The 57671-nt window shown below is 68.6% G+C and carries 46 protein-coding genes (1 of these 46 running past the window's edge); 17 read left to right on the forward strand and 29 right to left on the reverse strand.

From position 1 onward, the window contains the following. Positions 1-69: 69 nt before the first annotated feature. The 6 genes from nagZ to MNY60_RS08235 form a co-directional block, all read right to left on the reverse strand. Entirely contained in the window at positions 70-1164 is a 1095-nt protein-coding gene (gene nagZ, locus MNY60_RS08210) for a beta-N-acetylhexosaminidase (protein WP_242354715.1), read from the reverse strand. Positions 1165-1253: 89 nt separating this feature from the next. Beyond that, a complete protein-coding gene (locus MNY60_RS08215) occupies positions 1254-3407 on the reverse strand; it encodes a BatA domain-containing protein (protein WP_242354717.1) in 2154 nt (717 codons plus the stop codon). Continuing rightward, complete coding sequence (locus MNY60_RS08220) at positions 3404-4309, reverse strand: DUF58 domain-containing protein (protein ID WP_242360364.1); 906 nt, start codon at positions 4307-4309, stop codon at positions 3404-3406. Before MNY60_RS08220 ends, MNY60_RS08215 begins: the two co-directional genes overlap by 4 nt. 7 nt (positions 4310-4316) lie before the next feature. Next, positions 4317-5342 carry a MoxR family ATPase gene (locus tag MNY60_RS08225; RefSeq protein WP_242354721.1) on the reverse strand — a complete coding sequence of 342 codons (1026 nt, stop codon included), beginning with the start codon at positions 5340-5342 and terminating at the stop codon, positions 4317-4319. 22 nt (positions 5343-5364) lie between these two features. Beyond that, the gene (locus tag MNY60_RS24210; protein WP_242360365.1) at positions 5365-6975 is read right to left on the reverse strand and encodes a peptidase MA family metallohydrolase; all 1611 of its coding nucleotides are present in this window, start codon (positions 6973-6975) and stop codon (positions 5365-5367) included. Next, a complete protein-coding gene (locus MNY60_RS08235) occupies positions 6972-10343 on the reverse strand; it encodes a DUF4175 family protein (protein ID WP_242360366.1) in 3372 nt (1123 codons plus the stop codon). The genes MNY60_RS24210 and MNY60_RS08235 overlap by 4 nt, the downstream gene beginning before the upstream one ends. 193 nt (positions 10344-10536) lie before the next feature. Between MNY60_RS08235 and MNY60_RS08240 the strand changes: the two genes are divergently transcribed. The 3 genes from MNY60_RS08240 (at position 10537) to MNY60_RS08250 (ending at position 12129) form a co-directional block, all read left to right on the forward strand. Further along, positions 10537-11148 carry an RNA polymerase sigma factor gene (locus MNY60_RS08240; RefSeq protein ID WP_242360367.1) on the forward strand — a complete coding sequence of 204 codons (612 nt, stop codon included), beginning with the start codon at positions 10537-10539 and terminating at the stop codon, positions 11146-11148. Continuing rightward, complete coding sequence (locus tag MNY60_RS08245) at positions 11145-11621, forward strand: zf-HC2 domain-containing protein (RefSeq protein WP_242360368.1); 477 nt, start codon at positions 11145-11147, stop codon at positions 11619-11621. Before MNY60_RS08240 ends, MNY60_RS08245 begins: the two co-directional genes overlap by 4 nt. A gap of 67 nt (positions 11622-11688) precedes the next feature. Next, positions 11689-12129 carry a hypothetical protein gene (locus MNY60_RS08250; protein ID WP_242360369.1) on the forward strand — a complete coding sequence of 147 codons (441 nt, stop codon included), beginning with the start codon at positions 11689-11691 and terminating at the stop codon, positions 12127-12129. 67 nt (positions 12130-12196) lie between these two features. Here MNY60_RS08250 and MNY60_RS08255 read toward each other — a convergent pair whose 3' ends face one another. Continuing rightward, positions 12197-13708: a glycosyltransferase family 4 protein gene (locus MNY60_RS08255; RefSeq protein WP_242360370.1), complete on the reverse strand. Its 1512-nt coding sequence runs from the start codon at positions 13706-13708 to the stop codon at positions 12197-12199. 1108 nt (positions 13709-14816) lie between these two features. On the opposite strand from MNY60_RS08255, the gene MNY60_RS08260 reads away from it, so the two are divergent. The 5 genes from MNY60_RS08260 to MNY60_RS08280 all read left to right on the forward strand — a co-directional run bounded on the left by MNY60_RS08260 (position 14817) and on the right by MNY60_RS08280 (position 20967). Beyond that, positions 14817-16184 carry an SLBB domain-containing protein gene (locus MNY60_RS08260; RefSeq protein ID WP_242360371.1) on the forward strand — a complete coding sequence of 456 codons (1368 nt, stop codon included), beginning with the start codon at positions 14817-14819 and terminating at the stop codon, positions 16182-16184. Positions 16185-16450: 266 nt separating this feature from the next. After that, positions 16451-17458, forward strand: coding sequence for a hypothetical protein (locus MNY60_RS08265; protein ID WP_242360372.1), 1008 nt, complete (start codon positions 16451-16453; stop codon positions 17456-17458). Between the two features lie 106 nt (positions 17459-17564). Next, the gene (locus tag MNY60_RS08270) at positions 17565-18728 is read left to right on the forward strand and encodes a glycosyltransferase family 4 protein (protein ID WP_242360373.1); all 1164 of its coding nucleotides are present in this window, start codon (positions 17565-17567) and stop codon (positions 18726-18728) included. Beyond that, the gene (locus MNY60_RS08275; protein ID WP_242360374.1) at positions 18725-20107 is read left to right on the forward strand and encodes a hypothetical protein; all 1383 of its coding nucleotides are present in this window, start codon (positions 18725-18727) and stop codon (positions 20105-20107) included. The genes MNY60_RS08270 and MNY60_RS08275 overlap by 4 nt, the downstream gene beginning before the upstream one ends. Further along, positions 20104-20967: a glycosyltransferase family 2 protein gene (locus tag MNY60_RS08280; protein ID WP_242360375.1), complete on the forward strand. Its 864-nt coding sequence runs from the start codon at positions 20104-20106 to the stop codon at positions 20965-20967. The genes MNY60_RS08275 and MNY60_RS08280 overlap by 4 nt, the downstream gene beginning before the upstream one ends. A 54-nt stretch (positions 20968-21021) precedes the next feature. Here the strand turns inward: MNY60_RS08280 and MNY60_RS08285 are convergent, their stop codons facing one another. Continuing rightward, the gene (locus MNY60_RS08285) at positions 21022-22284 is read right to left on the reverse strand and encodes a hypothetical protein (protein WP_242360376.1); all 1263 of its coding nucleotides are present in this window, start codon (positions 22282-22284) and stop codon (positions 21022-21024) included. A gap of 317 nt (positions 22285-22601) precedes the next feature. Between MNY60_RS08285 and MNY60_RS08290 the strand changes: the two genes are divergently transcribed. After that, a complete protein-coding gene (locus tag MNY60_RS08290; protein WP_242360415.1) occupies positions 22602-23945 on the forward strand; it encodes a DUF1972 domain-containing protein in 1344 nt (447 codons plus the stop codon). 76 nt (positions 23946-24021) lie between these two features. On the opposite strand, the gene MNY60_RS08295 is transcribed toward MNY60_RS08290, so the two are convergent. The 6 genes from MNY60_RS08295 to MNY60_RS08320 form a co-directional block, all read right to left on the reverse strand. Continuing rightward, a complete protein-coding gene (locus tag MNY60_RS08295) occupies positions 24022-26277 on the reverse strand; it encodes a polysaccharide biosynthesis tyrosine autokinase (RefSeq protein WP_242360377.1) in 2256 nt (751 codons plus the stop codon). 4 nt (positions 26278-26281) lie between these two features. Continuing rightward, entirely contained in the window at positions 26282-27409 is a 1128-nt protein-coding gene (locus tag MNY60_RS08300; RefSeq protein WP_242360378.1) for a polysaccharide export protein, read from the reverse strand. Next, a complete protein-coding gene (locus tag MNY60_RS08305; RefSeq protein ID WP_242360379.1) occupies positions 27406-27852 on the reverse strand; it encodes a low molecular weight protein-tyrosine-phosphatase in 447 nt (148 codons plus the stop codon). Before MNY60_RS08305 ends, MNY60_RS08300 begins: the two co-directional genes overlap by 4 nt. Before the next feature lie 164 nt (positions 27853-28016). After that, positions 28017-29762, reverse strand: coding sequence for an ABC transporter ATP-binding protein (locus tag MNY60_RS08310; protein ID WP_242360380.1), 1746 nt, complete (start codon positions 29760-29762; stop codon positions 28017-28019). A 151-nt stretch (positions 29763-29913) separates the two neighbouring features. Next, positions 29914-31407 carry a glycosyltransferase family 4 protein gene (locus tag MNY60_RS08315; RefSeq protein ID WP_242360381.1) on the reverse strand — a complete coding sequence of 498 codons (1494 nt, stop codon included), beginning with the start codon at positions 31405-31407 and terminating at the stop codon, positions 29914-29916. 225 nt (positions 31408-31632) lie between these two features. Further along, a complete protein-coding gene (locus MNY60_RS08320) occupies positions 31633-32865 on the reverse strand; it encodes a glycosyltransferase family 4 protein (RefSeq protein ID WP_242360382.1) in 1233 nt (410 codons plus the stop codon). Positions 32866-33279: 414 nt separating this feature from the next. On the opposite strand from MNY60_RS08320, the gene MNY60_RS08325 reads away from it, so the two are divergent. Then, the gene (locus MNY60_RS08325) at positions 33280-34686 is read left to right on the forward strand and encodes a glycerophosphodiester phosphodiesterase family protein (protein WP_242360383.1); all 1407 of its coding nucleotides are present in this window, start codon (positions 33280-33282) and stop codon (positions 34684-34686) included. A gap of 110 nt (positions 34687-34796) precedes the next feature. Here MNY60_RS08325 and MNY60_RS08330 read toward each other — a convergent pair whose 3' ends face one another. The 9 genes from MNY60_RS08330 to MNY60_RS08370 form a co-directional block, all read right to left on the reverse strand. Further along, positions 34797-35363: a WcaF family extracellular polysaccharide biosynthesis acetyltransferase gene (locus MNY60_RS08330; RefSeq protein WP_242360384.1), complete on the reverse strand. Its 567-nt coding sequence runs from the start codon at positions 35361-35363 to the stop codon at positions 34797-34799. Then, complete coding sequence (locus MNY60_RS08335) at positions 35360-36535, reverse strand: glycosyltransferase (protein ID WP_242360385.1); 1176 nt, start codon at positions 36533-36535, stop codon at positions 35360-35362. Before MNY60_RS08335 ends, MNY60_RS08330 begins: the two co-directional genes overlap by 4 nt. A gap of 68 nt (positions 36536-36603) precedes the next feature. Beyond that, the gene (locus MNY60_RS08340) at positions 36604-37713 is read right to left on the reverse strand and encodes a CDP-glycerol glycerophosphotransferase family protein (protein ID WP_242360386.1); all 1110 of its coding nucleotides are present in this window, start codon (positions 37711-37713) and stop codon (positions 36604-36606) included. Positions 37714-37763: 50 nt separating this feature from the next. Then, positions 37764-38225 carry an adenylyltransferase/cytidyltransferase family protein gene (locus MNY60_RS08345; protein ID WP_374109398.1) on the reverse strand — a complete coding sequence of 154 codons (462 nt, stop codon included), beginning with the start codon at positions 38223-38225 and terminating at the stop codon, positions 37764-37766. A gap of 68 nt (positions 38226-38293) precedes the next feature. Further along, positions 38294-39268 carry a glycosyltransferase gene (locus tag MNY60_RS08350; protein WP_242360387.1) on the reverse strand — a complete coding sequence of 325 codons (975 nt, stop codon included), beginning with the start codon at positions 39266-39268 and terminating at the stop codon, positions 38294-38296. A 234-nt stretch (positions 39269-39502) separates the two neighbouring features. After that, positions 39503-40420, reverse strand: coding sequence for a glycosyltransferase (locus tag MNY60_RS08355; RefSeq protein WP_242360388.1), 918 nt, complete (start codon positions 40418-40420; stop codon positions 39503-39505). Positions 40421-40581: 161 nt separating this feature from the next. Then, complete coding sequence (locus MNY60_RS24215; RefSeq protein ID WP_242360389.1) at positions 40582-41940, reverse strand: O-antigen ligase; 1359 nt, start codon at positions 41938-41940, stop codon at positions 40582-40584. Further along, entirely contained in the window at positions 41906-43093 is a 1188-nt protein-coding gene (locus MNY60_RS24220; protein WP_308197118.1) for a glycosyltransferase family 4 protein, read from the reverse strand. Before MNY60_RS24220 ends, MNY60_RS24215 begins: the two co-directional genes overlap by 35 nt. Further along, positions 43090-44628, reverse strand: coding sequence for a lipopolysaccharide biosynthesis protein (locus tag MNY60_RS08370; protein ID WP_308197119.1), 1539 nt, complete (start codon positions 44626-44628; stop codon positions 43090-43092). Before MNY60_RS08370 ends, MNY60_RS24220 begins: the two co-directional genes overlap by 4 nt. A 125-nt stretch (positions 44629-44753) precedes the next feature. On the opposite strand from MNY60_RS08370, the gene MNY60_RS08375 reads away from it, so the two are divergent. The 4 genes from MNY60_RS08375 to MNY60_RS08390 all read left to right on the forward strand — a co-directional run bounded on the left by MNY60_RS08375 (position 44754) and on the right by MNY60_RS08390 (position 49997). Beyond that, entirely contained in the window at positions 44754-45695 is a 942-nt protein-coding gene (locus MNY60_RS08375; protein WP_242360390.1) for a GDP-L-fucose synthase, read from the forward strand. A 57-nt stretch (positions 45696-45752) separates the two neighbouring features. Beyond that, complete coding sequence (gmd, locus tag MNY60_RS08380) at positions 45753-46775, forward strand: GDP-mannose 4,6-dehydratase (protein WP_308197120.1); 1023 nt, start codon at positions 45753-45755, stop codon at positions 46773-46775. 488 nt (positions 46776-47263) lie between these two features. Then, entirely contained in the window at positions 47264-48589 is a 1326-nt protein-coding gene (locus MNY60_RS08385) for a glycerophosphodiester phosphodiesterase (protein ID WP_242360392.1), read from the forward strand. 313 nt (positions 48590-48902) lie between these two features. Continuing rightward, positions 48903-49997: an acyltransferase gene (locus MNY60_RS08390; RefSeq protein ID WP_242360393.1), complete on the forward strand. Its 1095-nt coding sequence runs from the start codon at positions 48903-48905 to the stop codon at positions 49995-49997. A gap of 262 nt (positions 49998-50259) precedes the next feature. On the opposite strand, the gene MNY60_RS08395 is transcribed toward MNY60_RS08390, so the two are convergent. The 6 genes from MNY60_RS08395 to MNY60_RS08420 all read right to left on the reverse strand — a co-directional run bounded on the left by MNY60_RS08395 (position 50260) and on the right by MNY60_RS08420 (position 55613). Further along, positions 50260-51156 carry an SDR family oxidoreductase gene (locus MNY60_RS08395; RefSeq protein WP_242360394.1) on the reverse strand — a complete coding sequence of 299 codons (897 nt, stop codon included), beginning with the start codon at positions 51154-51156 and terminating at the stop codon, positions 50260-50262. After that, the gene (gene rfbB / locus MNY60_RS08400) at positions 51156-52166 is read right to left on the reverse strand and encodes a dTDP-glucose 4,6-dehydratase (protein WP_242360395.1); all 1011 of its coding nucleotides are present in this window, start codon (positions 52164-52166) and stop codon (positions 51156-51158) included. Before rfbB ends, MNY60_RS08395 begins: the two co-directional genes overlap by 1 nt. A 15-nt stretch (positions 52167-52181) precedes the next feature. Next, the gene (gene rfbC / locus MNY60_RS08405) at positions 52182-52730 is read right to left on the reverse strand and encodes a dTDP-4-dehydrorhamnose 3,5-epimerase (RefSeq protein WP_242360396.1); all 549 of its coding nucleotides are present in this window, start codon (positions 52728-52730) and stop codon (positions 52182-52184) included. Further along, a complete protein-coding gene (gene rfbA, locus MNY60_RS08410) occupies positions 52730-53617 on the reverse strand; it encodes a glucose-1-phosphate thymidylyltransferase RfbA (protein WP_242360397.1) in 888 nt (295 codons plus the stop codon). Before rfbA ends, rfbC begins: the two co-directional genes overlap by 1 nt. 255 nt (positions 53618-53872) lie before the next feature. Continuing rightward, complete coding sequence (locus MNY60_RS08415; protein WP_242360398.1) at positions 53873-54811, reverse strand: glycoside hydrolase family 16 protein; 939 nt, start codon at positions 54809-54811, stop codon at positions 53873-53875. A 25-nt stretch (positions 54812-54836) separates the two neighbouring features. After that, a complete protein-coding gene (locus MNY60_RS08420) occupies positions 54837-55613 on the reverse strand; it encodes a hypothetical protein (protein ID WP_242360399.1) in 777 nt (258 codons plus the stop codon). Between the two features lie 225 nt (positions 55614-55838). Here MNY60_RS08420 and MNY60_RS08425 point away from each other — a divergent pair, with 225 nt between their 5' ends. The 3 genes in view from MNY60_RS08425 to MNY60_RS08435 are tightly spaced (at most 52 nt apart) and all read left to right on the forward strand, a layout consistent with a single transcriptional unit that may run on beyond the window. Then, a complete protein-coding gene (locus MNY60_RS08425; RefSeq protein WP_242335628.1) occupies positions 55839-56492 on the forward strand; it encodes a hypothetical protein in 654 nt (217 codons plus the stop codon). Positions 56493-56507: 15 nt separating this feature from the next. Next, a complete protein-coding gene (locus tag MNY60_RS08430; RefSeq protein WP_242360400.1) occupies positions 56508-57290 on the forward strand; it encodes a glycosyltransferase family 25 protein in 783 nt (260 codons plus the stop codon). A 52-nt stretch (positions 57291-57342) separates the two neighbouring features. Further along, on the forward strand, positions 57343-57671 hold the 5' portion of the coding sequence (locus MNY60_RS08435; protein ID WP_242360401.1) for a capsule assembly Wzi family protein. It continues 1297 nt past the right edge of the window; only the first 329 of its 1626 coding nucleotides appear in the window; the start codon lies at positions 57343-57345; its stop codon lies beyond the right edge, outside the window.

The following is a 57671-nucleotide window of genomic DNA, read 5'->3' on the forward strand; positions in this document are numbered from 1 at the left end:
CTTCGCTCGCCTGTTCGCGAATCATGATCGGCCGTTCATCGCCGGCAGACCGCCGCGAGGGGATCCCGTTCAGACGTGGGTCGGGTCGTGCCCCGTCGCGAGCCGCGGGATGCGCGTGGCGACGGCGAGGTGCTCCCGGGTGCGGAGCCGGGCGAGGACACCGCGCGGGTCGGGCGCGGGGCCGGCGAAGGCGAGGAGCCGCTCGACGCGCGCGCGCGCCTCGGCGAGCCGGGCGCGCGGGATGCGCCCGCCCTCGACGGCGGCGCGGACGAGATCGATGGCGCGGTGCTGCACGCCCGCGGTGTGGCAGACGAGGAGGGCGTCCACCCCCGCCGCGACCGCGCCCGGCGCGGCCTCCTCGAGCGGGAAGTGCTCGGCGACCGCCTTCATCTCGAGGTCGTCCGAGATCGCGCAGCCCTGGAAGCCGACCCGCTCGCGCAGGAGCCGCATCACCTCCGGCGAGAGCGTGGCTGGCCGGCGCGGGTCGAGCGCCTCGAAGACGACGTGCGCGGTCATCACGGAGGCGACGCCCGCGCGCGCGAGCGCCCGGAACGGCGCCAGCTCCACCTCCTCGAGCCGCGCGAGCGGGTGCGGGAGGCGGGGCAGGTCCTTGTGCGAGTCCTGGCTCGTGTCGCCGTGGCCGGGGAAGTGCTTCGCGCAGGCGGCGACGCCGGCCGACTGGAGCCCCTCCGCGAGCGCCACGCCGAGCCGCGCGACGGCGGCGGGATCGCGCGAGAACGCGCGATCTCCGATGACGGGGTTCGCGGGGTTCGTGTCCACGTCCACGACCGGCGCGTAGTCCTGGTCGATGCCCACGGCGCGCAGCTCCCGGCCGAGGAGCGCGCCCACCTCGCGCGCGAGCGCCGCGTCGCCCGCGTCGCCCAGCGCGCGCATCGGCGGGACCTCCGTGAAGCCCTGCGGCTCGCGCAGGCGGGCGACCCGGCCTCCCTCCTGGTCGATCGAGACGAGGAGCGGCCGGCCCGCGGCGGCCTTGAGCGCGTGGACGAGCTCCGCCACCTGCTCGGCCCCGTCCACGTTCCGGCCGAAGAGGACGACCCCGTACACCCCGCGCCGGACGAGCTCCAGCACCTCGGGCGACGGGGTCTTGCCGTGGAAGCCGACGCAGAAGAGGCCGGCGACGTCGCGGTCGAGCGTGGAGATCACCGCGCCATCCTAGCCACGGCCGGGCGGCGGGCAAGGAGCCCGCTCCGCGGCGCTGCCGTGCCGATCGGGCCGCGGGCCCGACGCTCGCTTCAGCTGATGAGCACTCCCTCGAGGAAGAAGGCCGCGAGCGCGAGGACGAGGAGGACGGACCAGAGGGGGATCGTGCGGCCCGCCCCCGCCGCCTGCGCGTCGCCCTCGACCTTCGCGTGCGTCTCGCCGCCGAAGTAGGCGGTGAGCTCCTTCGGCTCGAGCCGCCGCGTGTCGGACTCGCGCGGATCGGGCGAGACGGCGAACGCGAGGCGCGGCTCGAGCCGCTCGCCCTTGCCCTGCGCCGCCACCTTCACCTGCCAGAGGCCCGGCTCGCGCGGCGTGACGACGAGCCCGCCGCGCTCTCCCTCGCGCAGCCCCATCCGCTCGAGCTCCGCCGGCCCCCGTTCCCGCCCGCCCGGATCGACGAGCCCGGCGAGCCGCTCGCCCGGCTCGAGCCGGATCGTCCGCTGCGCGCCCACCACGAGCGCCGGCTCGCGCCGCTCCTCGAGCCCGCCCGCCAGGAAGCCGGCGAAGCGCTGCATCGCCGGGAGGAAGCTCGTGCGGATCGGCCAGTCGGTCCAGTCGCGGTCGGCGCTCGAGGTGAAGAGCAGCACCCGGCCGCGGCCGCGCCGCGCCTCGACGAGCGCCGGCGCGCCGTCGTCGAAGCTCGCGAGCACCGTCGCCGGGGCGCCCTTAGGGCCGGGCTTCGCGAGGACGTAGCGGTAGGTGCGCGTGCCGAGGAGCCCCTCGCGCGCTTCGCCCACGAAGATCGACAGCGCGGGGTGATCCCAGGCCACGTCCGCGAAGCGCGCCGCCCGCGCCGCGCCGTCGGCGGGCGAGGCAGCGGTCTTCACGACGTGGAGCGGCATCGGCAGGAGCTTGCCGAGCTCGCGGTCGTACGCCTCGGGATCGACCTCGTCGCCGAGCGAGAGGAAGAGCCCGCCGCCGTTCTCCACGAACCGCTCGAGCTCCGCGGCCTTCGCGCCGACGCTGCGCACGTTGAGGAGGAGCACGACGTCGTACCTGGAGAGGTCCTCGCCCGGGAAGGCGTCCGCGTCCACGAGCTTCGGCCGCACCGGCGACGCGGGCGAGGCGAGCGCGGACTCCACGAAGTAGGCCTCGTCCCGGTAGCGCACCGGCGAGGGCGCGCCGTCCACGACGAGCGCCCTCACCTCGCGCGGCACGACGAGGGCGACCGCGCGGGCGTCGTCCATCGGGAGCGCGTCCTCCGGGAGCGCCACCTGCAGCACGGCCGGGCCGCCCTGCGGGAAGGCATAGGAGAGCGTCTTGCGCACGGTGCCGCCGGCGGGGAGATCCACGAACGCGCGGATCGCGGTCTTCGCGCCGGGGCCGGCCCCGGCGGAGAGCCCGAGCGGAACGTCCTTCCGCGCCTCACCGCCCGCGCTCGACACGGCCGCGGTGACGCGGTAGCCGCGGGGGCCCGCCGCGGGATCAGGCTCGGCGTCTAGACCGACCACCGCCAGGTTCGGGAGCGGCGCGCCGCGCGCGGCGTCCTGGACGGTCACCTCGGGGAGGATCTTCCCCTCCGGCCCCTCGATCACCGGCGGAGGCACATCGAGCCGCCAGGCGCTCGCGGCGAGGTCGGTCGCGACGACGACGCGCTTGCCGAGACGCGCCTGCGCGGCGGGGCTCGCGAGCGCGCGCACCGCCGCGCCGACGCAGGCGGTGAGGTCCGCGTGGCCCGCCCACGCCTCGGCCTGCTCGAGCAGCCGGCGCACCGCGGCGCGGTCGAAGCCCGGCGGTTCGGCGGCGGGCGTCTCGGCGCCGCACACGACCGCGGTGGCGGGCTCGTCGGGACCGAGCGCGGCGAGGGCGCCGAGCGCGTCGGCGCGGGCGCGCTCGAACAGGGCCCGCCCGCCGAGCCGGTAGCGCATGGAGCCGGAGGCGTCCAGTACGATGGCCGTGGCCTTCGGCCCCTCGACGACCGCGGCGGCCGCCTCCCCCGGCCGCTCCGCGCGCGGCCGCGCGATCGCGAGCGCCGCGGCGGCGAGCAGGAGGGTGCGCGCGGTGAAGAGCAGCACCTTGCGGATGCGCAGGCGCCGCTGCGTCTCGCGCCGGGCGCGGAGGATGAAGTCGATCGCCGGGAAGGGCGTCGGCCGCGGGCGGCGGCGGAAGAAGAGGTGGATCGCGAGCGGGATGGCCGCGGCGAGGAGGCCCCAGAGGAGCGCGGGGTTCAGGAAGCCGATGCTCATGCGGCGCTGCGCTCGCGGCGGGCGAGGAACGGGACGAGCACCTCGTCGAGCGGGCGGTCGGTTCGGCAGAGCGCGTAGTCCACGTCCGCCTCCGCGGCGGTCCGCTTCGTCTCCTCGAGCCAGCGCCCGAGCACCTCGAGGTAACCCTTCCGCACGTCGCGCCCGTGCGCCTCCACCTGCCGCTCGTCCTCCATGGAGAGGAACAGGGTCGGATCGTCGAACGGGAACTCGAGCTCGGCGGGATCGAGCACGTGGAAGATCGTGACCTCGTGCTTGCGCCGGCCGAGCTGGGCGAGCTTCTTCACGATGCGCTCGTCCGGGTCGAAGAGGTCCGAGAAGACCACGACCGAGGAGCGGCGCGGCGCGTTCTCGATGATCCAGTCCACGGCCGTGTCGAGCCGCGTCACGCCCTGCGGCCTCGCCGCCTCGAGCGCCTCGACGACCGGCGTCAGGTGGCTCGCCGACGCGCGGGGCGGGATGGCGCCCGCGACGTGGCCCTGCACGAGCACGAGCCCGGCCGCGTCCTGCTGGCGTACGAGCAGGTAGCCGAGGGACGCGGCGAGCGCGCTCGCGTACTCGAGCTTCGAGAGCCGGTCGGGATCGCCGCGGTAGCCCATCGAGCCGGAGGCGTCCACGACGAGGTAGGCGCGGAGGTTCGTCTCCTGCTCGAAGCGCTTCACGTAGTACTTGTCGAACTTCCCGTAGGCCTTCCAGTCGATGTGGCGGATCTCGTCGCCGGGCGCGTACTCCTTGTGCTCGGCGAACTCGACCGACTGGCCGTGGTGCGGCGACTTGTGGAGCCCGGAGAGCACGCCCTCCGTCACCGCGCGCACCCGGAGCTTCAGGGTGCCGAGCTTCGCGAGGACGGCGGGATCGAGGAGGGGGCGCTTCGCGTCGGCCATCGCGCCGCTAGCCCTTCACCTTCTCGAGCAGCCGGCCCACGATCTCGGCGCTCGTCACGCCCTCGCTCTCGGCGCGGAAGTTCGCGATCACGCGGTGCACGAGGACGTTCCTCGCGAGCGCGCGCACGTCCTCCACGCTCGCCGCCATGCGGCCGTCGAGGATGGCGCGGCTCTTCGCGCCGAGCACGAGGTACTGGCTCGCGCGCGGGCCGGCGCCCCAGGAGACGTTCTCCTTCACGAAGTCGGGCGCGTCCGGCTCCTTGGGGCGCGTCGCGCGCACGAGATCCACAGCGTACTTGATGACGTGGTCGGCGGCGGGGACGCGCAGGACGAGGTCCTGCAGCTCGCGGATCTTGTGGGGCGAGAGGATGCGCTTGAGCGGTGGGCGCGACGCGATGGTGGTGGAGCGGACGATCTCCTGCTCCTCCTGCGCTGTGGGGTAGCTCACCGTCACGTAGAACATGAACCGGTCGAGCTGCGCCTCGGGGAGCGGGTAGGTGCCCTCCTGCTCGATGGGGTTCTGCGTGGCGAACACCAGGAACGGCAGGTCGAGCGGGTAGGTCTCGCCGCCCGCCGTCACGCGGTACTCCTGCATCGCCTGGAGCAGCGCGGCCTGGGTCTTCGGCGGCGTGCGGTTGATCTCGTCGGCGAGCAGGAGGTTCGCGAAGATCGGACCGGCGACGAAGCGGAAGGCGCGGCGCCCGGTGGTGTGGTCCTCCTCGAGCACGTCGGTGCCCGTGATGTCGGAGGGCATGAGGTCCGGCGTGAACTGGATGCGGTTGAAGGAGAGGTCGAGGACGTCGGCGACGGTGGAGATGAGGAGCGTCTTGGCGAGCCCCGGCACGCCGACGAACAGGCAGTGCCCGCGCGCGAAGAGCGCGACGAGGAGCGAGTCCACGACCTCCTTCTGGCCGACGATGCGCTTCTCGATCTCGGTGAGGAGGAGCCGCCGCGCCTCGTGCAGCTCGCGGACGGCCTGGAGATCGGCCTCGGGGTTGGGCGATGCGCTCGTGTCGAGGGTCGTGGTGGACATGGCCTGTTCCGCTCCGTGCCGGCTAGTGGTCCGCGAGTATCCGCGCAAAGCCCGCTTCCCGCGAGGCGCCGCCCGGGTCCCCGCTCGCCTCGAGCGCCTTGGCGAGGCCGGCGTGGATGTCCGGGTCGAACGGGTCCTGTCGGTTCGCGACGAGGAGGTGCTCCTTCGCGCCCGCGAAGTCCTTGCGGGCGAGCAGGATGCGGGCGAGCCGCACGTGGAGCGCGGCGTAGTCGGGGCTCCAGCCGAGCGCCTCGCGGAGCACCCGCTCAGCCTCCCCGTCCGCGCCGGACATCATCGCGGCGAGCGCGTACTGGTTCGAGAGGATGGGCACCCGGGCGCCCACCCGCTGCACGGCCTTGCCGTACTCGATGCGCGCGGCGGTCCACTTGCCGCGCGTGCGCATGATCTCGCCCAGCCGCGCGAAGCCGCGCGCGCGCTCGTCCGGGATCTCCGCCCACTCGGCCCACTGGCCCGCCTGCTTCGGGTCGTCCTTGAAGCGGAGCTTGGCGAGCGCGTGCTCGCCGCCGCGCGGCAGCGCCCGGCTCCCCATGTGGCGGCGCCACTCGCCGAGGAAGCGCGGGAACGGCACGCCGAGGGCCTCCGACACCGCCGCCTCGGTCGGCTCGCCGCGCGAGAGCGCGTCGAGGATGCGCGGCAGCACCGGCGGGCCCCGCTGCTGCACGAGGTACTCGATGGCCAGGGCGACCTGGGCGTAGGCGAGCGCGGCGCGCTCCTGCGAGGGCAGCTTCGCGAGCGAGGGGTGCATCTCCTCGAAGGAGACGAGTTCGTTCTTCTGCACCGCCTCGCGCACGAGCGCGGCCGACACGGGCGAGATCGGCTCGCCGCCCCCGCGCCAGTCGTCCTCGAACCACTTCGCGAGCCCCTCCTGCAGCCAGATGGGCGCGCGGTTGCGCGACTTCAGCGTGAGCACGTGGTGCGTGTACTCGTGCGCGGCGGTGTCGAGCCAGTCGTAGCCCTTGAGCAGCGCCTTGGGCGAGAGGAGCATCAGCTTGTTGAACTTGCACACCGCCACCGTGCCGGAGGTGCGGATCTCCTGCTCGGTGAGCGTCGAGACCTTGGCGAGCTCCTTCACGTCGTTCACGATCTCGACCGTCAGCCGCGCGTCAGGCGTGAAGGCGAGGCTTCTCGCGAGCGCTGCGCGCTGCCGCTCGAGCGCGTCCACGAGGTACGGCACGAGCACCTCGTCCTTGCCCTTCGGGTACGCGACGACGAAGTGCTCGCTCTCGAAGCGGGCGTCGTCCTTCGTGACCTCGAGCGCGGCCTTCGCGAGGGCGAGGTAGCCGGCGGGATCGCCGAGCCCCGACGACTCGACGAGTGGCACCGCCTCCGCGTAGCGCTGCTCGTAGAAGCGCAGGAGCCCGGCGGCGAGGCGGACCGCCGGCTCGTCGGGGCTCGCCGCGAAGAGCGGCTCGATCACGGCGCGGGCGCTCGCGACGTCCTCGTCGGCGAGCGTGCGCAGCGCGCCGGAGATCCGCTCCGGGAGCGCGAGCTTCGGGCGCGGGGGGCGCGCGGGCGAGGCGTGGGGGGTTACGTTCTTCGCGGGCGGCGCCGCGGAGGCGGGTGCCGAACCGGCGACGAGCGCCGCGACGAGGGCGAGCGCGAGGGCCCTCACTTGACGAGCTCCTCGTAGTAGCGCTGCACCTCGCCCTTGTAGCGTTCCGGGGCGCCCTGCCTCATCGCGTCGAGCAGGTCCTTGCGGAACTCCTCGGGCACCTTGTAGGCCTCCGCGCCCGGGATCTTCACCTTCTCCCGCGACGCCTCGCGGCCGTCGCCCGACTCCTCGCCGCCGCCCTGCTCGCCGCCGAACGGGAACGGGAAGCCCATCCCGCCCCCGCCGCCCTGGCCCTGGCGCTTCGCGGCCTCCTCGAGCCCCTTCTGGAAGCGCGCGAGCGCGTCGAGCGCGAGCGCCTGCTCGCCGTGGCCGCGCTGCGGGTTGCGGTTGCCGAGCTCCGCGGCGGCCTCGCCCATGTGGCCGCGCGACTCGCCGAGCTGCGCCTGCGCCTCCTGCGGGAAGATCGGCGCCTGCTGCATGAGCTCCCCGAGCTTCTGCTGGAGCCCCTGCGCCTTCTGCTCGAGCGCGCCCTGCTTCTTCGCGAGCTCGCCGAGCCGCTTCTGCGCCTCGGGCGGCAGGACCGAGCGCGGGTCGGGGAACATCTTCGAGAGGGCGTCACGGATCTCGCGCGCCTTCGGCACCGCCGCGTCCACCGCGCGGTGCGCGTCGGCGATGGACTCGCGGGGCGTACCGAGCGCCGGCTGCCGCGACAGCTCGGCGTCCTCCTCGAGGTAGCGCGAGAGCCGCTCCACCGACGGGGCCGCGCGCTGCGCGGTCTCCCAGGCGGCCCCCATCTCCTTCATGCCGAGCGCGCGCTCGAGATCGGAGAGCGCCTCGCGCGACTGCTCGTACTCCATCTCCGAGCGGTAGGAGATCCCCGGCGCCGCGCGCTCCACGTCCTTGCGCGCCTCGCCGGCGAGCTCCGCGAGGCGCTTCACCTCCTGCTCGGAGGCCTTCACCCGCTCCTGCAGCTTCTTGCGGTACTCCGCGCGGACCTGGTCCGTCTCGCCGGCGGTGGCCTCCTGCTCGGCCTTCACCTTCTCGAGCTGCTCCTTGAAGGCGAGCATCTCCTTCATGAGCGCCTGGGCCTTCTCGTCCGGCCGCCCCGCGGTGCGCTGGAGCCCGGCGAGCATCTGGTCCATGGAGGAGGCCATCGCGTCGAGCGCCTTCATCGCCGCCTCGACGTCGCCCTTCGCGAGCAGCTTCTCCACCTCGTCGAGCCCGCCCACGAGGTCCTTCGAGCGCGCGAGCTCGGCGAGCGCCTCGGCGTTCATGTGCTCGTCGTTGAAGCCCTTCGAGAGCTCGGCCATCTGCGCGAGCAGGTCCTTCACGCGCTCCTTCATCCGGCCGATCTCGGCGAGCAGCTCCTTCTTCGCCGCGTCGCTCGGCGAGGCGCGGTACTTCTCCATGAGCGAGGCGAGCTCGCGGCGGCGGCTCGCGAGGTCCTTCGCGAGCCGGACGAGGTCCTCGGCGCGGCGCTTGTCGAGGAGCTGCTCGAGGTAGAGGGCGCCCTTCTCCAGCTCCTGATCGAGCAGCCCGTCGAGCGCGGCCATGCCGCGGAGGAGCGAGGCGTCGGGGCGGATGCGCACGCGGATCGCCTGCGCGACCGAGCCGCGCGGGCCGGCGACGCGCCCCGCGGCGGAGCGGATCGCCCCCGCGACGTTCGTGAGCGCGTCGGCGACCTCCCGCGGGCCGGCGCGGTCGCGGCGGATCTTGCGCGCCGCATCGCTCATGCGCTCGTGCAGGTGGCGCGTGCGGACGTCGAGCGCCTGCACCGGCGCGAGCCGCTCCGCGGTCGTCACCGGCCCGGCCGCGAGCGTCTCCAGCCGGTCGCCCAGGACCCCCACGAGCTCCTCGAACACGGCGCGCGCGTTCTCGAGCACCTGCCGGCGGTGCTCGGCCTCGGAGTAGATCTTGAGCGTGTGCGTCTCGGTGCGGGTCTTCTTCGGGCCGGAGACCGTGTCCGTGTCGAGCGCCTCGAGCCAGTAGTCGAGCCGCTCCCCCTCGCCGAGCTTCTCCGCGACGAGGTCGAGCTCGTACACGCCGCCGTCGCGGCGCAGCCCCTGCTGCCGGCGCAGCACCCGCCGCTCCTCCGCGCCGCCCGCGCGCTTCAGGACGAGCGCCGCCTCGGAGAGCCCCACGTCGTCCTCGGCCTGCCACTCGATCGCCACGCGCGCGTTCGCGTCCACCTCCAGCTCGCGCTCCGGCGCGTTGATGCGCACCTCCGGGAACGCGTCCGGCTCCACGACGATCGGGATGGGCGGTCCCTCGGCGACGACCGCCTTCCCGTCGAGGTAGCGGAAGCGGTAGCTGCCGCCGTCGGTCACGAGCAGCCGGCCGCGCAGGTCGCGCTTGCCGCCGACGGACAGGGCGAAGCGCTTCACCGGTGCTGCCCCCGGCTCCGCTCGTGGCTCGACAGGCTCACCGCGAGCGGACTCCTTCGCGCCCGCGTGCGGTCCGGCAGGACCACCTTTAGCGGACTCTTTCGCGGCGGCGGGCCGTCCAGCGGGCTCACCGGGAGCGGACTCGTTCACGTCCGCGGACCGTCCGGCGGGCTCACCCGAAGCGGACTCTTTCGCGCCACCTCGGAATTGCCCCTCCTCACCGGTGCTTACACCGGGCGGCTGCGCACCCTCGGCGCGGCCGCGAGCGGCGGGGTCGAGGTCGAACGCGATGACGAGCTCGGCCTGCTTCACGTCGCGGTCGGCGCGCGTCTCGAGCGTGACCTCGGTACCCTTCGGCGCGCGGATCTCGCCCCCGGTGCCGGAGAGCGTGCGCGGCTCGCGCTTCATGTACGCGGGGTACTTGAAGGTGAGCTGGATATCGCCCGTGATCGGGTCCGCGGCGGGTGCGGGCGTGCCGGGCGGATCACCGAGCAGCACGCGGCCGTAGGCGTGCGCGAGGGAGCTGCCGCCGAGGAGGAAGGCGGCCGCGTGGGCGGCGAGCGCCAGGACGAGCGCGAGCCCTCCCCGCCGCGCCCAGAGATCCGGCACGGCGCGCGCGAGGTCCACCTCCTGCGCCGCCTCCGCGGTCCGCGCGAGGTGGGCGTCCACGAGCGCGACCGAGTAACGCCCGCTCGCCTGGATGGCCTCGCGCTCGCGCGCGAGCTCGACCGAGGACAGGAGGTCGGAGCGGAGCGCCGGCGCGTCGCGCGCGACGGTGCGGGCGGCGGCCTCGGCGCTCCAGGCGGTGCGGAGGAGCGCGCGGATCGCGAGCGCGGCGGCGGCGACGATCAGCGTGGCGGCCGTGGCGAGCGTCAGGGATCGCACGCCGATGCGGGCGCCGAGGTAGAGCGCGACCGCCCCCGCGAGCAGCACGGCGAGCCCGGCCGCGAGCCCGAAGCCGAGCGCGGCGAGCAGGACGACGCGGAGCTGTCGGCGCCGCGCCCCGTCGAGGACGCGCGCGATGTCACCGTACGCGACGGTCATCGGCCCTTTCGTAGAGAAGCCCCCGCCCTCGGCCCGGCGGGTTCAGGGAGGATAACGCGGGCAGGTCCGGGGTGCCCCCGCGGTGTTACGCACGGGGCAGGTGTGCGGCGCACCTCTCTGGGAGCGCGCCGTCCAGGGTGTGCTAGTTTTCGCCCTCCGCTTGAATTTACACCCCGGAGCAGCCGTCCGACCGATGGAAGCTGACGACCTCGCGCTGGTCACGAAGGCCCAGGCAGGCGATCCCGCCGCCTTTCGCGCGCTCGTCGTCCGCTACCAGAGGAAGGTCTACGCCGTGGCGCTCGGCATCGTGAAAGACTCGGACCTCGCCTGGGACGTCGCCCAGGAGGCGTTCGTGCGGGTCCACGGGCACCTGGGCGCGTTCGAGGGCAAGTCGTCGTTCTCGACCTGGCTCTTCCGCATCGCGACGCACCTGTCCATCGACGCCGTCCGGCGCGAGCGCGTCTCGCAGAAGGAGGACGTTGACGAGGTGCGCGAGAGCGACCTGACCGGCGGCGGCGAGGGCATCCTCGCGACGACGCTCGGGGACGATCCCGCCGAGAACGTGCTCCGCCGCGAGATGGCGGAGAAGATCCAGGACGCCCTCGCGACCCTGCCCGAGAAGCACCGGACCATCCTCGTGCTGCGCGAGGTGGAGGGGCTCTCCTACGAGGAGCTCGCCGAGCGGCTCGGGATCCACAAGGGCACGGTGATGAGCCGGCTCTTCCATGCGCGGAAGAAGATGCAGACCGCGCTGCGCGGCTACGCGGGGCGCAGCGCAGGGGACGACGAGGAGTCGGCGCCATGAAGGACTGCGTCCGCTACGCCCCGATGCTCGGCGCGCGCCCGGGAGAGCTCACGGAGGAGGAGCGGCGCGCGCTCGACCTCCACCTCCAGGGCTGCGCCGGCTGCCGCGCCACCGCGGCGGAGCTGGCCGCGCTCGACGGCCTCGTGGGCGAGTCGCTCCTCGCGCGCGCGAACGCCCGGGACTTCGCGCCGTTCGTGGACCAGGTGATGGCGCGGGTCGGCGCCGCGCCGGGGCTCGCGCCCGCGCGCGGCCGGCGTGGCTTCCTCGGGTGGTTCCGGGCGCACCCGCGGGCCGCGCTCGCCTCGCTCGTGCCGGTTCTGGCGGCGGTCGCGCTCGTCGTGTACGTTCGCCTCGAAGGCGGCCAGCTCGGCCAGGTGGCCTCCCTCGAGCTCTCGACCGAGGGCGAGGTGACGATGGTGCTGCAGACGTCGGACGGCCCGGTGGTGCTGCTCGACGACGGGGAGCACTCGTGACTCGATGCCGCCGCTCGTGCTTCGACAGGCTCAGCGCGAGCGGGCCTGCGAAGCTTCAGGAGACCCGGTGACCCGCACGCTCTTCGCCGCGACCCTCGGCGCCCTCCTCGCGATCGGCGCCGCCCTGCCCACGGCCGCCCACGCCGAGGTGCCGGTCAGGGTTCGCGTCATCAAGGGCTCGCGGCAGGGACCGGCCAAGGTCGATCCCCGCCTCGAGGACCTGCGCCGCCAGCTCTCGCCGCTCGCCTACGTCCGCTGGGATCAGGTGAGCGAGCACCGGATGGAGCTCGAGCGCGGCCGGACGCAGTTCGTCGAGCTGCCGGGTGGCGAGAGCGCCGCGCTCACGCTGCAGGAGCGGCATGGCGACACGGTGACGTTCGAGGTGGCGCTCACCTCGCGGAACACCCAGTCGCGCCTCACCGTGCAGAAGGGCCAGCGCATCGTGCACCAGGTCACCGGCGAGAAGAAGGGCGAGGCCCTCTTCCTCACCGTGAATGCCTGGCCGTAGACGGCCGTTCTCGGCCTGAGCCGAACGAGCGACGCGCAAGGCCATCTTCGCGAGCTCGACCCGCGCGTCACCGCACCGGCGCGAACACCCGCCGACCGGGCGCGTCGGCCTCGCGGACCCCCGGCGCCTCGAGCGGCGGGCTCGCGGCCGGCGTCCCGAGCAGCCGGCTCAGCGCGCGAGCGAGCTGCGCCGCGAGCTGCTCGAGGAGGAGCGTCTCCTCGGGACCGAGCGAGCTGCGCCCGTCGTCCCAGCCGAGCTCGAGGGTGGCGCGCCCGTTTCGCCCGCACGTGGCGCCGAAGCGCGCCCGGAACAGGCCGGGCGCGGCCAGATCGCCGAACGCGAGCGGCCGGAACGCCGCTCCGCCGCAGAGCCGTAGCTCCACGGTCGCCGCGCCGAGCGCGCGCGCGGCGGCGCACACCGCCGACCACAGGTCGCGAACGCTGCGCGCGCGGTGCAGGCCGCTGGCGACGCCTCGGAGCAGGGCGCGCCGCCCGACGTTGCGGCGCCGCTCGTCGAGGAGGCGGGGCAGGTCACCGAGCCTCACGTCGAGATAGCCGAGCCACCGAAGCGCGACGAAGGCCGCGATCACGAGCGCACCGAGCATCAGGGCGGAGCGGGCGGGCGTCGCACGCGCCAGGACCAGCGCGGCCGCGCCCAGCAGCCCGCTCGCGCCGTAGATCGCCAGGACCGCGCGCCCCTGCGTGAGCCCGCGGTCGAGCAGCCGGTGGTGGATGTGGCCGCGATCGGCCGAGAAGAGCGGCGCCCCGCGCACGGCCCGGCGCACGATCGCGAGGAGCGTGTCGGCGATGGGCACGCCGAGGAGGACGAGCGGGACGAGCAGCGCCACCGCCGAGGACGACGCACGGTTCACGCGGAGCGCGGCCGTCGCGAGCACGAAGCCCAGGAACAGCGAGCCCGTGTCGCCCATGAAAATAGAGGCCGGGTGGAAGTTGAAGACGAGGAAGCCCAGCACCGCGCCCGCGACCGCGGCGGTGAGCAGCATCGTGGGCGCGTCGCCATGGTCCGCCGCTATCGCGAACGTCACCGCGAGGGCGATGAAGGCGACGCCCCCGGCGAGCCCGTCGAGCCCGTCCACGAGGTTGAGCGCGTTGATCACGCCGGAGATCCACAGGACGGTGAGCGGGAGCCCGAGGAGCCCGAGCTGGATGGGCGCTCCGAAAGGCGTCGCGACCGCGTCGATGCCGAGACCCACCCCGTACACGCCGGCCCCGACGACGAACTGGACCGCGAACTTGCTCCTCGCGGTCGCGCCCCTGAGGTCGTCGAAGATCCCCAGGGCAGCGATGGCGAAACCGCCCGCGGGAAGCGCGAGCGCCTGCCACCCCGGCTCGAGCCCCCGTCGTGCCTCTTCTCGAAGGGCGGCGATGATGGCGAGCGCCAACACGCAGGCGAGCACGATGGCGATCCCGCCGAGGCGCGGGACCGGCTTGCCGTGGATCTTGCGCGCACTGAGGCCGTCGTCGAGAGCGCCGCGCCGCAGCGCGACGGCCCGCACGATGGGCGTCAGGACCGCGCCCGTCAGCACGGCGCAGACGAACGCGAGACCAGCCGACCTCATCCGCCTCCCGGGAGCGAGCGCTCGACGCGCGCGTGCGCCACGGGCGCCGCGCAGGCGGCTACTCGCGTACCCACACGCCGCGTGCAGTGACCGTCTACGGGTATCACCAGCGGCCGGCGCGGAACAGTCGCCCCGAGCGTCTGCCTAGAACGTGCGCGCCCGTTGCTGGTGGCGGCCTTGCGAGCCGTCTCGCTACACGCGCTCGCCGGAGCGCCGAGTTGCCCGTGGCTCCGCAACCACACGCATGATCGACATCGGGTCTCGCAGCCACCGGCACGGTTCACGCGCTCGAGATCGAGGCAGCGAGTCGCCGACGGCGCTCCCGTCGCGGATAGTGCAACTTCTCCCCATGTGCGCCTGCGCGTTCGCCACGCAGCAATTCGACCGCGACTCGCCTCGGCGAGCAGCCCGGCTTCTGCCTACCCGACCCACGCGGCGGCGAGCGCGTGCACACCATCGACGCGTCCAGCCGTCCGCCTGTCTTGCTCGCGGGAGGACCGCGCCGTGTCCACCGCCCGGGGCAACACAATTGCTCCCGCGCGCTTTTGTCACGGGCTGGTTTGCCCTCTCGCTGTGTCTCCGGTTTGACACGCCGCGAACCTTCGCCCCCGATGGTTTCTCCGGCACCCTGATCAGGTAGCCGCGGTGGGTCCGGCTCTGGATCGCCGAATGAAAGCGGCGCTATCGTCCGCAGGGTTTCAAATGCGCCTGAAGTCAGCACCCGGAGTGCCTGACATGCTCCGGACCTTTGCGGCCGCCGCTGAGGAGCCTGCTCCGCAACGGGCCAGCGGCACGCCGCTCGCTCGGGACGCCTGACATGCACAGCACACCACTTCGCCGCGCCCTCGCGATGCTGCTCTGCTGTCAGCCGGTGTTCTGGATGAGCAACGCTGCGCTTGCGCAGACGATCCAGCGAGGCGCGCGGCCCGAGACGACGAGGCAACCCGGAGCGATCGAGGCGGCGCCCGAAGACGAATTCGGGCCTGCGCCTGCGCCGGGGCCACTCGTAACGCCGCCGACGGCGGACGTTGCCACGCCGCGCGGCGACCTGGACGGCGCTCAGGCGGAGCGCTCGGCGCTCATCCCCCGGACCCGAGCCCAGGCCCCCGTGGACGAGCCCGTCGATCCGGCGAGGTACGTTTGCGGCGCGGGGGATGTCCTCGAGCTGAACTTCTGGGGCCTGCAGAACTCCCGGCTCAGGGTGACCATCGATCTGGAAGGCCGGGCGTTCGTGCCGAAGATCGGCTACCTGACGCTGCAGGGCAAGACGCTCGCCGAGGCGCGCAACGCGATCCGCGGGTCGGTCGCCCGCTTTTACCCACGCCTCAGCTTCGACGTCGCGCTCGCCGAGCCACGCACGTTTCTCGTCCAGGTGGTCGCGGGCGTGCGCGAGCCAGGCACGTACGCGGCGCGCGCCGTGGACCGCGTCGCGACGGTCGTCGCCCGCGCGGGCGGCCCCGCGCCGAGGTCCTCCCGGCGCGTGGTCGAGATCCGGCGACGCGACGGCAGCACGTCCGCGGCCGACCTGGCCCTCTTCGCGCTCACCGGCGACGTGAAGCACAACCCTTATCTCCTCGACGGCGACGTCGTGCGCGTGCCTTTCGAGGAGCTGGCGGTGACGATCGACGGCGCCGTCAACCGGCCGGGGCGGTACGAGCTCATCGGCGCGCGGGATCTCGCCGAGGTGGTGCAGGTCGCCGGCGGCCTCGCCGCGACCGCGACCCGGCAGCTCCCGGTGAGCATCGTCCGCCGGCTCCCGGACGATCGCCAGGACCAGCAGCTCCTGCCGTTCACCGCGGACGGCCAGCTCCCGTCCGCAAAGCTCCAGCACGACGACGCCGTCCACGTCCCCGACTACCTCGAGCTGCAGCGCTCGGTGATGGTCGTCGGGGCGATCAAGGGCGTGACGCCTCCGGCTGCCGCGGGTGGAACCGTCCCCGACGAGGCCGCCTCGACTCGTCGCCTGGCGTTCGTGGAGGGCGACTCGGTCCGTACGTTGCTCGAGCGAGTGGGCGGCGTCGGTCCGCTCGCGGATCTCACCGGCTCGTACGTGCTGCGCAGCGGCAAGGCGCTGCCCGTGGACCTCTACTCGCTCGTGATGCTCCGCGATCTGAAGGTGGATCGGCCGGTCGAGCTCGGCGATACGCTCGTCATCCCCTTCAAGCGCCGGAACATCCTGGTGCAGGGAGCGGTGTTCACCCCCGGCTCGTACCCGTACAACCCGACCTTCGGAGTCGAGCAATACCTCGCGCTCGCGGGGGGCCGGAACCGGTTCGCCAAGTCGCTTTCCGACGTGCGGATCATCACACCGAACGGCGAAACCCGAAAATACAGCCGCGACCTCGCGATAGAGCCGGGCTCGTCGCTGGTCGTCTCGGAACGCAACTTCTCGCGGGCCGAGATCGTGCAGATCGTTCTCGGGACCGCCAGCGTCCTCGTCAGCGGCGTCGCGGTAATGCTCGCCGCGAAGAAGTGACCCACATGCCTCACACCCTGGACCTCTCCTTTCTGCGCAGCCGAACGGCCTTGAGGCGGATCGCACTCGTTACGGTCGCGAGCGCCGCGCTTGGGGGGCTGTACGCGCTCCTGGCACCGAACTGGTATCGCTCCGTCCTCACGGTAGTCCCGGCGAAGCCACAGAGGTCGGGCATCTCGAGCGTGCTAGGGACGGACCTCGGGGGGCTAGCGGCCGGGCTTGAGTCCTCGATGGGCGGAGCCGACGGCCCGAGAATCGCCGCGGTCTTGCAGAGCATCGAGGTTAGCGACGCCGTCATCGACAAGTTCGATCTGCGCAGCCGATACAGACAGAAGTTCCAAGAGAAGACGCGCGCCGCGCTCTGGCGCCACTGCGACGTCGAGACCCTGCCGAAGCCCAATCTCGTCCAGCTCTCCTGCGAGGACAAGGACCCTCGCTTCGTGCAGGCGATGCTGGCCTACTTCGCAGAATATGCGAACCGCGTGTTCCGTCGGGTCAGCGTCAGCTCGGCCTCGGAGGAGGTGCGGTTCCTCGAGAAGCGCGTCGCTGAGCTGCGTCAGCAGTCGGACGATGCTGCGTCACGCATGAGGGAGTTTCAGGAACAGTACAAGATCGTGGATCTCGACACGCAGGCGCGAGCGGTGGTCTCTGCCCTCGCAGCGCTCAATAGCCAACGAATCACGAAGCAGCTCGAGCTCGACTACGCGCGCACCTTCTCCGCGGGTGACGAGACCACGACCCGCCAGCTCGAGTCGCAGCTCTGGGTCATGCGGGAGAATCTTCGCGAGCTCGAGGAACCTTCGCCAGCAGCCCCCGCGCAGACTGACAAGCGCAGCAACCGTCGTGGGACCGGCTCTCGCAACGGACTATTCCCGGCCGCGCTCGAGGTCCCAAAACTACGCGCTGAATTCGAGAAACTGTATCGCGACCGGAAGGTGGCGGAAGTAACCCTCGTGTACGCGCTCGAGCGCCTCGAGGGGGCAAAGGCGAACGAGGCTCGCGACGTGTCGACGTTCCTCGTGCTGGATCCGCCCGCCCTGCCGACGCTGCACGCACGTCCCAAGCGTCTTCAGACGCTGATCGGTGTAGCGCTTCTCGGGTTCCTCGCCGCAATGAGTTTCGAGTGGCTGAAGAGTGGTGGCGCCACCGCGGTGACCTCCTCCCTTCGCTCGGTCGGGATTCTCGATAAGCTGGCGCAGACGAACCACCGAGAAGGCGAGGCGGGTTCCACGCCTGTCCTCGGACGAGCCAACCCCGTCGAGGGAAGGCCGTAAGGACGCGGCCCGCCATGCAGGGCGCCGAGACCTCGTTACGGGAGCGGGATCACGAGTCTCCCTCGGGTTGGCCCTCTCTGCCGACGGCGACGCACACGAGCTCCACATGCGCATCCTCCTGATGTCCCGGCGCGATCTCTTCACTGAGCCCGGGGGAGACACCGTGCAGGTCGCCGAGACGGCGCGCGCGCTGCGGGCGCTTGGTCTCGTCGCCGAGGTGTCACTCGATCTGTGCCCACCGCTGGGCGGCGTAGACGTCGTCCACATCTTCAACGTCACTCGCCCTGATGAGTCTCTCGTTCAGCTCCGTCACGCGAAACGCGCCGGCCGAACGGTAGCGCTCTCCCCGATCTTCTGCCCAATGACGGAATTCGAGCGGGCATCGAGACCGCCGCTTCTGAGAGCCATTTTGCGTCGCTCCGAACCTCCCACCATCGAATACGTGAAGCTTCTCGCAAAGGCGGTGAAAAATCGGAGGTGGACGCGCGGACTCACCCGCGTGTTGCTGAAAGGATACCGACGGGCTCTCGCGGAGCTACTTTCCTCAGCGGACGTCCTTCTCCCCAACTCGGAGAGCGAGCTGCGGCGGATCCACGTGTGGCTCCCAGACGCACGAGTCGACAGACCGTATTGCGTGATCCCCAACGCGGTCTCCGACGCATTCCTCGTCGACCCAGAGACCGTCACTCCTGATCCGCGATTCCGCGATTGCATCCTATGCGTCGCGCGCATCGACGCGGCCAAGGCGCAGCTTACGCTCGTACGTGCGTTGCGCCACACGGGCCTCTCCCTCGTGCTGGCGGGCAAGCCTGGCCCGAACTCCGCGAGCTACTTTCGGAGAGTCGTCGCCGAAGCAGGGTCCGACGTTCACTTTTTGGGATACGTGCCGCAGGCGCAACTTCCATCGCTGTATCGTTCCGCCCGCGTACACGTGCTCGCGAGTTGGATGGAGACGACGGGGCTGTCAAGCCTCGAGGCGGCGGCGATGGGCTGCAACCTGGTCATCACGCCGAACGGCGACACCGTCGAATACTTCGCCTCCGACGCGACGTACTGCACTGCCGGTGACGAGGGTTCGCTGCGGAGCGCCATACTTCATGCTTTTGAGTCTCCCCGATCGTACGCCCTTCGCTCCCGGATTCTCGCGCAATGCACCTGGACGAACGCAGCCGCCCGAACGGCCGCGGCGTACGCCGCCGCACTCGAGGCGTCCGGCCCGGATCTGCGCGGCGACCATCGTCTCGAGAGGGTTCCACCCATCGCCTCATGACGGTCCAGGCCCCAACCCCCTTCGCCGACCGCGTGCGCATGCTGGGCCTGATGCGATCACGCTTTCGCGTCAACTTCGTCGCAGCCACGGCTGCGACGGCAGCCACGGTTGCGCTTACCGCGCTGTCTTATCCGGTTTACCTGTCCTACGCTGGATACGAGCGCTTCGGCGTATGGCTTCTGGTGTCGACCGTCCTGAGCTTGGCGCAGCTCACCAGCTTCGGCATCGGGCCAGCCGTCACCTACATGGTCGCGCAGGAGCACCGGCGCGGCGCACTGCTCGGCGTCGCATCGATCATCCGCGGCGCCCTGGCCCTCGTTACAGCGACTGGTCTGGTCGCCGGAGCTGGACTCGTTCTCTTCGGCGAACTACTGGTGTCCGGAGCGGGGATCGCGGGCGCGAGCGCGGTCCAGGCCCGCCAAGCGATGCCGTTCGTCGCGGTCCTCACGATCGGGAGCCTCTGGCTTCAGGTTCTCGCCTCAGCAGTGTCGGGGCTCCGTCGGTTGGATCTCTCCGTCGGCGTAGACACCGCGGGGCGCGTGGTGGCGTTCGCTTTCACGGCGACGCTGCTCTGGCGTGGAGGAGGTCTCGTTAGCTTCCTCGTCGGCACGGCCGTCGGACAGGTGTGCATGGCCGCAGCGTATGTGCAGTGCATCCGACGTCACGTTCCGTTTCGGTCATTTTCAGCTGCACGGCTCGAATGGGACCGGATCTTCGGAATGCTCAGGATCTCATCCGGCGTGTTCGGCGGCTCCGTGCTGGTGCTTTTGCTTCATCCGTTCAATCGTGTGCTCGTATCTCGGTTCGTGGGAGTCGCGGCGGTTCCAGTTCTCGAGATCGGCTTCAACTCCGCGATGCAGTTCAGGTCGCTGTTCGAGGCCGGTTTTCGCGCGATCACGCCGGAGATCAGTCGCAGCGCCGCGCTTCCGGGACCCGAGTCCCTGGAACGCGCCAAGGACGTGTGCCTCAATGGCCGGCGGCTCGTGCTGCTCCTCGGGGCCCCAGCGTGGATCGCGGCCGCGCTGGCAGCGGGGCCGATCTTCGACCTCTGGCTTGGCGACAGGTTCGAGCCCGGCATACCTGCGGCGTTCCGCATCGTCGCTGTGGGGGCATTCGCTAGCCTGCTGGTCGTCCCGTCCTACTACGCCCTCCTCGGGCTCGCGCGTACGCGCCAGATCTTCGTTCATCACTTCGTACAGTCCGCGCTCAACGTGCTTGGGGGGACGGGCCTCGTGCTCATTCGCCCGCAGATCACGGTGTTGGGCGTCGCGTCGGTCGTGACCGTCAGCATGCTCGGCGGGTCTCTCTATCTTTGGGCGCAGGAGCGTCGACTTCTTCCGGCGGGTGACCAGGCCCGTCGATGGAGCGCACCTAGATGACCCCCTCGCCCCTGCTGTTCACGATCGTCACGCCGTCCTACAACCAGGCTGCGTTTCTTCCCTCCGCGATACGCTCGGTGCTCGGCCAGTGTGGCGTGGGGAGGTTGGAATACATCATCAAGGACGGGGGCAGCACGGACGGATCGATCGACGTCATCCGCTCGTTCGGGGATCGCCTCGCTTCGTGGCATTCGGGAAGAGACGGCGGCCAGACCGCCGCCCTGAACGAAGGCTTTCGTGAAGCGACCGGGCAGTTCGTCGCCTGGATCAATTCCGATGATTATTACATTCCTGGGGCATTCGAGGCAGTCCTGCGCCGCTTCTCTGCGCTTGATCGACCGGACGTGGTGTTCGGCTACGGAATCACGGTTGACGCGACCGGCGCCCTGATTCGCGAGCACCGCTTCGACGACTTTTCCGTGGAGGCGTTCGTGCGACTCGGGTTCGATCTTCATCAACCTTCCATGTTCATCCGTCGCGAGCGTCTCGTTCGCGTTCTCCCTTTGGATGTGTCGCTCAGGTTCGCGATGGATGTGGACCTCGTCGCGCGGCTCGCGATGGACGGCGCTACGTTCGCGCGCCTGCCCCGGTTCCTCAGCGCGTTTCGCGTGCATGGCTCGTCAAAGACGTCCAACATCCTCGACGTTGGACGCGAAGAGGCGCGGCGAATCCGCGAGCGAGTTCATGGCGCAATTTCAGGCGAGGCGAAGCTTCGATCGGCTCTCGCGCTGCGGCTGCGCAGGCGCGCTCACATCTTTGGCCGCGGCGAATGGCGCTACGCGCTGCTCGGCGGCTCGTTGTGGCCTTCAAGTGAGGCGAAGGCTGCCGCTCGCGCTGGCCTTTGCTGGGACGCCGGGTAGGAATGCTCCAGCTACATGCAGCCGTGCGGGTCGGACGACCTTTCGCTGTGACGGCTATGCGCCGATGACTGGAGCAGGAGACGTGCTCGGGGATTGGCCACCCGCTGCGGTCATCGAGGCGTACACGCCACAGAGGATGAGCAGTGGCAACAACTCCGACTTGTTGTACGGGCCGGAAATGACCATCGATGTGAGCGCTAAGGCGGCGACGAGCCAGAAAGCGGTCGTCGCCGAGACGCGCGGGCCCGTGACCTCTCCTCTCCGTGGTGATAGGGCGCGCAACAAGCTGGCGAGCGCCGCCACGAAGAGGAGCTCCCCGGCCAGACCTGTCTTCACCAGAACGTACAGGAACCCATTGTGCAGGACCGGGATTGCATCGAACTGCTCGCCAGCGAGCTCCCGCATTTTGTCGAGTTCTACCTTCTGACCGAAACCGCCTCCCACCACTTTCTGAGTGGCTCCGAACGATCCGTACTGGAGCAACGCCATCAGCGACTCGAATCCACGCCAGTGAGTGTTGACGTCCGTGTCGGTGAGATACTCATCGCTCACGACGACCTCCTCAGGCGGCGTGAGCACGGACTCGGGACTGCCGATTTCGGCGACACCGGACCAGCTCAGCGTCAACGTCAGGACGCCCGCCGTCAATAGACCCAGGCTCGAGGCGAAACGGGCCGAACCGCTGCGGGAGACCACCCGAACCGCGCGAAGAAGGACGAACAACGTCAGGAGAACGCCGAGCGTCCTGGAGCGGCTTAGCCCGAGCGCGACCAGGCTGACGATGACGGTGACACGCAGCGCCCAGACCTGGAGCGGCGCTTCGAACGCGAGTCGGCGTCGAAGGTCCGGGTCCAGGGCGATGACGCAGGCGAGCAACGACAGGAAGCTGCCTGTTCCGAAGAGCGTGCGGTTGGCGCCGACGCTGTTGGCCAGATACTCGGGAAGCAACAAGAGCACTCTGACGACATAGTCCAGCGAGACGATGGCCGCAGCTCCGATCATCACCCACAGGCAGCGGCGCACCCCAAGTTTGGCAGCCATGAGAAGACCGAACGCGATCTCGACGACGGGCTTGCTGAAGTACCAGACGTCCTTCGCAGCGTCGCCGAGTGGATGGCTCGCGAATCCCGCGAATCCGAACCCAATGGGCGCTGCGAACAAGAGGATGGACGAGCGCGCCGGCCGGACGAAAGCGACACCATGCGTGACTGCATAGGCGCTCAGCGCGAGGGACATGAGCAGCCATGCCGGCCCGGGGAGCCCCCAGTAGCTGAGGAGAAGCGTGCCCAGCAGCGCCATTGCCAACGAGTGCGCCACGTCAGCGGTTCGCTCGTCAACGAGACGAACGGGGTCAAACGCGCGCTCGGATGCTCGCTCGACCCCCTATTCAGGACCGCTTCCGCGAAGCAACTACACGGGCCGCTGCGTGGCGCCTCACCCGCAATCCGCGCGCGATGAGTCTAGTGGCATGCCTATGATGCCGTCTCATCGAGTGCTGTGGAGTGCGGGAGGGGAGTCGCCACCGTCGTCCACTCGCCGGTGCCTCGCCCCGGACCGACCTCCGCGCTCTCGGATCGGTGGGCTGCGGCGCTGTCATTTCCGCCGCACGCCAGAGCTTCTGGGGGACGGTGGACATGAAGCTTGCGATTCTAGGCACACGTGGCATCCCGGCTCGCTACGGGGGGTTCGAGACCTTCGCCGAAGAGCTCGCGGTTCGCTTGGCCGGTGCAGGTATTCACGTGACCGTCTTCTGTCCCTCGAGCACCGCGAAGCCGGACCACGTCTACCGCGATGTCAGGTTGCGTTTCGTCGTGTCGAATGCTCCGAAGCCATTCGATCAACTGGGGTGGGACGTCAAGTGCCTGTCCCTTTGCCGCGGTCAGTACGATGTGGTGTACATGCTGGGAACGGGCGGCGGGTTCATGGCCTGGGTTCCGAGACTGTTTGGGGCCCAGGTATGGATGAACACCGATGGCCTCGAGTGGAGGAGATCCAAGTGGAGCTTCGTGGGGCGCGCTTACCTCAAGCTCGCCGAGGCACTGTCAGTCATCTTCGCTAATCGCGTGATAGCCGACTCGGAGGCGATCGCGAGATACCTGCGTGACCGATACGGACGCCTTGCGGTGATATCGACCATCGCTTATGGCGCACCCCGCCTCGAGAGCATCCCCGACCACTCGCCTCTTCGGCGATGGGGTCTGGTCGAGGGCGAGTACTACATCGTGGTCTGCCGTCTCGAGCCCGAGAACAATCTGCTGGAGCTCATCGAAGGTTTCGAGGCTTCCGATTGCGGGCGTCCGCTCGTGATCTTGGGCAACATCGACAAGCCCAATCGCTACGTGCGCCAACTTCTCGCGCATCGCGGCGAACACGTCCGATTCATCGGAACGGTCTTCGATCCCGGAGTGCTGCGCGCGTTGCGTTATCACGCCGCCGCATACCTGCACGGCCACAGCGTCGGCGGCACGAATCCTTCGCTGCTCGAGGCCATGGCCTGCCGGAACATCGTGATTGCCCACGACAACCCGTTCAACAGGGAGGTGCTGCGGGATTCAGGTTTGTTCTTCTCAACTTCGTCCGATGTCCGTAGGCACATCCAACGGATCGAAAGGGGAGGACCTGACGTGAAAAGCATGGGGACCCGAGCCGCTCTCATCGTAGCGGCCACTTATACGTGGGAGCGGGTCACGGCCCAGTACCTCGCTCTCGTCCGCGATGCGAGTGCGCGGTCCGGCGCACCACTGCTTCGGCAAGATCGGCGGATCGCGGCGTTCGGACTCGAGGCCCAACACGGTGCGCAAGACGGTTCACCGGCGGGGTCGGCACGAACCGCGCTCAACGACTCCGTATCGCGCACAATCACGGCGACAGGCGGTTCCACGAAAGGAATACCCCGCCGGCCGATGCCGCGAGCAGATCATTCGGGCGTGTCCTCCGACGGCGGTGCTCGCGTTGAAGACCTTCGCGGAACCGATTAGCACCGCCTCGAAGCAGGTGCGGTTTCGTCCCTGAGCGAGCCAGGCGCGATCCCGTTGGCAAACCGCCGGAACTCGCTCACTCGTCCTCGCTCGGCGCCATCGCGTACCGGTACTGATAGTGGTACGCGCTCCCCCGCCCGAGACCCCGCTCGACCGAGACGGAGTTCAGAACGATCCCGTGCACCCGCGCGCCCCCGCGGCCGAACGCGCGCAGCGCCGCGACCACCTCGCGGAGGGGATGGGAGCCCCACTTCAGCACGAGCAGGTTCACGCCGGCGTGCCGCGCGACGAGCGCCGCGTCGGTGACCGCAAGGATGGGCGGCGTGTCCACCAGCACCACGTCGAAGCGGCCGGCGAGCTCGGCCAGGAGGCGCTGGAAGCGCTCGCTCCCGAGGAGCTCCGCCGGGTTCGGGGGGATCCGGCCGGTCGAGAGGAAACGAACGTTGTCGCTCCCCGTCTCGCGCAGCGCCTCGTCGAGCGAAACCTGCCCGCCGAGGACGTCCGAGACCCCGGGCGCGCGGGGGACGCCGAGGTGGCGGTGCAGGTAGCCGCGGCGCAGGTCAGCGTCCACCACCACGACCCGCTTGCCGGACTCGCCGAGCAGGTGGGCGAGGTTCACCGTAACGAACGACTTGCCGACGCCCGGCGCCGCACCGCCGATGGTCACGATCGGATTGCGCGCCTCGAAGAGGGCGAACTGGAGGCTCGTCCGCAGGCTGCGGAGCGCCTCGACGGTCATGTTCGCCGGCTCCGTAGCCGCGAGCACGGGGACGGCGCGGCACTCCTTGATGGCGCGACGCTCGCCCTCCGCGTGCCCCTCGCAGCGCGGGATGCTCGCGTGCACGCCGACGCCCGTGGCCCGCTCGATCGCCTCCGGGTCCTCCATGCCCTGATCGAGCGCGCGGCGCGCGAAGGCGATCGCGACGCCGCCGGCGGCGCCTAGGAAGAGGGCGAGGAGCAGCACCATCGCCTTGCGGGGCGCGACGGGCTTCGCGGGGAGGATGGCCGCGTCGAGGATGCGGACGTTGCCGATCGTCCCCTCCTTCACGATCTTCAGCTCCTGCGCGCGGTTGAGCAGGGTGAGGTAGAGCTCGTTCGCGACCTTCACGTCGCGCAGCCGCCGGGCGGACTCGAGCTCCGCCTCGGGCAGATCCTTCATGCGCCTGTCGATGCGCGCGCGCTCCTCCGCGAGCCGGGAGAGCTTGTCTCGCATCGCGACCAGCACCGGGTGGCTCTCCGTGAACTTCTGCCGGAGCGCGGCGTACTCGACCTGCAGCTCGGAGATGCCTTTCTCGACCTCGACGACGCGCTGCAGGGCGGCCTGGGTGGCGAGCGTGACGTCCACGGCGCCGTCGCGCGCGCGGTACCGCTCGAGCTCGACCTCCGCGCCCTCCAGCTTCGAGCGCAGCGCGGGCAGCTGCTCGTCCAGGAACTCGAGCGTCTTCTGCGCCTCGGCGCTCTTCCGCTCCACGTTCTGCCGGAGGTACTTGCGCGAGAGCGAGTCGAGGATCGCGGCGATGCCGGCGCGGTCCGGACCCTCGAGCACGAGCTGCAGCACGCCGGTCTTCTTGCCCTTCTCGGAGATGCGCAGGTTCTGCTGCAGGCCCTGCACGACCTCGTCGCGCGGGCGGCGCGAGATGCGGAACTCCGTCCCCGGCCTGGCGAGCAGATCGGCGACGAAGATCTCGAGCCCGCCGCCTGAGACCTGTTCGCCCACCTTGCCCTGGGCGAGCGCTCGTCCGTCCTCACCCTCCACGCGGTAGGCGCCGCCCTCGCCCGCGACGAGCGTCAACTTCTCGTCGGCGAGCGCTCGCGAGAGCTCGAGGCGGCCGAGCGCGATCCGCTCGCCCCCCCAGCCGAACGCGCCGAGGCCGAGAACGGCGCCGCGGGGCTCCTCGCCCCGGTAGGTGCGTGCGACGGCGCCTCCCACGAGAGGGAAGCGGCGCGGCCGCGCTACGAGGTCGAGCCGGAGCTCGTCCACGACCGCGCCCACCAGCGCGCGCGAGCGGAGGATCTCGATCTCCGTCTCTGCCGGCGAGCTCTCGCCGAACACGTCGCTGAGATCGCCGAGGCCGAGGCCGGCCTTCTTCTGCTCGACCTGGACGAGCACGTCGGAGCGGTAGACGGGGGTCGCGAGGAGCGCGTACGCGCCGCCGATCACGACCGCGGCGGCGGTGGCCGCCGCGATGAGCCAGCGGTTCGCGACGATCACGTCGAGGTACTCGCGGAGCGAGACCTCGTCCTCATCCCCCACGTCGGGCACCGGCAGCTCCTCCGGCGGCGGCGCCGACCTCGGGACGACCTCGAGGGCCACGTCTCCGTGCTTCGACATTGGACTAGTTCCCCTGGAGCACGTTCTGGCCGCGGTTGGCGAGATCGACGCTCTGCCAGATGCCCTGGATGGTCGGGAGGATCTGCGTCACCACGCGGTTCCAGTTGGTGAGGCCGTACGGCGCCACGTAGACGACGTCGAGCGGCTCGAGCTGGAACTGGGTGGCGAGCAGCATGGCGTCGGCGCTCGAGGCGTTCAGCCGGTACACGCGCGGCGCGTCGTAGCGGCCCCGAAAGACGTACACCTCGCCTGGGTTCGAGGACACCGCCGAGAAGCCCTCGGAGTCGCCGATCGCCTCGGCGAGCGTCATCCTGCCGCGCGCCATGAGCTTCGAGGACTGGCGCATCACCTCGCCGAGCACGAAGACCTTGTTCTCCTCGCGCGATGGCACGTGCAGCACGTCGCCGTCCTTGAGGAGCCAGTTCTGCGAGCGATCGCCCTCGTCGTAGAAGGCCTGCAGGTCGAGCCGGTAGGTGCGGCCTTCGCGGGTGAGCGCGACGCCACGCGTCCAGGCGCCGGGCGCGAGCCCGCGACAGGCGGCGATCGCGTCCTGCACGCGCAGCGGCACGTCGCTGATCGGCAGCGTGGTGGGCTGCACCACCTCGCCCGTCACCTCCACGCGCTGCCCGCGAAACGCCGCTATGCGCACGTCGAGCTGCGGGTTCTCGATGTACTTGCGCAGCCGCTCGGCGATGAGGACGCGGACCTCGGGGAGAGTCTTGCCACCGACCTCGATCACCCCGACGTGCGGGTAGAACATCGTCCCGTCCGCCTGCACCGCGTTGCCGAAGGTCTCAGCCGCGCGGAACTCGCCGGCCGGGATGGTGAGCTCCGGGTGATCCCACACGATGACGGACAGCACATCGTACGGCGCGATGCGGTACTGCCAGCTCGCGGCCTGGTCTGCCAGCGGGTCCTTCGGGCGCGCGCTCGCGGCGCGGACGCGCGCCTCTGCCTGCTCGACGAGCACCTTGGACGAGATGGGCACGATCGCGATGGGCTGCTCGGCGGTGCCGCGCGCCTCGAGCTTGTCCGGCTTGAACTGGAGGCCGGGAGAGATGGAGCGGCAGCCCGTGGCGAGGAGGCCGAGCGCGGCGAGGCCGAGGATGGTCGAGCGAGCGAGCGCGCTCACGGCGTCCTCCAGAACGCGCGGTCGAAGTCCTCGAGGCCGCGCTCGATGAGCGCCAGGGCCGACTCGAAGGAAGCACGGGGCAGGTGGTACGGATCCGGCACGTCGAACCCTCCGAACTTTCCGATGCGGTGCACGCGGCCGCGCACCGAGGGCGCCATGGCCTCGATCTGCCGCTGGTGACCCGACTCCATCACGAGCACGAGGTCCGCCGCCGCAAGCATCTCGGGGGTGAGCTGCCGCGCCCGGTGGGGCGTGAGGTCGATCCCGCGCTCCGCCAGGAGGGCCACCGCGATCGGGTCGGCGCCCCGTCCCTCGAGCGCGCCGAGCCCCGCCGACTCTACGCGGCCGCGCCCCCGCGCCGCGAACCGCGCGCGCAGGAGGGCCTCCGCCATGGGGCTCCGGCAGATGTTGCCGACGCACACGATCAGGACTCGGTCGAGCATCTGTTCACTTCTGGAGCGTCTGGCCGCGAAGAACGGCACGCCCTGTTCCGGATCGCCGTCCCCGGCTGGCGCAGGACGAGCGGGACCGCTGCGGCCCGACATGGACAGCCCGTCCGGCACCCCCCGGACTGGACGTGCAGGGTACCGGCCCTTCCGTCCGGCGTCTACCCCGCGCGCAGCTGACGCTCGACGAGCCGCTGGTACAGGCCACCACGCGCCACGAGCTCGCGATGGGGGCCCGACTCCACAATCAAGCCACCCTCGATCACCACCACGCGATCGGCGCTCGCCACCGTCGAGAGCCGGTGGGCGATGATCACGGTGGTGCGGCCGGTCATGAGACGCGCCAGCGCGTCCTTCACGAGCGCCTCGGACTCCGCATCGAGGGCGCTCGTCGCCTCGTCCAGGAGGAGGATGCGCGGGTCCTTGAGGACGGCGCGAGCGATGGCGAGCCGCTGGCGCTGGCCGCCGGAGAGCTGCTGGCCCCGCTCGCCCACCCGCGTCGCGTAGCCCTCCGGGAACCCGCGCACGAAGGCGTCGGCGTGGGCTGCGCGGCAGGCTGCCACGACCTCCTCGTGCGTCGCGTCCGGCCGGCCGTAGCGCACGTTCTCCTCCACCGAGGCCGAGAAGAGCGTGGGCTCCTGCGGGACGACGCCGATCTGCGCCCGCAGCCAGGTGGGATCGAGGGAGCGAAGGTCGTGGCCGTCGAGCGTGAGCCGCCCGGCGAGCGGGTCGTAGAGCCGGCCGAGGAGCGCCGCGACGGTGGACTTGCCCGAGCCGGAGGGGCCGACGAGCGCGACCATCTCGCCCGTTGCGATGTGGAGATCGATCCCGCCCAGCACCTCCACGTCGGGGCGGCTCGGGTAGGAGAAGCGCACGCCCTCGAGCGCGATCCGCCCGTCCCAGCGCGCCGGCCGGAGGCCGCCGGCGACCGGCATCTCCGGCACTCGGTCCATGAGCGCGAACACCCGCTCCGCGGCCCCGATGCCCTTCATCGCCTCGGCCCACAGATCGGCGAGGCCGCCGAGGCTCATGGCGATGAGGAGCGTGTAGACGAGGAACGCCGTGAGCGCGCCGGCGGAGAGATCTCCGCGCGCGACGAGCTGGCCGCCGTAGCCGAGCACCGCGGCGATGGCGAGGTAGACGCCGGCCGAGGCACCGCCCATGAAGAGCGAGCCCGCCCGCGCCCGGCGGCGCGCGGCGTCGTACGAGGCGGCGATGGCGGCGTCGTAGCGGCCGCGCTCGGCATGCTCGGCGTTGAAGGCCCGCACCGTGCGCATCGCGGAGAGCGACTCCTCGGCGACGTGCGAGGCGTCGGCGAGCGCGTCCTGGTAGTGGCGCGCGAGCGCGCGGACCTTGCGGCCGTAGAACACCGAGCCGACCGCGATGGGCGGCACGACGAGGAGCATCACCACCGTGAGGCGCGGGGAGGTGACGAAGAGGAGGCCGATACCGCCGAGCGCGGTGATGGCGTGGCGGAAGACCATCGACACGTTCGCCGCGACGAGGCTCTGGATGGTGGCGGAGTCGGTGCCCAGGCGGGAGATGAGCTCGCCGGTGCGGGAGGCGTCGAAGAAGCCGATCTCCTGATCGAGGAGGCTCCGGTAGAGCCGCTCGCGCACGCGCCGCACGCCGCGCTCTCCCGCGAGCGAGAAGAGCAGGTGCCGCCCCGCTATCGCGAGACCCTGGACGACGGCGATGACCGCGAGCACGCCCGCCGCCCGGGTGACCGAGCGCGGATCCTTCCCCGCGATGGCGCCGTCCACGATGAGCCGGATGCCCTGAGGGTAGACGAGCGCGAGCGCCGCGCCGGCCACGAGGAGGACGGTGCCGAGGGAGAGCGCCGGCAGCTCCTCGCGCAGGAGGCCGCCCAGGCGGCGGAGGACAGAGGTGGGCGGGCGGGGGGGCATCGGCCGGGAGTCATAACCCGGAACGCCTCCGCTCGCCCTCGCCCCGCCGTCCGCTCGCGGTTCGACAGGCTCAATGCGAGCCGATGAACGAGGTCCGACCGCGAGCCAAGGAGGATCCGCTCACCCTTGTCGAAGGGTGAGCGGACGACGGTCAGCGCCTGAACCCCACCGCCCGCCGGAGGCCGTCGAGCGGCGTCAGTGTCGCAGGCCGGTCGATACGCTCGAGCGCGTCGGCGAGGTGCTCGCAGAGGAGCTCGACGGCGATCTCGGTGTCCCGGTCGATCGAGGTCCGCCCGTCGTTCCAGCCGAGCTCCACGTGCCGGTCACCCGGCCGCTCGGGCAGGACCCCGTAGCGCGCCCGGAAGAGCTCGTCCGCCGCCGGCGCGTCGAACCCGTGCGTGTACGCGTCCGCGTTCGCCGCGTCGTCCGCGAGGTGCAGCGCGACCGCTCGCGCGCCCAGGACCGCCGCCCCGAGCTGCAGCGCGGTCCAGACGTCATCGAGCCCGCGCGCCTCCCGGAGCGTCGCGCCCAGCCGCCGAATGGCCCCGCGCAGCTCGAGGTTACGCCTGCGATCCACGAGCATCCGCTGCGTGTCCTCGAGCTTCACGCTCACGAAGCCGAGGTGCCGAAGCGCGAGGTAGCCGACCGCGGCGAGCGCGAGGAGGAACCAGATCGCCTGCGACGCCGACGCGTAGGCGACCGAGACCGCGACGGCGCCGAGCAGGGCGGAGGCGCCGTAGATGACGAGCACCGTCTGCCGGTGGCCGAGCCCGAGGGCGAGGAGCCGGTGGTGGATGTGCCCGCGGTCCGCCGAGAAGAGCGGCGCGCCCCGCGCGGCCCGCCGGGCCATGGCGAGGAGCGTGTCGGCGATCGGGATGCCGAGTGCGATGATGGGGACGATGATCGCGACCGCGCTGGAGGACGCCCGGTTCGTCTGGATGGCGGTCGTGGCGAGCACGAACCCCAGGAACATCGACCCCGTGTCGCCCATGAAGATGGTCGCGGGGTTGAAGTTGTAGAAGAGGAACCCGAGCACCGCTCCGGCGAGCGCGGCCGTGAAGAGCACCATGAGCGGAGCGCCGCCACGCAGGGCGACGACGCAGGTGGTGACCACGGCGATGAGCGCCACCCCGCCCGCGAGTCCATCGAGGCCATCGATGAGGTTGAGCGCGTTGATGACGCCGGCGATCCAGAGCAGCGTGAATGGCAGCCCCAGGAGGCCGAGCGGGATGTCCGCGCCGAACGGGTTCGCGATGACGTCGATGCGGTATCCGAGCCAGTACATGAGCCCGGCGACCGCGAACTGGACCGCGAACTTGGTCCGCGCGTTCGCGCCCTTGAGGTCGTCGATGACACCGAGCAAGGCGATGGCGAGCCCGCCTGCGAAGAGGCCGAACGCGCGGCGCGGCATCGCGTAGAACTGACGGCCCACCTCGCTGTTCACGAAGAACAGCGCGACGAGCGGGGCGAAGAACGCCAGGGCGATGGCGATTCCCCCGAGCCGCGGGATCGGCTTGCCGTGAATCTTGCGCGAGGTGAGGGCGTGATCGAGCAGTCCGCGTCGACGCGCGAGCTCGCGCACGAGCGGAGTAAGGACCGCGCCCGTGGCGGTGGACGCGATGAAGGCGAGGGCGGCGGCTCTCATGCCCGCCTCCGACGCGTGTCCCTGACCGCGAACAGGGCGTCCGCGTAGCAATTTCTGATCCGGATCATGTGCTGCGGCCCCCCGGCCTTGCTGCTGCTCCCGCCTCGGTGCACCTGCACCACTGGTGCAAGCGCCCTTCTAGCATGCGGGCAGACAAGCGCCATAGGGGGACCGGGGGACACCCCTGGGAAAAGCGAGCCAGGGTGAACGGCGCCCTCGACGTTGTCAGGACGTAGCTGCGCCCGCGACAACCGGCACAGCGCACAACTCCTCGAGAACTCCCTTGAATCGCGCGGTTGCCACCCCGCGCGCGTAGCGCTGCTCGAGCACTGCCCGCGCGCGCTCGCCCATCGCGATGCGCAGATCGTGAGCGTCCGCCAGCTCGACGATGGCCGACGCTAGTCCTTCGGCATCCCCATTTCGCAGGACACGCCCGCAATCGTGGCGCGCGATCGTGCGCGCGACTTCACTCCGCTCCGGCCCGACGAACAGCGCGGGTCGACCCGCGGCCATGATCCCATAGAGCTTCGACGGCTCGATGAGGCCTTCGATCTCGGGCGAGAGCCCGATGAGATGGAGGTCGCCCGCTGAAAGCGACTCCGCGAGCTGCTCGCGGGCCTGGTAGGGCTCTAGCCGCAGGTTCGGCAGCTCCTTCGCCGCAGCCTCGACGGTGGGCCTTCTGGCGCCGTCGCCAACGAACACGAACACGACGTCCCGCCGATTCCTCAGCCTCCGCGCAGCGTCGAGGAGCGTCGCGATGTCATGCGCAAAGCCCATGTTCCCCGAGTACATGACGACCGTGCGTGCGCCATTTGCGAGGCCATAGCGGAGCGAGTTGTGCTCGTGCGCGACGGGATAGACGGCGGCGGCGTCCGCCCAGTTCGGGATGATGCTGATGCGGGCCGGGTCGGCACCGGACGCGATGCAGCGCTCTCCCATGACTTCCCCGAGCACCACCACTCGATCCGCGCGGCGCATCACCGCCCGGGAGGTCGCGGCCATCATGCGCGTGATCGGCGAAAGTGGTCCGAGCGCGCCGAAGGCGACCGCTACGTCGGGATAGAGATCCTGAACCCAGTACACGAGCCGGCTTCGCTTCGGCCCCTTCAGCGCAGCGGCGGCCGCCGCAATCAGAGGCGGCGTCGTCATCGCAATGATGACGTCGTGCCGGGGAAGCCTCGCGAGAGCGGCGCCCGCTGTTGCGTAGAAGCTCGCATAGTCCATGCCGCGATGCAGGAGAGTTCGCTTCCCGAGGGACGTCGCGGATGCCCGAACGATCCGGATCCCACGATGCTCGTCGCGCGCGCCGAGCTGCTGTCCGCCCAGGTAGCTTCCGCGTCCCGAGAGCGCGGTCACCTCGACACCGGAGGCTGCGAGATCCTCCGCGAGGTCGGTCGCGATTTGAGATGTAGCGGAGAGGTCGGGGTGGAAGAACTGGTTCAGTAGCAGGACGCGCAAGTTTCCCCCGGCGGCCATTCATCCGGCGTGACGGGGACTCACGCCGCATGCGCGCTTAGCGCGGTGATCGACGAAGGCGAGCGTGTTCGTGCCAGTGCACCATTGACCCAACGGCAGCGCTCGATTCCCGTTTTGCTGGAAGCCCTATATCACGGGCGAGGACCGTTCACCAGGTAGGGACCGGGCCCATGAAGCAAGTGGAACATGAGGAACTTGTCCGCGGAAATGCAGGAGTCCCCGATCTCCGACACGTGCATCGCAGCCAAAGACCTTCCGAACTCCGAAATCCATGCCAGAACCTTCGCGGCACCTTGCTTCAGATGACCGAGGCCGGGAAGGCTCCAGCAGCTTGCTCATGATCATCATTTCATCTCGCGGACGGAATCCGGTTCGCATGCGATAGCATGGCGGCGCATGAGGATTCCGCTGACGATCGCCTCGTTCTTCCTCCTCGCTTGCAGCGCTGCCGAGCCGTTACCGCACACTGCATGGAATGATGCGCCGCGCCCACTCATCATCGGCCATCGTGGATCAGGAAACGTCTCTGCACCCGAGAACACCTTTGCTGCCTTTGATGCCGCGGCCGCCGCACAGACGGCCATCGAAACGGACATCCAGCGCACCGCTGACGGAGCGCTCGTCCTAATACACGACGATTCCGTAGACCGAACGACCGGCGTGACCCTCGGAAACGTTTCGAGCCTCACGCTCGCCCAGATCGCCACATTGGATGCTGCCCAAGTCTATCGTCCCGACATCTTTTCGCCACAGCGCGTCCCGCTGTTCGACGAGTATCTCCAGCGCTACGGGGCCGAGAGCCTGCTCGCCCCCGAGATAAAGCCATCGACAGGCCCCGCCGGCACCGACGCGGCAAGGCTGATCCGGAAGCATGCGCTTCAAGCGCGCGTACTCGGCTATTCGTTCGACGCGCAGCAGCTCATCGCCATGAGGCGCGTCGATGCGGCAATCCCGCTCGTGCTCATCGACACAGCGGCCGTGAATCCTGCGACTGCCGTATCGCTCCGGCTGTGGGGTGTGTCGATCGGTCGCAACGCGCTGACCCAGCAGTACGTCGCCGACATGCATGCCGTGCGGACGAACGTGCTGACGTGGACGGTGTCCACCCTCACGGAAGCCGAGCGGCTCGTGGCGTGGGGCGTCGACGGGGTCGTGACTGACGATCCCGAATATCTCGCCAAGCTCCTGAACAAGCGCACGCCTCCCGGAACCACAACCGTTCCGATTCCGTCCAAGCTCCTGGGGTCTGGCTGGCTAAGCCACGCGACAGTGTCGGGCTGGACAAAGGCGATCGCGGACGGGTTCGCGACGTTCGCTGGAGTGGGCACCATCTCTGATGAGGCCTATTCGCACATCCAGGTTTCCGGCATCCGCACCGCGGACTCTCCAGCCACCCAGAAGATCAGCACCACGATCCGAGTGCAGAACGGGCCCACGAGCGGGGACGCGAGCCGTTATGTCGGCCTCAGGTTCGCGTGGACGACCGACAACGACATGGGGCTGCTCGGCGCGACAGGGACGAACGGGTATTACGTCGCCTTGCGCTTGAGTGGCGCAGTCGAGCTGGTACGGGCGAAGGACGGGGCGTTCGAGATCATCGCAAGAGGCACCTGGCCAGCACTCGTGCAGGGACAGGTCATCCCCCTGCGCGTCGATCTCGACGCCGCGAACGTCACCGTCGTGCGCACCGACACGGGGGACGCCGTCTCTGCGACGGATACAGCTCATCCGCGGGGCGGCTTCCTGAGCGTCTTCGGCGTCGGCGTCGTGCCGGCCATCGGCGAGACATCGGTAACCTACTGAGCAGCTGCCCTGACGCCCGTCACGCTTCAGCGCTCACCACGGCCTTTGATGATGTACTCGAACGGCGCACCGCAACCGGCACTCTCAGGGAGGGGCTCACGAGCGGACGTTCATCCCACCGAGTCGATACTGCGCTCCTTCACTTTGCGAGCGGGAACGCCTACGTAAATGCCGTACGGCTCGGTGTCACCGGACAAGACGGAGCCGGCACCGAGGATCGCGTGCGACGCAAGCCTGCTCCCAGGCAAGAGCACCGATTTCACCGCAGCCCACGCGCCGTCCTCGACGACGACTTCGCGCACGATCAGATCGAAAGCTGGCTTCGACCAGTCGTGATTGCCCGTTTCTATCATGCAGCCCTGCGAGAGGCACGCATTAGAGCCTATCGTCACATTGGCAAGAGAGTCGATCCAGGCGCCCTCGCCGATCCAGCTGTCATTCCCGATTGTCAGCTTCCACGGGTATTTGACGTTGATGTGGTTCTTGAGCACCACTCCGTTTCCGATTCGTGCCCCAAACCGCCGAAGCAATCCCGCCTTGACTGTGGACGGCCACGGCATCCACGTCTGTAGAAACACTCTGTTCACAGCCATCCAGGCGAGCCGGACCCCGAGAGATCGCCCCGGGTCGTACCAGGCGTTGTCGAATGCTGAAAGGTTCGTTACGGGACGACTCATGCGACCTCCACCGTCGAAGGCGGCGAACCGCCACCGAGAATCCAGCGATACACGGAGAGCAGCTCCGCCCCGATCTTCGACCACGTGTATCGAGACTCTACGAGGGAACGTCCACGTTCGCCCATCTCCTCGAGCCTCGTCTGAGGCGCAGAGAACAACTCGCACAGCACTCGCGCCAGGGACTCTGGAGCACCTTCGAACACCCAGCCCGCACCGTGCTGGTCGACGGGGAAATTGCATCCCGCGCTCACGACCGCCGGCAGCTTCGCGGCCATTGCTTCGAGGAGCGCCACCGAAAACGCCTCATGCTGAGAAGGCAGAACGAACGCATCCGCCGCACGCAGCGCCGCCGACTTCACGAAGCCCTGGAGCGGGCCCGTGAACAATACGCGCTCACCGATCCCGAGATCGTGTACTCGGCGCGCCATCGTCGCCCCGAACCCGAGCTGATCGGGACCAGCGACAACGAGGATCCACTCCGAATAGCCTGCCGCCCTATCCCGCTGCACGAGAGCCCAGGCGTCTATCAGTCGATCGAGACCCTTTACGGGATGCAATCGCGCCATGTAGAGGAGGATGCGCCGCGACCGCGTCGCCGGGAATGCGTCTTCGAACGCGCTCCGACCGGGAGACGAATGTTCGAGCTGCGCGTCGACCCCGTTCGGAATGATGGCGATTGGATTGCAGAACCCGGCGCGGCGAATGTCCGACGCTTCTGCCATCGTAAGCGCGTGCAGGCAAGGCGCGTTCCGCAGATTGGCATCCTCGATCGCCAACCGGAACAGCTTTTTCTTCCATGCCGAGCGGGTGAGAGCCATCGGATGCAGCATCCCGTGAGGACTGACCAAGAGTGCACCGGCCGTGCGGCGGCGCCACGCCCGAGCCACCTGAGATGGCCAGGTGAACAAGCCATGGAGATGCATCACGTCAGGCCCGAAGGCTGCGAGCGAACCGCGAAGGCGGGGCGCATATCCTAGCGCTGTTGGTCCGAGCACTAGGCACTCGGTCGTGGGAACGCCGCTCCACGACACCGCCGCAGCCGACGAGTGGCGCACACCGAAAACCTGGGCGTCAGCGCCCTCGCTTCGTTGTGCCTGGGCTACAGCGAAGGCAACGGGGGGAATCCCGCCCCCCGCCTGCGATAAGACCCATGAAACATGTCCGACCTTCATCCAGGCTCTCCAAGGTTTCGCGGCTTAGGGGCGAGGCGCGATCGGCCCGACCGCACTCCGCTGTGGCTCTAGCCAGTCCTCGGCTCGAGCAGTTGCGGCGCGATCGACTCCAGGAGCGCCCGCGTGCGAGGAAACCCGTTCGGTCCAGGACCACATCCGTCGCGGATCTTCGGGTCCGACAAGATGCGATTCAGCTCGTCGGCTAACTCTTTAACGCTACGACATGTAGCGCCGCCGACGACCTCCTGCGGGGAGACCAGAAGGCCCCGTGTCTGCGAGTACTCCTCCAAATCCCCCATGAACAGGACCACAGGGCGCCCCGTGCCCTTCCAATCGACGACGACCGACGATACGTCAGAGATCAGTACGTCGGCGAGTCCGAGAAACCCATAGGTCGTTGCGCCTGCCGCGCGCAGATCATCGTCAGCCAGTACGCGAATCCGGCGGTACACCTTCAAGGCGTCAGGGTCATAGCTCGCCATCGGATGCGGCTTCACGATGCAGAGTGCATCATGACGATCGAGAACCTCGTCCACCGGAGCGAGGTCGACCAGCCCGGATAGGATGTCCTGGCGCACATCGCCATCGATCCGAACGTCCCCAACGACGGACCGCCGATACGTCGGCAGCCACGCGATCACTTTTCTCGCCGCGCCAATCTCGTTCGCGAGTCCCTCGGCGTGGGCGCCCAGCAGGTCATTTCGAGGATGGTCTGCGAGCAAGACATCCGTTTCGCCGAGGCCGAAGGCGCTTGCCATCAGACCTCGGAATCTTTCGCTCGACGCGATGGTCTTATGGCAGCGCGGAATGAGCGCGTCTGCCTGCGAGGGATCCAGGCGAGCGATCCGCTTGAACGGCATTCCGTGCCACAAGTTCACGACCAGCTGGCGCGAAGAGAGACACGGATATGAGAAACACCCGTGCGTGAAGAACACCCACTTGGCCGTCAGGTAATTCCATATTCCCGCGGCGCTTCGCTTCCGTATGCACCGAGCCCTGGCTTGCGCCATCCATTCGGGCGCAGCACGGTCGTCGTCAACGAGAACCACGAGATCGGCGCGCCGATCCTCTAGGAACTCCACGAACGCTCGCGTCGTATCGTCGTAGTCGGGAAACGTGTTCAGGACGACGCGGTTCAGCTTCTTGGGAGTGACCGCTTTCGCAGCGAAGAAAGCCATCCCCGTGGCCCACCGCGCCGCGCTTCCTGGGAACTTCCGCAGCCTTGACCTCACTCGAAGTTCCTAACCATCTGATCGAGAACGGCATGGACCTCCCGGAGTCGCTCGATCATCTCCGGGTCTAATGCGCGGGCCATCCTACGAAGCGCGGAGCTCGAAACGTCCGGCGTTCGCGGGAGGTACACGACATCACAGTGGGCCTTCAGATGATCGAACTTGCCCGACCAGTCATCGCCAATCCCGAACACAGAGACATCGTACTTTTTGATGTCCTCCGCTTTCTGGTCCCAGCTATGTTCGGGAATCACCTGATCGACGATCTTCAGGCTCCCGACGATCTCCGCGCGCCCATCGTAAGGGATGATTGCCTTCTTGTTCTTCGCGGCGTTGAACTCATCCGTGGAGACCGCCACGATGAGCCGGTCGCCGAGATCCCGAAGCCGCTGAAGCAGCCGAAGGTGGCCTACGTGGAACATATCGAAGGTTCCGTAGGTGATTACATTGCGCGACATTCGTTGTACTCGCCCTCTTGGCCCTTCGGGTCTACGAGATGGTGATTCTCACGATACAAGAACCAACTTCAGTCACCCTCCGCCCCCCTGGCGCGCACCTGCGGTTGCAGTGGGAGGATCCCTAGAATCCCGAGCGCCTCGGCGAACCGATGCATCCACCGGTGCTCACGAACGCATCTCGCTCGCGCGCGCTCAGCAACATGCCGGGCTTCCCGGTCATTCGACAGCACCCATTGGACGCGCTCCAGAAGCTCGCGATCACTTCGATAAAACAGTATCTCCCGGCCTTCCTCGAAGTGCAGCGCGAGGTCGGGGTTGTGGGTCGTGATGTAGACGCCCCCACCGACCGCCGGGAAGTCGAAGTCGCGTCCCTTGACGTTGCGGAGCGTCTCCGAATAGCCGATGCCGCCGTGACCTAGGACGACGCGGCTTTCGTTGACGACCCGCACCATGTCCAGCTCCGACAGACATGAATCCTTTCGCCACCCCGGGCCAAACACTGTCACGTCGAGGCCTGCCGCGCGAAGTCGCTGGATGAACCGCGGCCGAAATCCATACGCCGCGCCCACGAACGCGACGTCGTACCGCTTCGGGACAGCGACCGGCCTGTAGAAGTGGGGATCGCACCCTTCCGGCATGTAGTGCGGCCGTCCGCCGACCGCTCTCACCCACGGGATGCAATCCCGCGCGCTCGTCCAGTAGAGATCCACTTCTCCGGCAATATCAATCAGACCGCGGTCCTGATCTCCGACTACACCAAGCTCCCAGGACTGTTTGTCGTCGAGAGACATCAACACGGTGGGAACACCGAGCTCCCGCCGGATATGGCGGAGCGTACGGCGAAGAAGATGGGTCCCTTCTGTGTAGATGAAGACCCAATCGATACCGTGAACACGATGCTCCACGGCAACACGATCGAACAGCTCATCGTTTACGTCGATCCGACGGCGCTCCCACCCGCGCCGCCCGTGCCGCGACACGTGCCTGTCGCCAGCAAAATCGAACAGCGTGACCGGGCCGAGCTCCCGGAGCTCGGGGACCATTGCCATATGCCAAGAGATGCTCGGGATGGCCGCAAACGTACGCACATCCCCCACGGTCCTTGGTTCCCTCGGTCCCACGCGCCGCCGGACCTCGGCAATCGTATCTGGGCCGGCGCTCGAGCACGCATACCGCGCGGAACGTCGCGCGTAGCCTCGCTCGAGTTGACTGGAACGATAAGCCGCCCACAGGGCGCTCTTGGTGATGAGTTGCTTAAGCATGGTACGCATTCACCACTACCCGGTTAGCGGGGTGGGCCGCCGGATGTTGCCCCCAAGCTCTTCGAACCGAACACGCTCGATCTCCTTGACCACCATCGCCATTCGAGCCGAGACGTGGTGCTCGCTTCTCGCGGCCCACGCAAGCCCCGCATTGCCGATACGGTCGCGGAGCGCAGAGTCGCGCAGGGCTCGGATGTGATCTATCATCTCGCCTGGCGACTCGAAGAAGAGCGCTTCCTCACCGTCTACGTGAACTCGCGTTGCAGCGTCGGTGCGCTCCGCGACGAGTACCGCGCCACACGCTGGGATCTCCATGTTGCGCGTGGTGATTTCGTCACGGTTGCCGTGATCATAGAAGCACAGGCATACTCTAGCAGCATTGATCGCTTTGACGTACTCCTCTCCGAACACTCCCGCACGCACGTCGATCCCCCCAAGTCGGTGCGGACCGGCCGCGCCCTTCCAGTTCGGACCGAACACCTTGATTCGGCAACCCGCCTCTGCCGCCTTTCGCAGAAACGCGACGCGATGATCGGGTGCGCCGTGCCCAACAAAGACTGCATCACACCCGTACCGGGCTCGGTCTTCCTCGGTCACGCGCACGCGCCGGTGTAACTCCGGAACAAAATAGGGAAGCAAGACCCGACAGCGCGCAGCGCCATGCGCGTAAAACTCCGGCACATTTGATTCCCGAAACACAAAATGTAGGTCGTACTCAGGGATCGCATCAACGAAGGCTTCCCACATCGGGTGATTTCGGCGGAAGCCGAAGGGGTCGTCGTTCATGTACGACACAAGTACTGCGCCGGTTTCATTCTTCAGGAGTCTCAGCGTTGAGGCGGTAATCTCCACCGACCGGCGAAAGTAGATTGCATCGACGCGCGATGCGCGCGCAGCGCGAATCAGGTCGTTGTTCGCGCGACGAAACGTCATGCGCGGACTTACCCGCCGAAGCACCCGCCGGACTGCGCTTCGCCCCCAATATTTGTCAAGGCTAAACTCCAGCACCTCATGGCCCGCTCTGCGCAGCGCAGCCGCGCTCGCCTCCTCGTACTGAGGGTTAGTGAAATACCCAACCATGAGCAGTCGCATACTCACCCTTCCACGGGAGAGCGCGCATTCGACGGCGCAACCCGACGCCCGCGTGCATCACGGACACACATCATTCGACCCGAAGCAGCGCCGACAAACGCCCAGAACGGCCTAGCCGCCGCGTTACTGAGCGTCAGCAACGATATGAGCATCCCCGCCGCGGTAGCTACGAGGACCCGCTCAACTACCCCGTTCCCTATCTCGCTCTTGCGACCCACGGCTCGACTCACGCTTGCCAACAATGGCGCCAGATACACCGCTAAGCCGCACGCGCCGAACTCCACCAGAATGTCCAACAAAGAGTTGTGCGGGACGAACTGACCCTCCGCCACACTCTGTCTAATGAAACCCGGGCCCAACCCAAACACCGGACTCGCCATCCACTGTTGGGCATAATAGTCCCAAATGGAATACCGGATGTCCCCAGTCACCCCCCCGATGCTCCAGCGAGCGGCAATAGACTCCTGGGCATACCCGCCCACCCGACCAAGTCCGATCGTACCGAACTGCGCCACGACCAACGCGGCGACCGCGATGACGCTTAGCGAACCAAGCAGCCCAAAGACCTGACCACGCTTTAGACGGAGGAACACGCCAGCGGAAAGCGCAACCGCTCCAGTCAAAACCGAGGTTCGCGACAGACTCACGCCAATAGCCGCTGCGGACACGGCGACCGATGTAACCCCGGCAAGCCGCCTCCAGCCTCGTCCAAGCACCCACTCCATCCCGATGACTAGCGCTGGAACGTTAAACATCCCGACGTAGTTTTCGCCCGCGACTCCCCCGCTGCGACCGGTCTGTTCGTCGAACCCGAAGGCGCCCGTTCCAACGTCATCTGCCGAGACGCCGAAAATGGTGTTTCCCGTGGCGGCCCCCCATACCCCGATCGCGCTGTTCACGAATGCGCTCACGGCGAAGACCACGAGAACTACTGTCAGCGCGCGAGAGCGGCGCCCAATGGCACCAAACATTACGTACGCGAGCCATGTCGCGAGCAGCGAATACGATGCGTCGTAGAAGTCGCTCCAGGCGGAGGCTCCGTTCAAAGCCGCCAGCGACACCGCGACAAGCGCGAATCCCAGAAACACGAGTCTGGCGCCCCGCCGGCCGAACGCACTTCGGCCGTCCAGCTTCAAGGCCATCGATAGTCCGAGGCCAATCGCGAGGACATTTGCGCTCCCGTAGATGATCGTCTCGCCGGAGAGAAAGCGAAGTACGGGCTTGAAGTAAATCAGAAGGATGTAGGCGGACGCTGCGCAAACAAGGACGATCTCGCCCCGCGACAGCTCGCGCGGGGAGTCTTCCGCCTTCAGCCGTTGAGTCCGGCTACACGACGGCCGATGATGCAGTTCGCGCGGCACGCGCACTCTCCTCGTAGAACGCTACCAACTTCTTGGCCACCACATCCCACGAATAGACGCTTTCGCAAGCTCGCCGACCGAGGTCACTCAGGCGAGCGCGGAGCTGATCGTCGGACATGAGACATCGTATTCGAGCAGCCAACTCCCGTGACGTGCGGACCACGACGCCTCCAGGGAGGTCACCGACGCAACCGACGTCGCTCGACACGAACGGCACGCCGGAGGCCATTGCGTCCAGGATTACGAGCGGGAGGTACTCGGTCCTTGAGAAGGTTACAAACAGATCTGCCGCTCGGTAAGCTTCACGTATCTCGGACGCCTCGAGCCCGCTCAACACTCGGAGCTCCGTAGACGCAGTAGGCGGACGCCACATGTTTGTTAGGTTGTTGGAGTAGGCATTTTCTCTCGGACCAATCAGCACCAACGTGCAGTCCGGCACCCGAGCGTCCATGAACGCTCGGACGGCTTCCTCCTCGTTCTTCATTCGGTCATACTTACCGACACAAAGCACGAGACGACGGGTCGTCACACGGTGACGGCGCCGAAAGCGCTCATCGCGTCCGGGGGTGAGATTCGGCCAGCAACCGTTAGGCACGGTGGCAGACTCGATCCCCAGCCTTCGGGCGAGCCGTCGGTCATAGAATCGGTCCGCGTCTTCTCGTTCGGAAAGGAACAAGATCCGGTCGAACGATCGCATGATGGAGGGCATCCCCCACCACACGTACGGGCGCCATAGAACATAGCTCGGAATACCGCGCGGCCACGTCACCCTTGTGTTTGCCGATACCCCATGGCTTACCAAGACCTTCGGCGCGCGCGCACGTCGAAAGGCTCGCGCCGCGAGGTCCGTGCTCCAGATCTGCCAGCAGTGGCATGCGATCAGATCGCAGTCGAACCCACCGATAAAATCAACGTACCTGTCGATTTCGCCGGAGTATCGCGTCCTGGCATTTGCGTTTCCGGAGACATCAAACTGGACGACACTTATACGTGAGTCGGCCGACGGGACCCTGTCGCGCCTCAGTTGCGTCGCAACGGTCACGCTGTGGCCGCGGTCGACTAGTGCGCTCGCGTGCTCCCAGGTTACATGGGCCACGCCATCGGAGCACGGCGGGAAGGTTGGTGCTGTGATCAGAATTCGCAGGGGCGTCATCCGCGCCCCCCTGCCAAGTTACCATCACGCATGCGGCCCCGGACCTTCAGTCCTAGTGGAATGGTCGACGAGAACGCGAGCGCCAAGGTCATCGCGCTCGCGAGCCCCACGGCCCCGTATCTAGTCGTGAGCGCTACACCGCCCACCCAGAGGAGTGCGACCTGGATAGTTCCAGCGGCGAGTTGGGCACGCAGGTCTGCTATCGCGTTGAGAAATGTGCTGAGCCACTGCGTGCACCCGGCCAACACCAGCCATGCCCCAAGCGCACAGAGCAGGGACCGGTCCGGTCCAACAGCTTTCCTCGTCCACATCAACGCCAGCGATTCGCCCCACACACACATAACGAGCACGTAGGCGAGCAACATTGAGGCAGTGAGCGTGAGCGTCAGACGCAATGTGCGTTTTACGTACCCCATGTCGCCGCGGCTCCAGGCAACGGTGAACGCGGGCCAATACGCCGGAACCGCAGCGGCAACGAGCAAGAGGGGTACTGAAACGAGGCGCTGCGCAATACTGAACACAGCGACGCCACTTATTCCCAGTTGTCTGGCGATCAAAACGTTAGGAAAGGCGCTGAGCGCAACGTTCGTCGCTTGCAGGCTGATAAACGCCGCAGAACTCGGCGCCAATTCACGCAATAGGCCAGGGATCTGCCTAATGGCAGGCGCCAGCAGAATCTCACCTTTGCTTGCCAGCGCACCGAGAAGAAGGATCCGGCCGACCACCAACGGGCCGCCGGTTGCAAGCGGAAGCGCCCATAGCCCGAGTCGAAGGGTGGTGAACGCGTAGACGAGGGCGACACTCAAGATCGAGGCGACGGTATTTGCCGTGGCCGGGATCTGAGTCCTCAGCTTTGCTGCGTAAATGGCCTCGACACCTCCCACGGCGAAGGAAGCTACCGCCACCGCACACGCGGAGACGATGAGACCGGTTGCCTGCGCCGCTGCCTTGGCTTCCTGCAGAGACAGGATGGCACCCCAGTCAACGAGTGCAACCGCTGACACGACGAGCACCCCGAGGCACCCGACGGCGAATCCCGCCACCAGCATTCCCGACGCGTAGCGTTCGAATTCGTCCCGGTCCCCACGGGCAAACGCCTCTGACATTCTGTTCTTTGCGGCTGGCGCCAAGCCCGCATCCAGGAGACTCAGAACGCTCAGTATTGAGAGCGTAACCATCCACAGACCGTACGCCTCCCGGCCCATGTACCCGACCGTCAGGGGAACGGCCAGGAGCGCTGATGCGCTGCGAGCAAGCTGAGCCGCGATCGACGCGACAGATCCGCGGAGAGCCCCCGAGTACTTACGATCGCGACCGCGAGACTCGCTACGCTGTTCGGCTTGCGTGCGGCGCCCAACGGGAGACAACTGGCGCGCCGCCTCGTCAGATGATGATGAACTGTGCTTAGGCGCTGTGTGCACCGGCGGTCTCCAGTGTCTGAGCGTGCCGAGGAGTGGCGAAACGGGTGCCCTAGCTGCCTGAGCCGTATCCCGCTCGCGCATCACCGATGATGCGCCCCGGTGCCGGTCGGCCATTCATCGTTCCGAACGGTGCGCGATTCTAGAGGAGACCTCGGGGGACAGTCGAGGGCTTGAGCCGACCGCTTTGTGTGTTCGCGGCGTTTGACTCGCCACGAGTCACTGTCTAGTGTCTCGCGCCGATGCCGATCCAGTGGTCCATTCAACGGGTCGCAGTTACCGGCGGCGCCGGCTTCCTCGGCAGCTTCGTCATCGAGGAGCTGCGTCGACGCGGCGCGCGCGAGATATTCGTCCCCCGATCGCGGGACTACGACCTCGTCCGGATCGAGGACGTGCGGCGGCTCTACGCCGACGCGAAGCCGACGCTGGTCATCCACCTGGCGGCGCGGGTAGGTGGCATCGGGGCGAACCGGGACAACCCTGGGAAGTTCTTCTACGACAACCTCATGATGGGCGTTCAGCTCATCGAGGTGGGCCGGCAGGTCGGCCTCAGGAAGCTCGTAGCCCTCGGTACGATCTGCGCCTACCCCAAGTTTTGCCCGGTTCCGTTCAAGGAAGAGGACATCTGGAACGGATATCCGGAGGAAACGAACGCACCGTACGGGCTCGCGAAGAAGATGCTGCTGGTGCAGAGCCAGGCCTACCGGCAGCAGTACGGCTTCAACTCCTCGGTCCTGTTCCCGGTCAACCTCTACGGCCCGCGCGACAACTTCGATCTCCACACCTCGCACGTCATCCCCGCGCTCATCCGGAAGTGCGTCGAGGCGCGGGAGCGTGGAGACAAGCAGATCGTCGTGTGGGGGACCGGTGCGGCCTCCCGCGAGTTCCTCCACGTCCGAGACGCCGCCGAGGGGATCGTCGAGGCGGCGGAGAAGTACGACAAGAGCGACCCGGTGAATCTGGGCGCGGGGTTCGAGATAAGGATCCGGGACCTCGTGCCCTTGGTCGCTCGTCTGTGCCGGTTCGACGGGGACATCGTGTGGGATACGTCGAAGCCAGACGGGCAGCCACGACGGATGCTGGACACGTCGCGCGCGGAGCGGGAGTTCGGTTGGAAGGCCCGCATTCCGTTCGAGGACGGGTTGCGCGAGACGGTGGAATGGTACGAGAAGAACCTGTCGTGACGTTCGTACTTCGACAGGCTCTGAACGCGCGGTTCTAAGTCATTGGGGGCAATGGCAGTGAAGAAGGCGCTCATCACCGGCATCACCGGACAGGACGGCAGCTACCTCGCGGAGTTGCTACTCGACAAGGGATACGAGGTCCATGGCATCATCCGCCGATCGTCGTCGTTCAACACGACGCGGATCGACCACATCTACCAGGACCCGCACACCCCGGACTGTCGGCTCTTCCTGCACTACGGCGATCTCAACGACTCGTCGTCGCTGAACCTGCTGCTCAAGAAGCTGCGCCCCGACGAGATCTACAACCTCGGCGCGCAGAGCCACGTGAAGGTCTCGTTCGACGTGCCCGAGTACACGGGCGAGGTGACCGGGCTCGGCGCGGTGCGGCTGCTTGAGTCGATCCGCGAGCTGGGCCTGAATGACACGCGTGTGTACCAGGCGTCATCGTCGGAGATGTTCGGCGCCTCGCCGCCGCCGCAGAACGAGAAGACGCCGTTTTACCCGCGTAGCCCGTACGGCTGCGCCAAGGTGTACGCCTACTGGATCGGGGTGAACTACCGCGAGGCGTACAAGATCCCGGTCTCGAACGGCATCCTCTTCAACCACGAGTCGGAGCGACGCGGCGAAACGTTCGTCACCCGCAAGGTGACGCGAGCCGCGTCGCGCATCAAGCTCGGCCTGCAGAAGAAGCTCTATCTCGGCAACCTCGAGGCGCGGCGCGACTGGGGCTACGCCAAGGACTACGTCGAGGCGATGTGGCTCATGCTCCAGCGGCCTGAAGGAGACGACTTCGTCATCGGCACGGGCGAGTCGCACTCGGTGCGCGAGCTGTGCGAGGAGGCGTTCGGCCACGTGGGCCTCGACTACCGCGAGTTCGTCGAGATCGACCCGCGCTACCACCGACCCACCGAGGTGGACTTCCTCCTCGCGGATCCCTCCAAGGCCGAGAAGAAGCTGGGCTGGAAGCCGCGCACGACCTTCAAGGAGCTCATCAGGCTCATGATGGTCTCGGACCTCGAGCTTGCCGCGCGCGAGCAACGCGCAGGGGCCGGGCCGGCGGTGTCGCGGCACGGGTAGGTGTCATATGAGGTTTTTTCGGCGCGCGATCCCTTCTCGGACCGGGGGCGTTTCAATCGATCCGGCTGCGCTATAGCCTCCCCGGGATTGTGGTTTCCCGCCTCAGATCGGTGCCGCGTTTGGTGACAGGCTCGTCGCAAGCGGAGAACCGTCGCCCTTGACACAGATGGGGGCCGGCTCGTCGCAGTCTCCCGGCGCGTGATTAAAGGCAGTGCCGTACCACATGCAGGCACGAACCCTTTGGCAGGCTCGCGGCCAGCGATCTCGGGATCGATGGTCGATGCGTGAATGCGCTCGCTCGCTCGTCGCTCCTGCTCCCGCTCGCTCTTTCGGCACTCATCGCTACCGCATGTGAGGCTGCTGATGTTGCGGTACTGATAGGGAGGGTGCGCCCCCAGCCGCCGAGCGCGCCCCAACCGGCACCCTCGGGCTCAGCGGCCCCTAGGCCGCGCGCAGTCGTTCTCGACTGGGACAAATTGGCGTTCCCCGTGATCATCGCGCACCGCGGGTCCGGGAACATCCACGCGCCGGAGAACACATTTGCAGCCTTCGATTACGCCGCCGGCTTGGGCGCACCCATCGAGACGGACGTCCTCAAGACCTTGGACGGGGACTTTGTCATCTCTCACGATGACACCACAGACAGAATGTGCGGCACGACAGGCCAGTGGATCGCGCAGACGACGCTCGACGACCTGCTAACACTTGATTGCTCTATAGGCTATCGACCTGACGTCTTTTCTCCGCAGCTCATGCCGCGCTTCGATGACTTTCTGAAACGATATGGCTCATCGAACCTCCTCCTTCCCGAGCTCAAACCCGGTGCAGGCACGAACGCTGGTACCGAAGCTGCTAACCTGATAGTGCGGCACGGGCTGCAGCGAAGTGCGCTTGCGTACTCCTTCTCTGCCTCGTTACTCGAACAAATGAGGGCCGTCGATCCAACGATCCCGCGCGTCCTCATCTGCGGCTGCGAGATCAGCCCGACGCAGGTGCTGGCGCACGGCCTCTGGGGCGTTGCCGTCTCGCGCTCGTACGCCACAAAGCCGTATATCGACAGCATTCACGCAGCGGGTGCGCGGGTCTTCGTCTGGACGGTCAACGATGTGACCTCGGCCGAGGCGCTCGAAGCCATCGGCGCGGACGGTATTATCACCGACGACGCTGGCTATCTGCGCGCATTTACGAACGCGCGTACTCCCCCTGGCAAAACCATGGTGACTCCGCCTGCGTCGCTGCTGGCTTCAACGTGGCGTTTGCACTCGTCGTCGCCGCTATTCGGGCCACCGATCGTGTCGGACGATGGCTTCGTCACGTGGGCTGCGACCCTCCCACCGGAACCCGGAAGCTTTTTCCTGATCGAGCCTGGCGTCCGGACGGCGGACTCACCGGCGTTTCAAACGATCCATGTCACCCTCAAGGTCACCAAGGGTAACGACGACCTGACGCGGCACTTTGGAGTTCGTTTCGCATGGGCCACGGACAATGACGTGGATTGGTTCGGGCATGGCACGGCCGCCGCGCGTCAGGGCTATCACTTCGCCTATCGTTTGAACGGAACGGTCGAGCTGGTGCGCGACGATGGCACGTGGTCGGGTTACGTGATTCTGTCGCGCGGGCAGTGCCCGTCCGTTTTGGAGGGCGACACGATACCGCTCCGTGTGGACGTCACCGACGCGACGATCACTGTCACCCGTACCGATACGCATTGTTCCATTACTGCTGCCGATGCCGCATACCCGCGCGGCGGGTTCGTAAGCGTCTATGGGAGTGGAGTCGTCCCCGGCCTAGGCATGACGACGGTTACGTACTAGTCCGCCCCTCCCGAGCGTCCGGTGCCGAACGAGAGGTCATGCGGCCTCTGGTTACACTCGGCCATTGGGAGAGAGAAGGAACGACCTTCTTAGCACCCTCGGGTCCTTCGAGACCACCGCCGCTGCCAGTTGAGACCAGTCTACCGGGCCAAGAAAGCACGGCGCCTCGTCCTCTCCGAGTCGCTGCTGCGCTCGCTGCCCACGAATCATCCCTCGAGGCTAACTTCGCCGGCGCCGACTTCACGCGGCCGAACGCGTCGCCGCAGGAGGCAACTGGAACTTTTGCGCCATCGCGTGGTACCAAAGCGGTTCCATGCAACACGCCAGCGCCGCCTCGAGTTCCCCGGGAAGAATCCCTTCCCTCGACGGTCTTCGAGCTATCTCCATCATCGGCGTCCTCGTGGCGCACTCGATGACGGCGGGAACTCGGGAGAGTTCGACTGTGCCGTCACTCGGTTGGCTCGTCCAGTCCCTCGGGCACACCGGCGTCACGGTCTTCTTCGGGATCAGCGGGTTTCTGATCACTACGCTTCTCGCGCGTGAGGACGCGAGGAACGGTTGTATCGACCTGGGCGCTTTCTATCGGCGAAGAGCGTTTCGCATCCTTCCCGCGTACTGGGTCTATCTCGCGGCAATCTCGCTCATTGCCCCCGAACTCACCCTTCCTCAGTTCGCGCGAAGCTTTCTCTTCCTCACTGACCTGGCGCCAACTCACTCTTGGTGGCTGGACCACTCCTGGTCCCTTAGCGTCGAGGAGCAGTTCTACCTGGCGTGGCCGCTGGCGGTCGCTGTGTTGGGTATTCCGCGCGCACGTAGAGCGATCGTCATGGTCTTGCTCGCATACCCCGTCGTAAGAGTACTTTTGCACGCGCTTGTCTTTGCGCCACGGGGAAAGCACTACGGGTTTCTTCATCTGCGGTTCGACACCATCCTGTTCGGCTGTCTTCTGGCACTCCTTCATGCGCACTCCCCCGACCACCTCTTGCTTCGCTTCCTCCGCCGGGGCTGGGTTGCAGCACTCGCTGCTCTCTTCCTCGCCCTCGTCTCGCCCGTATTCGATCACATGCTGCTAACGCCTTACTATGACTATATCGGCGGGGCATGGGTCGGCTCGCTCGCGGTCGGGTCACTCATCCTCTGGGCTGTTCATAACTCCGGCTCGCGCGTCGGACTCCTCCTGAACTCGCGGCCCGCTGTTCATGTTGGCGTGATCTCGTACAGCCTCTACCTCTGGCAGCAGCCCTTTTTCGCGCCAGGGCTCCCAAGCGTACTTTCGTTTTGGCCTGTAAACTTCCTCGCTGCCTTTTTCGCAGCCGAACTCTCGTATCGCTTCGTGGAGCAACCTCTGCTACGTGTTCGCGACAAAATCCTCGTTCGCCGAGCAGCGGGCGGAACTGCGATCGAGTAATCAGCGATCCCGAGGCCTCTCTCGTGAGGGAATCATCGCACTTTAGTGCGCGCAATCTTGCGCGTTACCCAACGGCGACGGAGACACGATCCGTTCGTTGGTTTTGAGACACGGGAGGTTTGCGGCTCGGAGCGGCTCGTGGTCCAAGTTGCGGACTGTACGTGCACTCGGCTCTCGGAGTACTGACGTAGGAGGCGCGCTCGGGCGTCCACATCGTCTTGCGCAGTTCTGGCCGGATGCACAACCAGCTCCATCGCGACAGCTAGCGCCGCCGCCACTCCTCGCGGAAACGCCGGAGCGCCTCGTCGATTTGGAGGGGCTTCGTCCGGAGCCGCGCCGCGGCACGGTCGGTGCGCAGCCCGCCGCGCAAGGGCCGTGGGGCGAGGAGCTTCACGTCCGCGGTCCTGACCGGAACGATCTCGCCCGAGAGGCCGAACTCACTCGCGACCCGCCGAGCAAACTCCACCCGGTCGAGCACCGTGGCGTCGCTCGTGTGCATTACGCCCCGGTATCCCGTCTCGAGCAGCAGCTCGAGGCACATCGCCGCGCCGTTCGCGGCCAGCGTGGTGGAGACAAGCTGATCCGAGAACGCGTGGACCTTCTCTCCGCGCGAGAGCTTCTCCACCACCTGCGTCGCGAAGGTGGCCTTCGCCCCTGGCCGACCGCTGTACACGACTGCGACGCGCGCCACGGCGCAGTCCGTCACGAGCACGAGCGCCGCCTCCTCGCCGCAGCGTTTCGTGCGCGCATAGACGCCGCGCGGGTTCGGCACGTCGTCCTCGGAGTACGGACCGGCGGTGCCGTCGAAGACGTAGTCGGTGGAGACCGCCACGAGCCGCGCACCCAGGGCCCGGCAGGCGCGGGCCACCTGCTCGCTGCCGCCGACGTTCACGCGCCAGGCGAGCTCCGGGTCGCGCTCGCAGGCGTCCACGTCGGTCGCGGCCCCTGCGTGAAGCACCGCCTGGGCGCCGAACTCGCGCAGGACCTGCTCGACCGAGGCGCCGTCGCCGAGGTCGGCCTCGGCCCAGCGGTACGCGCCCGGCGGCAGGCGACATGGCCCGCGGCCGATGCCGAGCACCTCGTGGCCGCCGCTCGCAGCGAGCGCTGCCACGGCCTCGCCGCCGAGCAGCCCGTTCGCCCCGGTGACCGCGACGCGCACTACCGGCCTCCGTACTGCTTCTCGTAGTACTTCAGGTATTCGCCGGAGATGATCCGCTCCCACCACGGCCGGCGCTCCACGTACCAGCGCACGGTCGCGGCGAGCGCGTCCTCGAACGCGTGCCGCGGCGCCCAGCCGAGCTGGGTCCGCGCCTTGGTGGAGTCGATGGCGTAGCGGCGGTCATGGCCGGGCCGATCCGTCACGTACCTGATGAGCGACTCGGGCTTGCCGACGAGGCGGAGCACCTGCTTCACGATGTCGATGTTGTGGCGCTCGCTCGACGCCCCGAAGTTGTAGACCTGCCCGCTCTCGCCCTGCTCCAGCGCGGCGAGGAGGCCGCGACAGTGGTCCTCGACGTGGATCCAGTCGCGCACGTTCATGCCGTCGCCGTACACGGGCAGGGGCAGGTCGCGGAGCGCGTTCGCGATCATGAGCGGGATGAGCTTCTCGGGAAACTGGTAGGGCCCGTAGTTGTTCGAGCACCGCGTGACGACCACCGGCAGCTTGAACGTGTGCGCGTAGGCGAGCGCGAGGAGATCGCTCGAGGCCTTCGAGGCGGAGTACGGCGAGGACGGATCGAGGGGCGTCTTCTCGGTGAAGAGGCCGGTCGGCCCGAGCGAGCCGTACACCTCGTCGGTGGAGACGTGGACGAAGCGCTTCACCCCGAGCTCGCGCGCCGCCTCGAGCAGCACCTGAGTGCCGCGCACGTTCGTCTCGATGAAGACGGACGGGGAGAGGATCGAGCGATCGACGTGGCTCTCGGCCGCGAGGTGCAGCACCGCTTCGATCTTCTCCGTCCGGAAGACGTCGGCGATGAGCTCGCCGTTGCAGATGTCGCCGCGCACGAAGCGGTAGCGCGGGTTCCCCTCGAGGTCGGCGAGGTTCTCGGCGTTCCCGGCGTAGGTGAGCTTGTCGAGGTTGACGATGCGCCACTCGGGCCGCTCGGCGAGGAGGAGGCGCACGAGGTTCGAGCCGATGAAGCCCGAGCCGCCGGTGAGGAGGACGTTCATTCTTGATTCTCCAGCTCAGTCGAACAGCGGCGCGTCGGCGAGGCGCAGCCCGGCCGCGTCCTTCGCGGAGACGACGGGCGAGTCGCCGCCGGTCTGCCAGTCGATGGCGAGGCCCGGATCGTCCCAGCGGATGCAGCGCTCGTGCTCGGGGTGCCAGTAGTCGGTGGTCTTGTAGAGGAACTCCGCCTCGGTGGAGCGCACGAGGAACCCGTGGGCGAAGCCCTCCGGGATCCAGAGCTGCCGCTTGTTCTCGGCGGAGAGCACCTCGCCCACCCACTTGCCGCAGGTCGGCGAGCCGCGGCGGAGGTCCACCGCCACGTCGAGCACCTCGCCGCGGACCACGCGCACGAGCTTCCCCTGCGGACGCGGGAGCTGGTAGTGGAGGCCGCGCAGGACGTTCCGCGCCGACAGGCTGTGGTTGTCCTGCACGAACTCGACGGCGCGCCCGACCGCGGCGTCGAACGCCTTGCGGTTGAAGCTCTCGAAGAAGAAGCCCCGCGCGTCCCCGAACACCTTCGGCTCGAGGACCAGCACGTCCGGGATGCGGGTGGGTCGGACGTTCATCAGAAGACCCGCGTGCCGACGAGCCCGCGGACGTACTGGCCGTAGCTCGACTTGCCCAGGGCCGCGGCGCAGCGCTCGAGCCGGGCGTCGTCGATCCATCCCTGCCGCCAGGCCACCTCCTCCGGGCAGGCGACCTTGAGCCCCTGGCGCTTCTCGATGGTGGCGATGAACTGCCCCGCGTCGAGGAGCGAGTCGTGCGTGCCGGTGTCGAGCCAGGCGTAACCTCGGCCCATGATCTCGACCGCGAGCTTGCCCTCGTCGAGGTACAGGCGGTTGAGGTCGGTGATCTCCAGCTCGCCGCGCGCGGAGGGGCGCACGGTGCGCGCCTTCTCGACGACCTCCTCGTCGTAGAAATAGAGGCCCGTGACCGCGTAGCGCGACTTCGGCCGTGCCGGCTTCTCCTCGATGCTGACGGCCCGCCGCTTCTCGTCGAACTCCACGACGCCGTAGCGCTCCGGGTCGGTCACCGCGTAGGCGAAGACTGTCGCCCCGTCGCGCCGCTCGTCCGCGGTCCGCAGCACCTGCTGCAGCTCGTGGCCGTAGAAGATGTTGTCGCCGAGCACGAGCGCCGACGGGCCATCCCGCACGAAGTCCGCTCCGAGGATGAACGCCTGCGCGAGGCCGTCCGGGCTCGGCTGGACCTTGTACTCGAAGTGCATGCCCCAGGCGCCGCCGTCGCCGAGGAGCTCCGCGAACCGCGGCGTGTCCTGCGGCGTCGAGATGACGAGCACCTCCCGGATCCCGGCGAGCATCAGCGCCGTGAGCGGGTAGTAGATCATCGGCTTGTCGTAGACGGGCAACAGCTGCTTCGAGACGGACAGCGTGGCCGGATAGAGCCGGGTTCCGGCGCCGCCAGCGAGGATGATGCCCTTGCGCCTGGTCGTCATGGGATCCGCCGCGTCTCCGAGCGTTGGAGCAGCCCCGCGTCGTCGCGAGGATGAAACCGTCGGAGCCGCGGCCCGCCTGCAGCTTGCAGCGTCGAGGCGCTCGAACGCCCGTCCGCCGGCCAAGACCGCGAGTCCGCGATCTTCTACGACGCTCCGCGCGGCCGGCGCAAGCGCGGCCGGAGTCCGCTTCCGCTCACGGCAGGCTGGCGCCGTCTCGCGCCGCGGGGCAGCGTGGTGACGCCGGCGGCCGCGGCGTCAGCGCGCAGCCTCGTCGCTCGGCACCCACACCCGGACCCAGTCGATCTCCATCCTGGTGGTGCTCGTCTCGCGCGAGCCGTAGCCGCCCGCCGGGACGTCGCCTGCCCAGCTGTGATCCAGCACCTCGCAGGTGAGATACAGATCCTGCGCGATGTTCGACACGGCCGCGCTCGTCCGGAACACCGGCTTCTCGTCGATGTAGAAGGTGTAGCCCTCCGGGGTCCACAGCACCGAGTAGTCGTGCCACTCGCCCTTGAGCGGCGCGCCATCGGGGTGCGCGACGGTGCGGTTGCTCTTCTTCCACTCGCTCCCGAAGCCGTCCCAGTTGATGCCGACCTGGACGTAGTTGGGCATCCGCCACCCGCTGCCGTCGATCTCGCGGTGCTCGTAGACGTCCACCTCGACGCCGGCGTTGCCCGGGTCGCCGATGGGGTTGCCGTACGTGGCTGGCCACACGAAGAACGAGCACCACTGGCCGTAGCTGTCTCCGAACCGTGCGCGCGTCTCGTAGTAGCCGTAGCGCGCCTTGAACTTGCCGTGCGTGGTGATGTGGCCGGCGTGGTGCACGCCCGCGTCGTCGGTGAAGGTGATGAACGTGAGGATGCCGCCGCCCACGTCGAGCGCCTCCGGTCCCCTCACGCCGCCCTTCCACGGCCCGCTGTTCACGAGCCACTTGCCGCTGTCGACCGCGGACCCGGAGAACTCATCCCGCCAGGCGAGCGTGTAGCCGGCGAACGGGGCGTCGGGCACCGGTTCGCCGGGAGCGCTCGGATCCTGCGGGGTGCTCGGGTCCTGCGGCCGCGGGATCGGCACGTCCGGCGTCGTCCCTCCTGGGAGCTCCCCCGCCGTCCTCGCCGGCGGCCCCTCCGGCTCGAGGAGCCCGCACGCGGAGAGCGCGAGCGCGGCTGCGACGACGATCCGGATCTCGTGGCGCATGGTCTCCCCCCCCCGCCGAGCCGCCCTAGTACGACCAGTTGACGCCCGCCGCGACGACCCCGTTGCCCTTCCGCTCCGTGGTGTCCCAGGTGCGGAGGCGGTCGAGCTGCATCTCGTCCCGGTACGTGAGGAAGAGCCCCCCCGGCCGCCAGTCCCAGCGTCCGAGCGCGAACGACACGCGCCACTCGGGCGGCGTCGCCGTGCCCTCCAGCGCGCCCGGGATGGTCCAGCCGAGCCCGCCGGTGGCGAACCAGGTCCGCGCCACGAGGAAGGTGGTGCGCGCGCCGAGGTACGGGCCGCCGCGGAACGGCAGGGTGGCGAACGCGCTCGGCGCGATGCAGAACGGCCCCCCGCACAGGCTCGGGAGCTTGTAGCCGAGGCTCGCCTCGGCGTCCTTGAGCGTGAACGAGTCGTCGGGGCGCACCGGCCCCCAGTCGTGCACGTGCAGGAAGAAGGAGTTGTCCCGCCAGTCCTCGAACCCGAGCCCCCACAGGAACCGCACGTCGCCATCGCGGGAACGCGGCGTGAGCTCTGCGCCCAGGCGCACGAACGACTTCCACCAGGGGGCGGCCGTCACGATCGCGCCGGTGGTCTGCCGGTCGATGCCGCGGTAGCCGAGGAACGCCGTGCCGCTGAGGTGCTGGCCGGGAAGCACCGGCGGGAGCACCTGCACCGGGCCGCTCGTCATCTCGGGGACCACCGTTCGAGGCGGCTCGCCGAGGCCGTCGTCGCTCGCGCGCGCCTCCGGCGGAGCGGCGCCGACGGCGACCGCCAGCGCGACGATGGCGTAGCGCGAGCTCACTTCCGGAAGCTAGCGGTGGGCCGGCGGACGGCAATGGGCGCGCCCGCGGCACGGCGGGGCGCTCCGATCTTCGCCACGAGTGGAGAGGCGCACGCTCGTTTGGCCGTGGCGCGCCCTCGGGGGATGCGCCGTGGCCTCGCGTGGACCTCCGTCCGCGGGCTTGCTCCCGGCGCTCGCACGCTCGACGTTGGAGCGCTGGGACCGCGCTTGCGAACTTTACCTTTCGTGTTGCTCCTCGCGGCGCAGGCCGCGGCCGGGCAGGAGCCTTTCGGCTCGCCGGGGGTGCCGAGGTCCACCCCCGAGGTCGAGGCCGCGCCGGCGGTTCGCGCGCCCGAACGGGCCCGCGCGAGCGACCACGGCTTCGTGCTCGAGCTCCACAGCGACTTCGGCTTCGAGCGGCTGGTCGCGATCCAGTACCCGGACGATACCCGCACGACGATGCACCTCAACGACGGCTTCGCCTTCGCGCTCGGCTGGAGCTTCCTCCCGCTCTCGCAGGGCCGCCTCGCGACCCGGCTCGCCGCCGGCTTCAAGCTCGACATGCTCCGCGCGTCGAACGGGGACGCGCTCTTCACGACGGTGCCGGTGGACCTCATGGAGCTCGCCTACGCGGGGCCGTTTCGGCTCGGGGCAGGCGCCTCGGTGCTGCTGTGGCCGCGCATGCGCGGCGGCGGGTTCCTCGAGGATGCGCGCTTCCACTTCGACCCGGCGCCCGGCGTGGTGCTCGACGCGGAGTGGATCGTGGCGCCCCGGACCCGCACCGGCCTCGGGCTGCGGGCGAGCTGGTACCGGTTCTCCTGGGACGGCGGATCGCGGGGGGCGCCCTCGATCGGCCTCCTCATCCGGACGGACCTGCCGGTCGGACGGCGAGTGCGATAACATCGCGCCGTCCCCATGGATCCCGGTCTCGACCGCTCGTACCGAGCCCTGAACGACTACTTCGATCGGATCTTCGTCCTCACGCTGCCGCGCGCGACCGATCGCCACCCGGCGATCGAGCGCTCGCTCGGCGGGCTGCGCTACGAGCTCGTGTACGGGCAGGACAAGCTCGAGCTCGACCTCGCCGACCTCGAGGCGCGCGGCGTCTACGACGATCGCGCGGCGCGGCGCGCCCACCGGTACGGGCGCAGCATCACGCTGGGTCACATCGCCTGCGTCCTCTCCCACGCGCGCATCTGGAGGAGGATGCTCGACGAGGGGCACGAGCGCGTGCTCGTCTTCGAGGACGACGCCGAGCCGATCCCCGAGGCCATCGGGCTCGCCCCGGCGGTCCTGGAGCAGCTCCCTCCCTCGTTCGAGCTCGTCTACCTCGGCTACAAGGGGCGCGAGGTGGTCACGGCACGGCGGCGGCTCGACCAGGCCGCCTACGTCGCGCTCGGGGCCTTGGGCCTCATCCGCTGGAGCGCCCGCGAGGCGATGAACCTCTTGCCGCGCCCCTACTCGGAGAACCTCCGCCGGGCCGGGCGCCACGATCACACCCACGCGTACGCGCTGAGCCGCTCCGCGGCCCGGAAGCTCCTCGCCTCGCAGCAGCCCGTCGTCCTGAACGTGGACACCGGCATCGGCAGGCTCGTCCTGCGCGGGGAGCTCGAGGCCTACGTGAGCGAGCCGAAGCTGTTCCGGCAGCGGGGTGACACCTCGTACATCCTCGAGGGGCCACCGACGGCACAGCGGTAGGGAAAGGGTTCTCCCTTCGCGCGATCCGTTCGCGTACAGTCGCGCAGCGTCCATGCGCTCCCGACCGCTCGTTCTCGCCTTCGTCCTCGCTCTCTCGCCCCCCGCCGTCGCGCCGGCGGCCGACGACACGCGCTGCAAGCCGGCCGCGACCTTCGCGGTGGACGGGTTCCGGGACCCCGCCGACGACCTCGCCCGCGTGGGCGAGCTGGTCGGCGCGGTCGCGCCTGAGCCGCGGCTCATCCGGCGCGGCGGGTTCCGCTCGGAAGAGACCTGCGCCGCCGTCGCGCTCCCCTGGAACGTCGCGCGCGCGCCTGCGGACGGCGAGCGCTTCCTCACGGCGCTCCCCGCCCGGCTCGAGGGCACGTTCAACTCCCGCTTCCC

The sequence above is a fragment of the Anaeromyxobacter sp. SG17 genome (genome assembly GCF_022690695.1).
GTDB classification, from domain to species: Bacteria; Myxococcota; Myxococcia; order Myxococcales; family Anaeromyxobacteraceae; genus Anaeromyxobacter; species Anaeromyxobacter soli.

Coding starts and splice junctions, on each gene's coding strand:
- MNY60_RS08215 (WP_242354717.1), bottom strand. CDS start 3,407: ATGAGCATCGGCTTCCTGAACCCCGCGCTCCTCTGGGGCCTCCTCGCC.
- MNY60_RS08220 (WP_242360364.1), bottom strand. CDS start 4,309: ATGGCCGACGCGAAGCGCCCCCTCCTCGATCCCGCCGTCCTCGCGAAG.
- MNY60_RS08225 (WP_242354721.1), bottom strand. CDS start 5,342: ATGTCCACCACGACCCTCGACACGAGCGCATCGCCCAACCCCGAGGCC.
- MNY60_RS08235 (WP_242360366.1), bottom strand. CDS start 10,343: ATGACCGTCGCGTACGGTGACATCGCGCGCGTCCTCGACGGGGCGCGG.
- MNY60_RS08240 (WP_242360367.1), top strand. CDS start 10,537: ATGGAAGCTGACGACCTCGCGCTGGTCACGAAGGCCCAGGCAGGCGAT.
- MNY60_RS08245 (WP_242360368.1), top strand. CDS start 11,145: ATGAAGGACTGCGTCCGCTACGCCCCGATGCTCGGCGCGCGCCCGGGA.
- MNY60_RS08255 (WP_242360370.1), bottom strand. CDS start 13,708: ATGAGGTCGGCTGGTCTCGCGTTCGTCTGCGCCGTGCTGACGGGCGCG.
- MNY60_RS08270 (WP_242360373.1), top strand. CDS start 17,565: ATGCGCATCCTCCTGATGTCCCGGCGCGATCTCTTCACTGAGCCCGGG.
- MNY60_RS08275 (WP_242360374.1), top strand. CDS start 18,725: ATGACGGTCCAGGCCCCAACCCCCTTCGCCGACCGCGTGCGCATGCTG.
- MNY60_RS08280 (WP_242360375.1), top strand. CDS start 20,104: ATGACCCCCTCGCCCCTGCTGTTCACGATCGTCACGCCGTCCTACAAC.
- MNY60_RS08290 (WP_242360415.1), top strand. CDS start 22,602: ATGAAGCTTGCGATTCTAGGCACACGTGGCATCCCGGCTCGCTACGGG.
- MNY60_RS08295 (WP_242360377.1), bottom strand. CDS start 26,277: ATGTCGAAGCACGGAGACGTGGCCCTCGAGGTCGTCCCGAGGTCGGCG.
- MNY60_RS08305 (WP_242360379.1), bottom strand. CDS start 27,852: ATGCTCGACCGAGTCCTGATCGTGTGCGTCGGCAACATCTGCCGGAGC.
- MNY60_RS08310 (WP_242360380.1), bottom strand. CDS start 29,762: ATGCCCCCCCGCCCGCCCACCTCTGTCCTCCGCCGCCTGGGCGGCCTC.
- MNY60_RS08315 (WP_242360381.1), bottom strand. CDS start 31,407: ATGAGAGCCGCCGCCCTCGCCTTCATCGCGTCCACCGCCACGGGCGCG.
- MNY60_RS08325 (WP_242360383.1), top strand. CDS start 33,280: ATGAGGATTCCGCTGACGATCGCCTCGTTCTTCCTCCTCGCTTGCAGC.
- MNY60_RS08330 (WP_242360384.1), bottom strand. CDS start 35,363: ATGAGTCGTCCCGTAACGAACCTTTCAGCATTCGACAACGCCTGGTAC.
- MNY60_RS08335 (WP_242360385.1), bottom strand. CDS start 36,535: ATGAAGGTCGGACATGTTTCATGGGTCTTATCGCAGGCGGGGGGCGGG.
- MNY60_RS08340 (WP_242360386.1), bottom strand. CDS start 37,713: ATGGCTTTCTTCGCTGCGAAAGCGGTCACTCCCAAGAAGCTGAACCGC.
- MNY60_RS08345 (WP_374109398.1), bottom strand. CDS start 38,225: ATGTCGCGCAATGTAATCACCTACGGAACCTTCGATATGTTCCACGTA.
- MNY60_RS08350 (WP_242360387.1), bottom strand. CDS start 39,268: ATGGTCCCCGAGCTCCGGGAGCTCGGCCCGGTCACGCTGTTCGATTTT.
- MNY60_RS08355 (WP_242360388.1), bottom strand. CDS start 40,420: ATGACGTTTCGTCGCGCGAACAACGACCTGATTCGCGCTGCGCGCGCA.
- MNY60_RS24220 (WP_308197118.1), bottom strand. CDS start 43,093: ATGACGCCCCTGCGAATTCTGATCACAGCACCAACCTTCCCGCCGTGC.
- MNY60_RS08370 (WP_308197119.1), bottom strand. CDS start 44,628: ATGGCCGACCGGCACCGGGGCGCATCATCGGTGATGCGCGAGCGGGAT.
- MNY60_RS08375 (WP_242360390.1), top strand. CDS start 44,754: ATGCCGATCCAGTGGTCCATTCAACGGGTCGCAGTTACCGGCGGCGCC.
- MNY60_RS08390 (WP_242360393.1), top strand. CDS start 48,903: ATGCAACACGCCAGCGCCGCCTCGAGTTCCCCGGGAAGAATCCCTTCC.
- rfbB (WP_242360395.1), bottom strand. CDS start 52,166: ATGAACGTCCTCCTCACCGGCGGCTCGGGCTTCATCGGCTCGAACCTC.
- rfbC (WP_242360396.1), bottom strand. CDS start 52,730: ATGAACGTCCGACCCACCCGCATCCCGGACGTGCTGGTCCTCGAGCCG.
- rfbA (WP_242360397.1), bottom strand. CDS start 53,617: ATGACGACCAGGCGCAAGGGCATCATCCTCGCTGGCGGCGCCGGAACC.
- MNY60_RS08415 (WP_242360398.1), bottom strand. CDS start 54,811: ATGCGCCACGAGATCCGGATCGTCGTCGCAGCCGCGCTCGCGCTCTCC.
- MNY60_RS08430 (WP_242360400.1), top strand. CDS start 56,508: ATGGATCCCGGTCTCGACCGCTCGTACCGAGCCCTGAACGACTACTTC.